Source organism: Paenibacillus sp. TCA20 (assembly GCF_000732325.1).
GTDB classification, from domain to species: domain Bacteria; phylum Bacillota; class Bacilli; order Paenibacillales; family Paenibacillaceae; genus Paenibacillus; species Paenibacillus urinalis.
Genome location: NZ_BBIW01000004.1, coordinates 57,672 through 115,342, shown reverse-complemented (window position 1 = coordinate 115,342; position 57,671 = coordinate 57,672). Strand labels below are relative to the sequence as shown.

50 protein-coding genes and 2 pseudogenes (2 of these 52 cut by a window edge) are annotated in these 57,671 nt (G+C 48.4%); 18 read left to right on the top strand and 34 right to left on the bottom strand.

Going from position 1 to position 57,671, the window contains the following annotated elements; all coding sequences use genetic code 11:
• Positions 1–684 carry the 5' end (the start) of a glycoside hydrolase family 28 protein gene (locus TCA2_RS09410; RefSeq protein WP_238546332.1) on the bottom strand. 918 nt of this gene lie to the left of the window's left edge, so the window shows 684 of its 1,602 coding nt (coding positions 1–684); its start codon is at positions 682–684; the stop codon falls past the left edge of the window.
• A gap of 353 nt (positions 685–1,037) precedes the next feature.
• On the opposite strand from TCA2_RS09410, the gene TCA2_RS09405 reads away from it, so the two are divergent.
• From TCA2_RS09405 to TCA2_RS09395, 3 genes and pseudogenes are all read left to right on the top strand, one after another.
• Positions 1,038–1,766 (top strand): amino acid ABC transporter ATP-binding protein, encoded by a 729-nt coding sequence (locus TCA2_RS09405; protein ID WP_047911351.1) that lies wholly within the window; start codon positions 1,038–1,040, stop codon positions 1,764–1,766.
• A gap of 34 nt (positions 1,767–1,800) precedes the next feature.
• Positions 1,801–2,673, top strand: coding sequence for a glutamate ABC transporter substrate-binding protein (locus TCA2_RS09400; protein WP_047911350.1), 873 nt, complete (start codon positions 1,801–1,803; stop codon positions 2,671–2,673).
• A gap of 73 nt (positions 2,674–2,746) precedes the next feature.
• A pseudogene (locus tag TCA2_RS09395) lies at positions 2,747–2,953 on the top strand (ABC transporter permease subunit); the annotation flags it as partial.
• Between the two features lie 31 nt (positions 2,954–2,984).
• On the opposite strand, the gene TCA2_RS09390 reads toward TCA2_RS09395, so the two are convergent.
• From TCA2_RS09390 to TCA2_RS09360, 7 genes are all read right to left on the bottom strand, one after another.
• Complete coding sequence (locus tag TCA2_RS09390) at positions 2,985–5,408, bottom strand: bifunctional diguanylate cyclase/phosphodiesterase (protein WP_047911348.1); 2,424 nt, start codon at positions 5,406–5,408, stop codon at positions 2,985–2,987.
• 139 nt (positions 5,409–5,547) lie between these two features.
• On the bottom strand, positions 5,548–7,200 hold the full coding sequence (locus TCA2_RS09385; RefSeq protein WP_047911347.1) for an extracellular solute-binding protein: 1,653 nt from the start codon (positions 7,198–7,200) through the stop codon (positions 5,548–5,550).
• A gap of 15 nt (positions 7,201–7,215) precedes the next feature.
• Positions 7,216–9,552, bottom strand: coding sequence for a helix-turn-helix domain-containing protein (locus TCA2_RS09380; RefSeq protein ID WP_047911346.1), 2,337 nt, complete (start codon positions 9,550–9,552; stop codon positions 7,216–7,218).
• A gap of 261 nt (positions 9,553–9,813) precedes the next feature.
• Positions 9,814–10,935: a glycoside hydrolase family 88 protein gene (locus tag TCA2_RS09375; protein ID WP_081872355.1), complete on the bottom strand. Its 1,122-nt coding sequence runs from the start codon at positions 10,933–10,935 to the stop codon at positions 9,814–9,816.
• Positions 10,936–10,966: 31 nt separating this feature from the next.
• Complete coding sequence (locus TCA2_RS09370; protein WP_047911344.1) at positions 10,967–11,848, bottom strand: carbohydrate ABC transporter permease; 882 nt, start codon at positions 11,846–11,848, stop codon at positions 10,967–10,969.
• Between the two features lie 11 nt (positions 11,849–11,859).
• Complete coding sequence (locus tag TCA2_RS09365; protein ID WP_047911343.1) at positions 11,860–12,783, bottom strand: sugar ABC transporter permease; 924 nt, start codon at positions 12,781–12,783, stop codon at positions 11,860–11,862.
• A 49-nt stretch (positions 12,784–12,832) separates the two neighbouring features.
• Positions 12,833–14,461 (bottom strand): extracellular solute-binding protein, encoded by a 1,629-nt coding sequence (locus tag TCA2_RS09360; protein WP_047911342.1) that lies wholly within the window; start codon positions 14,459–14,461, stop codon positions 12,833–12,835.
• Between the two features lie 312 nt (positions 14,462–14,773).
• Between TCA2_RS09360 and TCA2_RS09355 the strand changes: the two genes are divergently transcribed.
• Positions 14,774–16,330, top strand: coding sequence for an FAD-dependent oxidoreductase (locus TCA2_RS09355; RefSeq protein WP_047911341.1), 1,557 nt, complete (start codon positions 14,774–14,776; stop codon positions 16,328–16,330).
• Between the two features lie 253 nt (positions 16,331–16,583).
• Positions 16,584–17,807 (top strand): FAD-binding oxidoreductase, encoded by a 1,224-nt coding sequence (locus TCA2_RS09350; RefSeq protein ID WP_047911340.1) that lies wholly within the window; start codon positions 16,584–16,586, stop codon positions 17,805–17,807.
• 91 nt (positions 17,808–17,898) lie between these two features.
• Here TCA2_RS09350 and TCA2_RS09345 read toward each other — a convergent pair whose 3' ends face one another.
• Positions 17,899–18,279 (bottom strand): YrhK family protein, encoded by a 381-nt coding sequence (locus TCA2_RS09345; protein ID WP_052511859.1) that lies wholly within the window; start codon positions 18,277–18,279, stop codon positions 17,899–17,901.
• A gap of 204 nt (positions 18,280–18,483) precedes the next feature.
• Here TCA2_RS09345 and TCA2_RS09340 point away from each other — a divergent pair, with 204 nt between their 5' ends.
• The 5 genes from TCA2_RS09340 (at position 18,484) to TCA2_RS09320 (ending at position 23,008) form a co-directional block, all read left to right on the top strand.
• On the top strand, positions 18,484–18,810 hold the full coding sequence (locus tag TCA2_RS09340) for a PadR family transcriptional regulator (RefSeq protein WP_047911339.1): 327 nt from the start codon (positions 18,484–18,486) through the stop codon (positions 18,808–18,810).
• Positions 18,807–19,454, top strand: a complete 648-nt coding sequence (locus TCA2_RS26120; RefSeq protein WP_052511855.1) for an HAAS domain-containing protein — start codon at positions 18,807–18,809, stop codon at positions 19,452–19,454. The genes TCA2_RS09340 and TCA2_RS26120 overlap by 4 nt, the downstream gene beginning before the upstream one ends.
• Entirely contained in the window at positions 19,455–20,414 is a 960-nt protein-coding gene (locus TCA2_RS26115) for a DUF4097 family beta strand repeat-containing protein (RefSeq protein WP_052511853.1), read from the top strand.
• Between the two features lie 95 nt (positions 20,415–20,509).
• Positions 20,510–21,727: an FAD-binding oxidoreductase gene (locus TCA2_RS09325; RefSeq protein ID WP_047911338.1), complete on the top strand. Its 1,218-nt coding sequence runs from the start codon at positions 20,510–20,512 to the stop codon at positions 21,725–21,727.
• Between the two features lie 57 nt (positions 21,728–21,784).
• Entirely contained in the window at positions 21,785–23,008 is a 1,224-nt protein-coding gene (locus tag TCA2_RS09320; RefSeq protein ID WP_047911337.1) for an FAD-binding oxidoreductase, read from the top strand.
• A gap of 121 nt (positions 23,009–23,129) precedes the next feature.
• Here TCA2_RS09320 and TCA2_RS09315 read toward each other — a convergent pair.
• Both TCA2_RS09315 and TCA2_RS09310 read right to left on the bottom strand, forming a co-directional pair.
• Positions 23,130–23,924: pseudogene (locus TCA2_RS09315) on the bottom strand (SDR family NAD(P)-dependent oxidoreductase).
• A 117-nt stretch (positions 23,925–24,041) separates the two neighbouring features.
• Positions 24,042–25,076 carry an AraC family transcriptional regulator gene (locus TCA2_RS09310; protein ID WP_047911336.1) on the bottom strand — a complete coding sequence of 345 codons (1,035 nt, stop codon included), beginning with the start codon at positions 25,074–25,076 and terminating at the stop codon, positions 24,042–24,044.
• Positions 25,077–25,234: 158 nt separating this feature from the next.
• Here TCA2_RS09310 and TCA2_RS09305 point away from each other — a divergent pair, with 158 nt between their 5' ends.
• From TCA2_RS09305 to TCA2_RS09280, 6 genes are all read left to right on the top strand, one after another.
• The gene (locus TCA2_RS09305) at positions 25,235–25,711 is read left to right on the top strand and encodes a DUF2798 domain-containing protein (protein WP_047911628.1); all 477 of its coding nucleotides are present in this window, start codon (positions 25,235–25,237) and stop codon (positions 25,709–25,711) included.
• Positions 25,712–25,914: 203 nt separating this feature from the next.
• A complete protein-coding gene (locus TCA2_RS09300; RefSeq protein WP_193746017.1) occupies positions 25,915–26,433 on the top strand; it encodes a hypothetical protein in 519 nt (172 codons plus the stop codon).
• A gap of 154 nt (positions 26,434–26,587) precedes the next feature.
• Entirely contained in the window at positions 26,588–27,517 is a 930-nt protein-coding gene (locus TCA2_RS09295) for an aldo/keto reductase (protein ID WP_047911335.1), read from the top strand.
• Positions 27,518–27,771: 254 nt separating this feature from the next.
• Entirely contained in the window at positions 27,772–28,968 is a 1,197-nt protein-coding gene (locus TCA2_RS09290) for an MBOAT family protein (protein WP_047911334.1), read from the top strand.
• A gap of 18 nt (positions 28,969–28,986) precedes the next feature.
• Positions 28,987–30,147 (top strand): hypothetical protein, encoded by a 1,161-nt coding sequence (locus tag TCA2_RS09285; protein WP_047911333.1) that lies wholly within the window; start codon positions 28,987–28,989, stop codon positions 30,145–30,147.
• Complete coding sequence (locus tag TCA2_RS09280; RefSeq protein WP_047911332.1) at positions 30,128–30,310, top strand: hypothetical protein; 183 nt, start codon at positions 30,128–30,130, stop codon at positions 30,308–30,310. Before TCA2_RS09285 ends, TCA2_RS09280 begins: the two co-directional genes overlap by 20 nt.
• Positions 30,311–30,405: 95 nt before the next feature.
• Here the strand turns inward: TCA2_RS09280 and TCA2_RS09275 are convergent, their stop codons facing one another.
• The 20 genes from TCA2_RS09275 to TCA2_RS09185 all read right to left on the bottom strand — a co-directional run bounded on the left by TCA2_RS09275 (position 30,406) and on the right by TCA2_RS09185 (position 52,067).
• A complete protein-coding gene (locus TCA2_RS09275) occupies positions 30,406–31,023 on the bottom strand; it encodes a nitroreductase family protein (protein WP_047911331.1) in 618 nt (205 codons plus the stop codon).
• 339 nt (positions 31,024–31,362) lie between these two features.
• Positions 31,363–32,433: an ABC transporter substrate-binding protein gene (locus tag TCA2_RS09270; RefSeq protein ID WP_047911330.1), complete on the bottom strand. Its 1,071-nt coding sequence runs from the start codon at positions 32,431–32,433 to the stop codon at positions 31,363–31,365.
• Entirely contained in the window at positions 32,430–33,233 is an 804-nt protein-coding gene (locus TCA2_RS09265; protein WP_047911329.1) for an ABC transporter permease, read from the bottom strand. Before TCA2_RS09265 ends, TCA2_RS09270 begins: the two co-directional genes overlap by 4 nt.
• Positions 33,220–34,041, bottom strand: coding sequence for an ABC transporter permease (locus tag TCA2_RS09260; RefSeq protein WP_047911328.1), 822 nt, complete (start codon positions 34,039–34,041; stop codon positions 33,220–33,222). Before TCA2_RS09260 ends, TCA2_RS09265 begins: the two co-directional genes overlap by 14 nt.
• Positions 34,031–35,167, bottom strand: a complete 1,137-nt coding sequence (locus tag TCA2_RS09255) for an ABC transporter ATP-binding protein (RefSeq protein ID WP_047911327.1) — start codon at positions 35,165–35,167, stop codon at positions 34,031–34,033. Before TCA2_RS09255 ends, TCA2_RS09260 begins: the two co-directional genes overlap by 11 nt.
• A 298-nt stretch (positions 35,168–35,465) precedes the next feature.
• Complete coding sequence (rocF, locus tag TCA2_RS09250) at positions 35,466–36,371, bottom strand: arginase (RefSeq protein WP_047911326.1); 906 nt, start codon at positions 36,369–36,371, stop codon at positions 35,466–35,468.
• Between the two features lie 166 nt (positions 36,372–36,537).
• Positions 36,538–37,704 carry a nitric oxide synthase oxygenase gene (locus TCA2_RS09245; RefSeq protein WP_047911325.1) on the bottom strand — a complete coding sequence of 389 codons (1,167 nt, stop codon included), beginning with the start codon at positions 37,702–37,704 and terminating at the stop codon, positions 36,538–36,540.
• A 173-nt stretch (positions 37,705–37,877) separates the two neighbouring features.
• Positions 37,878–38,357, bottom strand: coding sequence for a Dps family protein (locus TCA2_RS09240; RefSeq protein ID WP_047911324.1), 480 nt, complete (start codon positions 38,355–38,357; stop codon positions 37,878–37,880).
• A 329-nt stretch (positions 38,358–38,686) separates the two neighbouring features.
• Positions 38,687–39,430, bottom strand: a complete 744-nt coding sequence (locus TCA2_RS09235) for an HAD family hydrolase (protein ID WP_047911323.1) — start codon at positions 39,428–39,430, stop codon at positions 38,687–38,689.
• 279 nt (positions 39,431–39,709) lie between these two features.
• Complete coding sequence (locus TCA2_RS09230; RefSeq protein WP_047911322.1) at positions 39,710–41,416, bottom strand: adenine deaminase; 1,707 nt, start codon at positions 41,414–41,416, stop codon at positions 39,710–39,712.
• A 100-nt stretch (positions 41,417–41,516) separates the two neighbouring features.
• Positions 41,517–41,792 carry a hypothetical protein gene (locus tag TCA2_RS26895; protein ID WP_152557689.1) on the bottom strand — a complete coding sequence of 92 codons (276 nt, stop codon included), beginning with the start codon at positions 41,790–41,792 and terminating at the stop codon, positions 41,517–41,519.
• A gap of 372 nt (positions 41,793–42,164) precedes the next feature.
• Entirely contained in the window at positions 42,165–43,226 is a 1,062-nt protein-coding gene (locus TCA2_RS09225; protein WP_047911321.1) for an ABC transporter ATP-binding protein, read from the bottom strand.
• Positions 43,227–43,247: 21 nt separating this feature from the next.
• Positions 43,248–44,036: an ABC transporter permease gene (locus tag TCA2_RS09220; protein WP_047911320.1), complete on the bottom strand. Its 789-nt coding sequence runs from the start codon at positions 44,034–44,036 to the stop codon at positions 43,248–43,250.
• Positions 44,037–44,041: 5 nt separating this feature from the next.
• Positions 44,042–44,863 carry an ABC transporter permease gene (locus TCA2_RS09215; protein WP_047911319.1) on the bottom strand — a complete coding sequence of 274 codons (822 nt, stop codon included), beginning with the start codon at positions 44,861–44,863 and terminating at the stop codon, positions 44,042–44,044.
• The gene (locus tag TCA2_RS09210; protein WP_047911318.1) at positions 44,864–45,805 is read right to left on the bottom strand and encodes a nucleoside hydrolase; all 942 of its coding nucleotides are present in this window, start codon (positions 45,803–45,805) and stop codon (positions 44,864–44,866) included.
• Between the two features lie 11 nt (positions 45,806–45,816).
• Entirely contained in the window at positions 45,817–46,857 is a 1,041-nt protein-coding gene (locus tag TCA2_RS09205; RefSeq protein WP_047911317.1) for a PotD/PotF family extracellular solute-binding protein, read from the bottom strand.
• 224 nt (positions 46,858–47,081) lie between these two features.
• The gene (locus tag TCA2_RS09200; protein WP_047911316.1) at positions 47,082–47,426 is read right to left on the bottom strand and encodes a hypothetical protein; all 345 of its coding nucleotides are present in this window, start codon (positions 47,424–47,426) and stop codon (positions 47,082–47,084) included.
• A 330-nt stretch (positions 47,427–47,756) separates the two neighbouring features.
• Complete coding sequence (locus tag TCA2_RS09195) at positions 47,757–48,479, bottom strand: hypothetical protein (protein ID WP_152557687.1); 723 nt, start codon at positions 48,477–48,479, stop codon at positions 47,757–47,759.
• A 227-nt stretch (positions 48,480–48,706) separates the two neighbouring features.
• On the bottom strand, positions 48,707–49,660 hold the full coding sequence (locus tag TCA2_RS09190) for a nucleoside hydrolase (protein ID WP_047911314.1): 954 nt from the start codon (positions 49,658–49,660) through the stop codon (positions 48,707–48,709).
• A 175-nt stretch (positions 49,661–49,835) separates the two neighbouring features.
• Complete coding sequence (locus TCA2_RS09185) at positions 49,836–52,067, bottom strand: MMPL family transporter (protein WP_047911313.1); 2,232 nt, start codon at positions 52,065–52,067, stop codon at positions 49,836–49,838.
• A gap of 185 nt (positions 52,068–52,252) precedes the next feature.
• Here TCA2_RS09185 and TCA2_RS09180 point away from each other — a divergent pair, with 185 nt between their 5' ends.
• Positions 52,253–52,870: a TetR/AcrR family transcriptional regulator gene (locus TCA2_RS09180; RefSeq protein ID WP_047911312.1), complete on the top strand. Its 618-nt coding sequence runs from the start codon at positions 52,253–52,255 to the stop codon at positions 52,868–52,870.
• A 10-nt stretch (positions 52,871–52,880) separates the two neighbouring features.
• On the opposite strand, the gene TCA2_RS09175 is transcribed toward TCA2_RS09180, so the two are convergent.
• Together TCA2_RS09175 and TCA2_RS09170 are read right to left on the bottom strand one after the other, a co-directional pair.
• Positions 52,881–53,780 (bottom strand): diacylglycerol kinase family protein, encoded by a 900-nt coding sequence (locus tag TCA2_RS09175; RefSeq protein ID WP_047911311.1) that lies wholly within the window; start codon positions 53,778–53,780, stop codon positions 52,881–52,883.
• A gap of 102 nt (positions 53,781–53,882) precedes the next feature.
• Positions 53,883–55,193 carry a serpin family protein gene (locus TCA2_RS09170; protein WP_047911310.1) on the bottom strand — a complete coding sequence of 437 codons (1,311 nt, stop codon included), beginning with the start codon at positions 55,191–55,193 and terminating at the stop codon, positions 53,883–53,885.
• Between the two features lie 167 nt (positions 55,194–55,360).
• Here TCA2_RS09170 and TCA2_RS09165 point away from each other — a divergent pair, with 167 nt between their 5' ends.
• A complete protein-coding gene (locus tag TCA2_RS09165) occupies positions 55,361–55,885 on the top strand; it encodes a hypothetical protein (RefSeq protein ID WP_047911309.1) in 525 nt (174 codons plus the stop codon).
• 158 nt (positions 55,886–56,043) lie between these two features.
• Here the strand turns inward: TCA2_RS09165 and TCA2_RS09160 are convergent, their stop codons facing one another.
• Positions 56,044–57,671, bottom strand: partial view of an ABC transporter ATP-binding protein gene (locus TCA2_RS09160; RefSeq protein ID WP_047911308.1) — the 3' portion only. Its footprint extends 226 nt past the window's final position; the window shows 1,628 of its 1,854 coding nt (coding positions 227–1,854); its start codon lies beyond the right edge, outside the window; it ends in the stop codon at positions 56,044–56,046.

Genomic DNA, 57,671 nt, shown 5'->3' with positions numbered 1-57,671 from the left:
GGTGACTCCTTCCAAGAGCACTCGCTTACAGCGGCGCAGACTGAGTAGATTAGGACGAAGAAATTCATGAGCCGGCTCATAAGCTGCCTTATCCCGCACACCGGACGTATGCAGTGCTTCAGTGAAGGACGCCCCGTTCATCGCCCGTTCGGACGGCCACCAAATGGAGTTCCCTCCTTCACGCTCATTAACGACGCCGCCAGAGGCTACGAGTGCTTCCCAGGCTGAAGCGGTGAGCTTGTTCTGCTTCACAGGTCTCCATGCATCACCGCTGCCATCGAATATACCTTCCCCGGTTATAGCCACATCTGTGAGATTCTCACCGTCCAGCGGAGATCTTGAGCGGATCACCTCACGCCCTTCATAGCTTGATAGGATGAGTGGATAATCCGTATATTCTCTGCTAAACCGAACGAGGGCCCCCCGCTCTAAATGCAGCTCTGTTCGGCTCTGAAGCAGGATCGGTCCTGTCAGCCATATACCGGCAGGGATAATGACTCTGCCCCCGCCTGCTTGCGCACAGGCCGCCAGCGCTGAGTTAATATGATCTGTATTATCGTATAGCCCATTGCCAAGGGCACCAAAGTCCACAATTCGAAATTCACGCTGCGGGATATCCGGAAGTTTAACATGATACAGAGAAGTTTCCGTTCCATCGATCTCATGCACGTTCAGTTCCTTCACAGGCATCAAATCTCCTTTGTACTTATATAATGAAGTTCAAGATTCCATTGCTCTCCCGTGATATATTCGCAGCTTCTCTATCATATTCCTTGCAAAAAAGATCATATTTTTGAAAATATTGCTTATTTATGTTTTAAGACCCATTTTATAGACAATGTCAGCACCTCAATTTCATTATTCCTAACAAGCAACTCACATTCATACAACAAAAGTACTAGATCAATTGCTACTTATGTAATGTTTCATGACAAATAGATTGCTCTACTCTTTGGTCTTATTGTATCATTATATTCATATTTCCTTTATATTCCTTAGATGGATGAGTAGAAATAGAAAAGGGCGGTGATCTCCCATTGATTGAGTTTAAAAATGTTAACAAACATTACGGCAGCTTTCACGTACTCAAGAACATCGACCTCCAGATTAAGGAAGGCGAAGTCGTCGTGATCATCGGCCCTTCCGGTTCAGGCAAAAGCACCTTGCTGCGCTGCATCAATCGTCTGGAGACGATATCCGGCGGAGAGCTGCATGTCAGCGGCGTTCCTCTGCATCAGCGCAAGATCGACATTAACAAATTCCGCAAAGACATCAGCATGGTATTCCAGCATTTCAATCTATACCCCCACAAGAAGGTTATCGAGAATATTACACTGGCTCCCATCAAGGTGAAGAAGGAGTCCAAGGCCGCTGCAGCTGAGACCGCGATGAAATATTTATCCCGTGTCGGCATCGCAGAGAAGGCAAATAGTTATCCCAGCCAGCTCTCCGGCGGACAGCAGCAGCGTGTAGCCATCGCAAGAGGACTCGCCATGGATCCCAAAATCATGCTGTTTGACGAACCCACCTCGGCACTCGATCCCGAGATGATCGGCGAAGTTCTTGATGTCATGCGAACTTTGGCAAACTCGGGGATGACGATGGTGATCGTCACACATGAGATGGGCTTTGCCCGCGAAGTAGCCGACCGGGTTATTTTTATGGACGAGGGACAGATCGTGGAGGATGCTGCCGCAGAACAATTCTTCTCTAACCCTAGAGAAGAACGCGCACGCCAATTTCTCAGCCGTTTAATCCATCATTAATTCATAAATGATAAAAAAAGGGGTGTTTTTATTTATGAAAACGAAGAAAAGATTTAAAGGTTCCAAGCTCTCGCTCTTATTCATGCTTATGTTTGTTATTGTACTCGCCGGCTGCGGCAATGATGAAGCATCGCCAGCCACAGGCTCCTCAGGAACATCAGGCGGCCAGGAAGCATCAGAGAACATAGATACCATCGCAGCGATCAAGGAACGCGGCAAGGTCATTGCAGGTGTTAAATACGACACCCGGCTGTTTGGACTGAAGGATCCTATATCCGGTAATGTCGAAGGCTTCGATATCGATATGGCCAAGGCGCTCGCCAAGAAGATTCTCGGCGATGAGACCAAAGTAGAGCTGAAGGAGGTCACCTCCAAGACCCGGACACCGCTTCTTCAGAACGGCGAGATCGACATTATCATCGCGACGATGACTATTACTGAGGATCGTAAGAAGGAAGTCGACTTCAGCGATGTTTATTTTAATGCAGGTCAGTCTCTGCTTGTAGCCAAGGGCAGTCCGATCACAGGGATTGATAGCCTCAATGCAGATACGACAGTACTTGCCGTTAAAGGCTCAACCTCTGTTACGAACATTAAGGAAAAAGCACCGGATGCCAAAGTACTCGAATTCGAGAACTACCAAGAAGCCTTCACTGCGCTGAAAGCGAACAAAGGCGATGTGCTGACCACAGACAACTCCATTCTTCTGGGTATGATGCAGGACGATCCGAACTACGAAATGGTTGGAGACATCTTCACTGACGAGCCTTACGGCATGGCCATTCGCAAAGGCGATCAACAAATGGTCGATACCGTCAATGAAATGCTTCAAGAGATGAAAGACAGCGGAGAATATGATGAGCTCTATGAAAAATGGCTGGGAACAAGTCCGCCAAGCGCGGAGTAACCCGTATACTCATCCTTTCGTAAGGGCGGCTCGGCCGCCCTTCTTTATTTGCAACTAAGAAGGAGTGAATCCGATGCCAGAAATTGATATAAGTGTGCTATGGCGATACTGGGATGATTTCTCGGCAGGCTTTCTGAATACGCTGAAGATCAGTCTCATGGCGCTGATCGGCAGCTTTCTGATCGGTGCCGTTATCGCTGTATTTCGAATTGCACCCATCAAACCGCTTAACTGGTTTGGTGCGGCCTATGTTGAATTCATACGTAATATTCCACTGCTTACATTCGGAGTGAGGAATCCGAAGTAAATGATCACGGATGAAGATACACTCTTTCCAGCTCACTTGCAGGCAGAGGACGGCTGAAGTAATAGCCTTGAACCTCTCTGCAATTATGCTGGCTGAGAATCTCCAGCTGATCCTTCGTTTCAATCCCTTCGGCAATGACATTCAAATTCAAATGATGCGCCATATCAATGATGCTGGCAACAATCGCTTTATCATTATCATTGTGAGCGATATCCTGAATAAAGGTACGGTCGATCTTGAGCTTGTTAATGGGCAGTTTTTTTAAGTAGCTCAGCGAGCTGTAGCCGGTTCCAAAATCATCCAGACTTATTCTAATACCCAGATTGGCCAGCTCCTTGAGTACGCCGCTGGACACCTCCGGATTCATCATCAGACTTTCCGTAATTTCGAGCTCCAAGTACTTGGCCTCAAGCCCCGTCTGCTCAATAACATCCTTAATTTGCTGTGTCAGGCTCGAATGATAGAACTGATGTGATGACAGGTTGACGGCTACTGAGATCAGAGGCGCCCCTGATTCATGCCAAGACTGCATTTGGCGGCATGCTTCGTATAATACCCTCGACTCCAGCTCCATGATTAATCCGGTATCCTCTGCCACAGGGACGAACAGTCCAGGAGGCAATATCCCCTTCGTCGGATGATTCCACCTTACGAGGGCTTCGACCCCGATAATGGACTCATCATCTGCCCGGATCTGAGGCTGGTAGTGGAGTAAAAATTCACCCCGCTCCAACGCTCTACGCAGGTCGGCTTCCAGCTCTACCCGCTGTTCGACCTGGGCGTTCAGCTCGCAGGAGAAGAAGCGGTAGCCGTTCTTCCCGTTCTTCTTCACCTCGTACATCGCCGTATCGGCATTCTTCATCAGCTGGATTGCGTCCCTGCCATGGACTGAATATACTGCGATTCCAATGCTGGTCGAGACATAATAGTTGTTTCCCTTCATATCATAAGGCTCACTGATTACGGCCATTAAGCGTTCAGCCAGTTCAGCAGCATCTGACTCATGTGTATAATCAAGCAGCAATATGGAGAACTCGTCTCCCCCGATACGTCCTATCACCACATTTTTATCCGTGGTATGATGAACGATCCTCTTGCTTATCTCCTTCAAAAGAAGATCCCCATATAAATGACCCAGCGAATCATTGATAATCTTAAATCGATCCAGATCCATCACCATTAGCGCAAATGGCTGTGACTCACTATTTTCTCTGTCAATCAGATCTGCAAGCACGTTATTAATCAATCTTCGATTAGGCAAGCCGGTCAGATCATCGTGAAACGCTAGAAATTGATTCCTCTCCCTCACTTGCTTCTCATTGGTAACATCTCTAACGATAATGTAGTGTCCCGTTACCTTCCCCTCGATAATGACGGGTACATGCACCATGTTAAGATCAACACGGCTTCCCGACCGATTATAGATCACCGATTCGTAGCTGAGCTTCTCCCCTGCTACAGATTTCTTATACATTTCCCGGACTCTCTCCTGTTCACCCGGGTGAAATATCGGAAGAATCTCTTCAATATGCCGGTTCTTCAGTTCTTCTTCTGCTACCCCCGTGATTCGCTCGACAGCAGGATTAAATCCGATGATGTGATGATTCAAATTGACCGAGATTACCCCATCCTGATTGTTATCATAAAGGGACTTATACCATCGTTCCTGCTCTCGCCTCTCCATCTCCTGATGAGAGAACCTGCGTGACACATACAATCCAATCATAGAGAGACCTAGAGTAAGCATAGCTCCGCCGGCAATGAGATAACCAAGCCATATTTGATCGAGCTGAACCCCTGACTGGTCCATATGAATATGATTCATATCGTACTCAGTCCCCAGCATGCCGATATAGTGCATACCGGAAATTGCAGCACCCATGACGAGCGCACCGGCGAGCTTTTTATAATACCAGCTCTTCGTATACTTTGGATGTTTAACAAAATAAAAGGAGAGCCACAAAGCTGCAACAGACGCCAGAAAAGCAACGAGCACAGATAGGACCACATAAACCCAGTTGTAATAGATGTCAACATCCATAGCCTCCATCCCCATGTAGTGCATAGAGGCAATTCCTGCCGCAATGATGCTCGCCCCTAGATATAATCGCGTTCTGGTCAATGATTCATGTGCTACCAGATACAAGGTGACAAACGAAGCTCCAATCCCGACCACAACAGAAGCCAGAATCAGCGTCAGATCATAGGTAACGGTCAGGTGAGTAGAGCCGGCCATTGTGCCGACAAAATGCATGGACCATACCCCCAGCCCCAAAACAATGGCTCCGTACACAAGCCAGGCCCGATTTGCTCCCTTCGACCTGTTCAGAGTTCCCGCCAATGTCAATACGTTGTAGGATGAGACGACAGCGATCAGATACGAGAATAGTACCAACAATTGGTCAACAGAATGTTCATTGTGTTCCATGGAAGTCCCTCTTTCATTTGTCATACACACCAATGAATAATATATCGTCCAATAAAATGCAAAAAGTAACATCACGAGTCACCATTTAATCAACAAAGAAGCCTTAATTCGTCTAATAACGAACTAAGGCTGTGTTATGTTAAGGATGACGGGCACCGCTGTTGTAACGGTCAAGCGCTTGCTGCTGAATAGCAATGGCCTGCTCAATGTTCATAGATTTCAGCTGCTGTATATAGCTGTCAAACTCGGAGAGCGGCTCAATCCCCATAATTATCTTGAGAGACACTTCATCCACATGCTTGTCGACCTCCTGCATAATGGCAGACAGCTCAGCATTCTCCATCTCCGACTTCGGCAGTGCAGGCAGAAGGTGAAGCGAGGCATCCGTGTCCGCCCAGATCTGAATCGCCTCCTTCTGTTCAGGCAATGTGTAATACTGCTCCAAATAACGAATGTCCTGAACGAACGGGCCAAAATAGCTGGCACGGGTGTACATCGCGAGCGCCTGTGACGGAGAGAGCTTATCCTTATTGTTCAGGATGAGATCCGTATAAGTCGGATATCCATCGATCATCTCGTAGCTCAAGCCTTCCATTCCAAAGTTAAACAGCAGGTGTCCTTCTTCTCCATAGCCGTAATCCAGCATACGGATCGCTGCCTCCGCATTCTGAATACTGCCTGACAGTGCTACCCCGCCGCTGATGCCCACCTCAGGAGCCAGCTGTCCGAACTTGGGACGCATCCCTTCACTAAGGACGGGATAAGGTGCTGCGATGAGTTCTGCTGAAGGTCTCTCTTCCCTGATCTTCGGCAGCCATGTTCCAATACCCGCTCCTGCATTCCATATCGCTGCACCGCTCCTCTCCATCGTCATGTTCATATCCTGGGTTTCGGTATCGGTTGTTGCAAAATGCTGGTCAATGAGACCTTCCGCGTACCACGATCGAAACAAAGCAAGAAACTCCTTATATTCAGGCTCCATCGGACCGAATTTGACAGCTCCGTCCTCCATGTAGAAGCCTTTTCTTATTCCGTAGGCTCCTACGAAGCCCCCGCTCTCAATACCGGATAAAGGGTTTGAATTACCCAGGATCGTAAGCGGAGCAGGTACCCCTTTTTGCTCTTTGAAGGCGGTTAGTACGGTATGCCACTCCTCAATGGTCTCAGGGACAGGCAGCTTAAGCTCATCCAGCCAATCCTTCCTTATAATCGGACCCTGATAGGTGCGCAGCTTATCCTCTGCCTGAATGAACGGAAAGACGTAATAGCTTCCATCTGCCGTCTTGATTTGACGATCAATTTCTGGGTGTTCTTCGAGAAACTGTTTAAAATGGGGGGCATGCTCCTCGATAAGCTCATTTAGTGGAAGGATAATGCCGTCATGAATCGCCTTCTCCGGTCCTCCAGGATAATTCATCCATTCATACTCGATCATATCTGGCAAATGACCGGATGTGATCATCACATTAAACGCCTCTTTACCTTGATTGAGAGGCGGATTCATAAACGTAACATTCACACCTGTTCTCCGCTTCCATTCCTGAAAGAAAGGAATATCCTCCAGATTAGATTTGATACTTGCCGCGTTATTGCTGAGGCCTGCCCAATACGTTAGATGGGCCTCGTTATCCCGTACATCATCAGATTCCGTATGATGAAGTTCAGCCACACTCATTAGAGAAGATTCATTATTCTCCCCTGTACTCAGCATGCAGGCGGACAGCATGAGCATGGTTAGAACAGCCAGAGCAGCGATCCACCCTCGCTGATATCGTAGCAGCCGGCCTCCCATCCATGTGCCTCCTTTCTAATAGAGCTCTTTATATTTGCCAGGCGTAATCCCTTCATACTTTTTGAACACTCTGATAAATGTTGCAGCATCGTTATATCCTACATGCTTGGAGATTTCATTGATGGAATCCTGCTTGGCAGTCATCATCTGCTTGGCCTGCTCGATCCGATATTTGTGAATGCAGTCAAGCAGACCTTCTCCTGTATGCATTCTAAACAGCTTGGACAGATAGCTCCCCTTCAGCTCGAAATGCTCTCCAATCGAATTAACATTCAAATTCATATCCTGATAGTTCTCTTCGATGTAGCTCGTGACCTGTGCCGTCAAACGCACCAGGCTGTCTTCTCTCTCCTGCGTGATACCGAGTGTGCGCTTGGCTGCTGCATAAGAGCAAACCTCCTTTAACAAGGACTCCAGCGCCTCACGCATTTCCTGAATCGTATCACAATCAGTAATGTGTTCAATGAAGCGCGGATTTCGCTCCATGATGCTCCGATCGACCTCGTTAATCGCCTTCATCATGGTAGCCGCAAGGTTATACATCAGACACCGGGCAATGGTTAAGGACATGACCGGCTTGTTAAAGTTGCGATCTGTTATTTCTGTCATATAATCGGTTGCCTGCTCTACTTCTCCGGCCTTGATCAGATTGATCAGCTGCTGCTCGACCTGCAGCGGATAATAGTAGCCATATTGATCTTCCAGGGCTCCCTCTATTCGAATATCCTCATGCTGGATAATTCCACTCTTGCCCAGAACCATCTTATATTCCATCGCATCCACAGCCTCTTGATAGGCTGTAGCTATTCCAATCCATGAGCTGTGCTGCCCGCTGATCGATACGGTTAATTCCATCTCATATCGATAAAGGAACTGCTTCGCTTCTGATGCAATGGCATGAAGATCGGCCGCCGGCTCGCAAGAATCCGCTTTCAAATTTACGAGGCACACCATCATATCATCTACCTCGGCAACATACCCTACATGCTGATGCGTATGCACCAGCTCCTCTGCCACATTGGAAACGATCAGCTGGATGAGCTTTCTTCGTTCGTTGATATCAATACCCGGAAGCTTCTCATACAAGCTCTCTTCATTTTCCACGTCGAACAAAATGACAGCAAAATCCTGCGATTGCAGCGGCATGTGAAAGGAGCGAAAGGCATCCTCATACGGGACCAGTGTATCGGGCCTGCCCTTCAGCAGACGATTAATCAAGTTGGACCTGAGCACCTGTTCATGCTTGTGCAGCTGCATGGTGATTTCATCATGCTTCGTTCTTGTCTGCAGGACTGCCTCTTGGATAAAACGCAGCTCATTGCCCTCCTGGGGCTCCACCGTTCCAGTATGATCTGTCAGTGCACGCACCAGCTGCTGGATCGGCGAATAATTCCTTCTCATAAAAAACCAGGTAATGAGTATCGCACTGATGATGCTCACGGCGATGCTGATATATGTGAAGCTGCGGACATATTCGGCTTTTTCCCAATAGATCCGGCTTGGGATAATGAGCGCATATTTCAACTCCGATACGGCTGATGGAATATAAAATATTTCCGATTCTCCTGCTGCTGCTGCGGATAGCTCTACCCGTTGCCCCTTCAGGAATGGAGCAAGCTCCGGTGCATCCGGACGAGTGGACATAAGCACCTCGTTATTGTCATTCAGAATGAGCAGCAGCCCTTCATTAAAGCCGGCAATGCTCTCCAGCGGCTTCTGAAACCGGGTCATATCGGCCATAACGACCACGCTTCCGGTATCTCTCCCATTTAAGCCCTTAGGCAGATGTGTTATGTAGGCAATGGATGACGGTAGCTCCGTATTATTTAAATGGGGCAGTACCGTAAAGCGGCTTGGCCCTGGACGCTGAATTGTATCTTTCCAGTGCTCATAGGTGAGATTCCCTGTATCATGCAGCGTGCGAAACGCCGTTTCCATATCCCGCACATTCCCGGAACGGAGGACAGAATGATCGCTGTCCCGAACAATATAGAACTCGTCGATTGAGGCATAAGATGTCTTGTACAGCTTGAACTGCTGAACTAATTGATAGGAAGTATAGGAAGATTCCTCAGGAGAAATATTGGAGTACATCAGTGTCTGCAGGTTCGAATTCCAGGTCATCTCCATACTCAGTCGCTTCATCAGATCAACTTGGTTATCGATCGTATATCTGACTTGCTTCAGAAGCGAATCATTCGCCCGGTCAATCTCGCCCTTCAGTGTATCGCTTGCCTGAAAGTAGATGACAAGACTGATGATGATCGGTATAAAAAGGACTGCCGTGTAAGAAACAAGCCAGGTGACAATGATGCTCTCACGCTTTTGCCACAAATGTTGAATGTTCCTCAATAGTCCATCACCCTATTATTCGTTTTTTTGTGAAGTTCACTGACTGTGGATTACATTATAACGAAACAAGGGCAGGGACGGAATATACAATAAGTACAATACCATGAGCAAAACGTACAATCCGCAGCCAGATGATTAATAAAAATGAACGCAAAAAGCCCGAAGGACAGCAGTTATACTGTCATTCGGGACAGCCCGAAGGACAGCCGCTATACTGTCATTCGGGGATCTGCGCTATATTGAGCTGTATATCCAGCAATACTAGAATATCCGATGCTTCCAACCATTCAGCTTCGCGGTCGCCTCGACGAAGAAGTAATCTCCATATATGAGCGACACGTTGACATTCTCATCCGCAGGACGGTTTCCCGTCCCCTGCAGGAGCATTCCTTCATGGGCACTGTTGTCCCATGTTCCGTAAGACTGATACAGAGAACTGAGGATACGTTCAGCTGCTGCACGATATCCTCTCCCCTGGGTGTCTCCAAGATGTCCCGCCAGATCGATGAGACCCGAAGCTGCACAGGCCCCCGCGGAGCTGTCTCTCGGGATCCCCCCATCCTCTTCCTCTGCTCTAAAGTCCCAGTAAGGGACCCCATCCTCTGGCAGATGAGCGATGAAGAAATTAGCGACACGCTGTGCAGCGCGAAGATACGTCTCATCTCCTGTATGCGTATACGCATTCGTCATCCCGTACAGTGCCCACGCTGCTCCCCGACTCCAGGCCGACTCCGGAGCTGCCCCTTGACCGCCGATTGCATCTGCCCACTCTCCTGTCTCCGGGTTAAACCGGACGATGTGATAAGTAGAGCCGTCCTCCCGAATAAAGTGCCTCACGACCGTATCCGCATGAGCTCTGGCCACATGCATGAACCTTGGATCGCTGCTCTCCTTCGCAGCCCAGAACAACAAAGAGAGGTTCATTGTGGTATCGACGATCGACCATCCTGTCTTATCCGCTTTCCAGGCCCTGATAAAATCCCCCTTCAGATTGAACCTTCCTGCGAGGAAATTGGCCGCAAACAACCCCCTTCTTGCTCCATCCTTGTCGCCTGTAATCGTGTGCTTGATGACCGCTGTCGGCAGAAACTGAAAGCCCACATCATGATCATAACGGTTCTCCGTCAGGAACAGCTGCTCCATTCGTTCATCCCAGCTCCAGGCGGCATCCTTGTACCGCTGCTCACCCGTCATATCATGCATAATCCACAGAATACCCGGCCAGAATCCGGACGTCCACCAATCTAGTCTCGTATCATCGTAGATACCGTCACTCTTCGCCACATGAGGACACTTGCCAGCTATCTTGGGAAGCACCGCATCGACCTTTTTACCGATTTGTTCCCACACCGCCTGATTTGCGGCTGTTTGCACTTGTACCATGAACAATCCCTCCATCCGCTGAATTTGGATACTAGCCTTTAAGCGAACCTACCATGACGCCTTTAACGAAAAAGCGCTGCACAAACGGGTACACGCACAGAATCGGTACTGTTGCGACGATGATTGTGGCATATTTAATCGTTTCCCCAATCTGAAAACGGTCTCCGGCTGAGGCGCCAGTGGACATGCTGTCTGTGGAGTTGGCAATCAGAATCTCCCTCAGCACCAGCTGGAGCGGGAACAGCTCCCGGCTCTTAATGAACACCGATGCATAGAACCAGCCGTTCCATTTATCTACGGCATAATACAGAATCATAACGGCAATGACCGGCATGGACAGCGGAATGATAATACGGAATAAGATGGTAAAGTGGTTGGCACCATCAATTTTGGCCGATTCCTCAAGACTGTCCGGTATGCCCATAAATGCCGTACGCATAATGATTAAGTTAAACGTGCTGATGCTGAAAGGAATAATGGTAGACCAGAGCGAATCCAGCAGTCCGACGCCCTTGACCACAAGATAGAGAGGAATCAGCCCGCCGCTGAAAAACATCGTAAATACGATCAGGAACATGAACACCTTATTCCACATCACATTTTTGCGTGACAGCACGTACGCCCCCAGAGAAGTCATCAGTAAATTCACGGTGACCCCCACCACGACAATGAACAGCGTATTCCGAAACCCGAGTCCAATCCCCGGGTTAGCAAGCACGCTTCGATAAGCATCCAGATTAAAGCCTAGCGGCCGCCACAGAATTCCGTCATTCTGCAGCAGCTTCGCCGCATCGCTGAAGGAAGCGAATAGTACATACAGCAAGGGATACAGCGTCGCTGTAACCAGCAGCAGGAGGAATGTATAATTGATGAGATCAAAGATTCGGTCAAACCAGCCAGTTTCCTTTTTCATATCGCTTCACCTCACCATAGGCTGTTATTACTGACTCTTCGGCTAATGTAGTTGGCTGTCACCAGCAGAATCAAATTGATGACGGAGTTGAACAAGCCCACCGCTGAGCTGTAGCTCCATCCGAATTCCAGAAGTCCCTTCCGATAGACGAAGGAGGAGATGACATCAGCTGTCTCATAGGTCACCGGATTGTACAGCAGGATAATTTTTTCGAAGCCGACATTTAGAAGATTCCCCATCCGGAGTATGAGCATAATCGTGATCGTAGGCAGAATGCCGGGCAGAGTAATGTAGAACATCTGCTTCAAACGGTTCGCTCCGTCAATGCGTGCAGCTTCATACTGCTCTTGGTCAATGCTCGTAAGTGCCGCAATGTAGATGATGGATTCCCAGCCGATCCGCTGCCATATTTCGGACAGAATGTAGATCGGCCTGAACAGCTCGGGCTTCTGGAGCATCGCCTGCCCATCATAGCCAAGCCACATGAATAATCGATTGATCAGACCATCCGCATTTGTAAAATCCGTAATAATTCCGCAGATCACGACCAATGAAATAAAATAAGGCATATACGTAATTGTCTGGACGACCCGCTTGAACCGCCGCTGTCGAACCTCATTTATGAGCAGAGCCAGCAGTATCGGCATCGGGAACTCAAACAGCAGAGAGTATAGGCTGATCAGCAGCGTGTTCTTTAGAATCCGCCAAAAATAGTAGCTGTCAAAAAAATCAATGAAATGCTTCAGACCGACCCAATCGCTGCCGAGAATGCCTTTAATAGGGGTATAGTCTTTGAAAGCAATGACTGCACCGTACATCGGCGTGTAATGAAAAATGAGATAGTACGCGACGACCGGAAGCATCATGAGATAAAGGTATTTATTCAACATGAAATCCCGGATAAACCGGCTTTTGAAAGATCGGGAATGGTTCATGGGGCGGTTTAGTCACCTCATTCTTTTGAGAGTTTATTGATCCTTTTGGTTAACGGTTGTTATAACGCTCCAGTGCGGCCATTTGAATCTCGATCGCCCGATCCAGGTTCAGCTGCTTCATCTTCGCTACATAGCTCTCGAATTCATCTACAGGGTCGGTTCCGAGAATGATCTTGATCGTCATCTCGTCCACAAGCGTATTGATATCATTCATAATTGTGGCGTACTCGGAGCTCTCCTCCGGGTTTGGCGTAATCGGCGGCAGACTGTACTTCTCTGCATCTGTTTTACTCCAGATCTCTATCGCTTCACGCTGTGTCTCAAGCGCAAGATACTGCTCTATATAGCGTCTATCCTGGACAAAAGGTCCGTTGTAGCTGCTTCGCGCATACATGGAAATGGCTTGAGCAGGCGCCAGATTGTCCGGGTTCTTGAGCAGCAATTCCGTAAACTGCGGGTATCCGTCTTCCGTCAGATTGTAGCTGACGCCTTCCTTGCCGAAATTGAAGAACATATGACCCTCTTCACTGTACCCATAGTCGAGCATCTTCACAGCCAGCTCTGGATTCTCAGATGTTGAGGTAACAGCAACCGTTCCCTCCGAGGAATACGCCTGATTCCGCTGTCCAAACATCGGTACCTCTCCCTTGTTTAGGACGGGATAAGGGGCGGCAGCAAGCACAGCTTCCGGATCATTTGCTTCAACGAGCGGCTGCCACTTCCCAATGCCTCCGCCTGTATTACCGACCGTGGCTCCCGTCTCACCGGAGGCCATATTGCTGTCAATCGCTTTCAAATCTGTCGTAGCGACGTTCTTGTCGATCAATCCCTCTGTATACCAGCTGTTGAATAAGCGAAGGTACTCCTTGAATCCTGGCTCTGCCGGTCCAAATTTCACCTGTCCATCCACCTGATAGAAGCCTCGCGTGACACCAAATGCACCTAGAAATGCACCATTTCCTGAATCATTAAAGAATCTCGGTTTACTGACGACGGAGAATGGAGCAGCGGCACCCTTCTCTTCTTTGAAAGCACGCAGCGTCGTTGTCCATTCATCAATCGTCTCTGGAATAGGAAGGCCCAGCTCATCGAGCCAGTCTTTACGAATGATGGGCCCTTGGAATACACGCAGGTACTCGTCCTCTCTAATGAACGGAAAAGCATAATAACTGCCGCTGTCCGTCTTCACCATCTTGTCGATCTCCGGATGCTCCGAGAGGTACTTCTTCAAATTGGGTGCGTACTTGTCTATAAGCTCATTCAGCTCAATAATGTAACCGTCTTTGATCGCCTTCTCTGGCCCCCCCGGAAATCCGAGGAAATTATACTCAATCATGTCTGGCAGATCCCCGGAGGCAAGCATGACATTGAGTGCCTCTTGAGCCTGTCCGGATGGGGGAGCGGTATAGGACAGCGGAACTCCGGTTGCCTTTTGCCACTCCTGAAAAAAAGGAACTTCATCGTGTGTAGCCTTGACTCCTATGAGGTTCCCTGGAAGCTCGCCCCAATAGGATAGTGTCACGTCGGTTTCGATTGGATATGTCGTCTCTTCCGTGACCACCGGAGCTTCTTGATCTCCTTCATTGGGTTCCTCCGCACTTCCTCCATTTCCAGTACAGCCGATCAATAAGGATGACATCAGCGCCATCACAAGCGTAGAAACAAACCAACGTTTCATGTACCCAACCCCCACTTTGATTGAATTGAATTGCTGTATTGACAGGTTAAGGGATGGCCGCCAGAGCGCGATATGTGCAAATCATCAAATGGAGTGTTTATTTTGTTTAACTGAACTGACCATTTCGCAAATGCAATAGACAAAAACTCAAAAAGCGATGGAATGGCTCCTTCGAGAATACCTAGAGGTCACCTAAATTTGCTTCCAAGCGCAATGTTTCTGGCTAACGCGCGTTTCTATCAGGTGCCGGGTGGTAATAATTGAGAAATCGGAACATATTAGGCCCGTACTTGAATAGGAGGATTTGAATATATGAATGACATGAATCAGGAATTTACTGCAGCAGAGCTGCCGAAGAGCCGGGAATCGTTATGGCGTGGAACCGTCTCTCTGCCTTCATTTGAACGTTTGTCTGAGAACCTGAACACAGAAGTAACAGTTATTGGTGCCGGTATGACGGGGATTACTACCGCATATCTTCTCGCCAAGGAAGGCTATAAAGTTGTCCTTATTGAGGCAGGCTCAATCCTGGATGGAACGACAGGTCATACGACCGCGAAGATTACTTCCCAGCACAACCTGATTTATCACGAGCTCATTCAACATTTCGGCCATGAGCAGGCCCGACTGTATTATGAGGCCAATGAGGAAGCACTGCGTTTTATTCGAAGTGTCATTACCGAAAAAGAAATCGACTGTCAGCTGACGGAAGAGGACGCGTATGTCTATATTCAATCGGAGAATGATCTAAAGAAGCTGAAGGACGAATTCGATGCCTATCAGCAGCTGGCTATTCCCGGTGTGTGGCATGATAAGCTGCCGATTCCGGTACCGGCTGTAGCGGGGATCAGTGTGCCGAATCAGGCACAGTTCCATCCACTCTCTTATCTCAAGAAGCTGGTTGAAGAGCTGATCCACCTCGGCGTTAAGATCTATGAAAAAACGACGGCTGCTGACCTCAAAGAGGAGGATAACAAGGTGACCGTCATGCTGGAAAGAGGCGGCCATCACATTACAAGCGAGCATGTGGTCGTGGCAAGTCATTTTCCGTTCCATGATCCACGTATGTACTTTGCCCGTATGCATGCAGAGCGCTCCTACGCCATTGCTGTGGAGCCGGAAACGGAGTTTGAGGGCGGCATGTATGTAAGCTACGACAAGCCGGAGCGCTCTGTCCGCTCTGCACTGTACAATGGCAAGAAGCTCCTCGTTATTGGCGGAGAGAATCATAAGACGGGTCAGGGCATCAGCACACATCAGCATTTTGAAGAGCTCGTTCGGTTTGCCGGACAGCATTTTGGTGTGAAAAAGGTGCATTTCCGCTGGTCTGCACAGGACCTGGTCACCATCGACAAGATGCCGTTCATCGGACCGATTGGCGGAGCTTATGAGAGGGTGCTGGTCGCCACCGGCTTCCGCAAATGGGGGATGACAACGAGTACTGTTGCCGGCAGACTTCTGACGGATCTCATCGTCGGCCGCCACAATCCTTATACAGAATTGGTTGATCCCGGCCGGTTCAAGGCTGATCCTTCGATTAAGAACGCCGTAAAGGATAATCTGGATGTAGCCAAGCATCTCATCTCGGGCAAACTGGGTCTCGTTCACAAGAAGATTGAGGATATTCAGCCTGGTGAGGGTGCTGTTGTACGACATGAAGGCAAGCGCGCCGGAGCCTATAAGGATGAATCCGGTACGCTGCATCTTGTCGATACGACATGCACCCATCTGGGCTGTGAGGTGGAATGGAACTCGGGCGAATGCTCGTGGGACTGCCCTTGCCATGGCTCGCGGTTTGCTTATGACGGATCTGTGCTTGAGGGACCTGCAGTGGAGCCTTTACCTAAGCTTGATGCACATCAGGCTTAGCGGCTTGTTCAAAATTTGAATTGTCTTGTTTCTAATAAGCGAAATCATGGTAGATAGATAGCATGAACTTAAGAAAAAACAACTTAAGGTCATAATATCAATAGATAGCATGAACTTAAGAAAAACAACTTAAGGTCATAATATCGATAGATAGCATGAACTTAAGAAAAACAACTTAAGTTCATAATATCGATAGATAGCATGAACTTAAGAATTGATTTCATTTTCAGCTTATTATTAGGAGGCATTTCATATGGATTTACAAACTGGCAAACTCTATTGGCCTGCTACAGTGAGCAGTCCTCCCATCTATCCTCCGCTCACTGAAGATATTCAGTGCGATGCGCTCATTATCGGCGGGGGCAGTTCAGGCGCCCAGAGTGCGTATCAGCTTGCGAGACAAGGCCTTCATGTCGTCGTGGTTGATAAACGAACGATTGGAGGCGGAAGCTCAAGCACCAATACGGCACTCATTCAGTATGCCGGTGACAAGATGCTTACAGAGCTGGCAGCGGATTTTGGTGAAGCGAAGGCTTCTGCTCATTTGAAGCTCTGCAGACAAGCCATTGACGACATCGAGCAAGCCTGCAGTCAGCTGCCGGATGCAGCTGATTTCGTTCGCAGAGACAGCCTGTATTACGCCTCATCGGAAGCTGATGTACCTGCACTTAAGCAGGAGCATGCTCTACTGAAGAAGCACGGATTCGATGTGGACTTATGGGACGAGTACCAGATTGCAGCGAAATACCCGTTCCGTAAATCCGGCGCTCTGTACTACAAAAACGATGCGGAGATGAATCCGCTAAAATATATTTACGGCTTGTTTGAAGAAGTCAGAGGGATGGGCGGCAGTGTGTACGGAGGAACCGAAATTACCGGCAAGAAGTTCGGTACTGATGAGGCCGTCTTCTATACCAAGAGCGGACATCAGATTCGTACGAAGTATGTTATTATGGCTGCCGGTTATGAGCAGATGGAGCTGACGCCGAACGCCAATGCCACAATTACCAGCTCATACGTGGTCATTACGAAGCCTGTTGCCGATCTGAGCAGCTGGTACAAGCGAACGCTTCTATGGGAGACGGCTCGTCCTTACATGTATATGAGAACAACACCGGATGATCGAATTATTGTCGGCGGCATGGATCAGGAGACCCATCGCTCCGTGAGCAGGGATGCGCATATTGAGTCCGGACGAGATCAATTGATGAAGAATCTGTCCGAGATGTTTCCAGAAATTAAGACCGAACCGGATTACGTGCTCGGTGCCTTCTTTGCCGGTACGCTTGACGGTCTTCCGATGATTGGCCGAAGTGATGAGTACCCGAACTGCTTCCATATCATGGCTTATGGGGACAATGGGACGGTATACAATATGACCCTGTCCCGCATTGTCACCGACATGATAACGAAGGGCAGCAGTCCTCACCTCGACTTGTATCTGCGCTCGAAGCCGCCGCGTAAGCAAGCCCAGTAGTAATCAAACAAATGTGAATAGACCGCCTGCAGCTGCTGCAGGCGGTCTTTCATTTGTCCACATATGATTATTTCCGACTTCGATGGAAGTTTTAGTGCATGATGTGGTTCTGCTCCTGATCCCTATTTTCATCAATGTAGTCCCACTTTTTAAGTTTAAGCATATATGACATTCGAATTAATGCCCGGACCAGCATTTGAATACTTCCCAGTATAAATAGACAGGTACCGATCAGCTTGACTTCCGGATAGAACAAGCAGAAGCTGCCGGCAAGAAACAAGAGTGATGTGGCAATTTCGCTAACCATATGCGCGATTTCATAACGATTGCGAATCTGAAGTCTCTTTCTGGATCGGGGTGATCTTCTACGATAGAAATGCAGACCGATCCTTCTTTTCTTAGAATGCTTCTTCTGGGAATGTTCCTGTTTATGTGAGCTGGGCTCCTTCGCCTCTTGATGGTTGTGGTTCATGTACGATCTCCTCTCCTTCTCTGCTTACCTTACCCGTAGGGGAGAGTTTCAAACGGATGAGCCGCTTCATAAATTTCACTACCTTGCATTATTCAGTACTGAGTGTTAATATTTACCTGTTCACTACTATATAATAAACAGTACTAATCTAAATTTAGTAATTATATTTAAAATGATGGCCACGGAAAGGAGACTCGAATCTGGTTGAATGTGAATATCCAATTTAAAAAAGGCGCATTAGAGCTGTGCGTTCTTGTGCTGATCCACCGTAAAGACCGTTATGGATATGAGCTGGCTCAAGCCGTATCCAGGCATATTGAGATTGCCGAAGGCGCCTTGTATCCCCTGCTTCGCCGATTAGTCGCAGATGGGTACTGTACCACCTATCTGCGTGAATCTAACGAGGGGCCTCCGCGTAAGTATTACAGTTTAACGGATTCTGGACTTGCCTATATGCTGAATTTGGAGCTTGAATGGAATGTATTTGTGTCCAGTGTTACCAATCTACTGAAGGAAGGATATAGCGAATGAACAGACGTATGTTTATGACGGCTCTGGAACGCGAGCTTAGGCTGCTTGACGAAGGTGAACGGATGGAGCTGTTAAGTGATTACGAGCAGCATTTTGAAATGGGCTTAGCTGAGGGCAAGACGGAAGAAGATATTTCTAGAGAGCTGGGTCATCCAAGAGAGCTGGCGCTGGAAGCCCTCGGTGATCGGTATGCTCCCCCAGCACAGGAGGCCGCTTCACCTGGGTTCACTTACAATAACGCCTATGGTGCATCTAACAATGCCGGTGTGCCATTCACAGCCAGTATGCCATATGTGACAGAATCGAGATCAAGCCACCGCGCTTTCCGCAGCTTATTCTCTGCCATCGGCATGTTCTTTCTGAATCTCATCTTTGCCCTGCCGATCTTTGCAACCGTATGGTCCGTGTGGCTGGCTGTTGCCTTAACATCAGCCGCTGGTATCCTTGCTCCATTCCTTGCCCTGGCCGACTTTATGTTCCAGGAGCAGCGTGTGATCTGGGCAGAAGCGTCCGTTAGTATCACCATGCTTGGAATAGGTATCCTGCTCAGCATTTTCTCGCTGTGGGCCGCCAAGAAGCTCGGAATGCTCACACGGAGTTATGTTAGCTGGAATGTCAAAGTGGTGAAAGGAAGGGACCAATAAATGAAGAACTGGTTGAGATTTGGCATAGCCTGTATTGCTGTCGGCGTTGTCGGCATGTCCATATTCGGTTTTGAATTTGGAGATGAACGGATTGCATACGAGAAAGAGCTCGCATTTCCGGAAGCAGGCATCCATTCCCTTGTAATGAGGACCGATAGCAGTACGAATATTAAGTTTGTACCGACTGAGGAGGATCAAATTACCGTATTGTTCACAGGCAAATGGCATCAGGATGCCATAGATCGAATTGAACAGACCGCGCCAGAGGGCAGCACACTTACAATGGATACGACAGCGGAGGATTCTTTTCAATTTCTGTCCTTTAATCTGGATTTCGCAGACAATCATATCGAGGTTCGGATGCCCTCAGACAAAATGCTAGATGAGCTTATTGTTGACAATATATCAAGCAGTAACGAAATTAGCGGAGTCAAGGCACAGCATGTTTCTATTTCATCAACCTCAGGCGATTTCGAGCTCGAAGATGTTCAAGCCAGTCAACTGGCCGTGAGTCTCTCTTCAGGCAATCTGGATATGAAGAATGTCATTGCCAAGGAAAGTGCAAGCTTTGAGATGATCTCTGGAGATATTGAGCTTGAGGACCTCACTTCAAGTCAAATTGCAGTAAAGCTCCAGTCCGGTAGTATAGAGGCGGCGGCAATACAGGGTCAGGTGGAGGTTAAGTCCACTTCCGGGGATATCGAAATTGACGATCTGCACGGAGACGCCAGCATTGAAGTACAGTCCGGGAATGTGGAAGTCAGTCAATCGGTGATCGGAAACTTAGATATCCGAGCCGTATCCGGCGATGTCGAGGTTATAGCAGCACCTGATTTTGCCGGATTCTATGATGTTCAGGCCATATCTGGAAGCATCCATGCTCCTGATTCACCAAGAACCGGAACAGAGCTCATTAAAGTGCGCACCACTTCCGGAAATATTCAAATCGAACAGCCGTAAGCTTCAATTATCTTGCATTGAGGTTCGCCAAAAAATCCATACTATATGAATCCATTTCATGAATCCATTCATGATAGCAAAGGGAGAGATTAGGTATGGATTTGCAAAGCGGTAAATTATACTGGCCTACAACTGTTGTTCAGCCTCCTTCCTATTCCAGGCTGGAAGAGGATATATCCTGTGATGTACTCATTATCGGCGCCGGCAGCTCAGGCGCACAGTGTGCCAATATTCTGGCTGGACATGATCTATCTGTGGTCGTGGTTGATAAAAGAAAAGCAGGTGCAGGCAGCACCAGCACCAATACAGCATTAATACAGTACGCAGGCGAGAAGAGCTTCGTATCACTGAGCAACTCCTTCGGTGAAGAGGTGGCGGCACGTCATCTCAAGCTGTGTGAGGCATCCATTAACGATATTGAGCGGGTGTGCGCTCAGCTGCCATTCGATTCAGAGTTTATAAGACGAGACAGTCTGTATTATGCCAGCTGCAAGGAGGATGTTCCTGCCTTAGCCGAAGAGCACGCCCTCCTTCAAAAACACGGGTTTCAAGTTGATCTGTGGAATGAGAAGCAGATATCTGGACTTTACCCTTTTCAAAAAGACGCTGCACTCTATTATTATAACGACGCCGAAATGAACCCTTTAAAGTTTGTTTACGGGCTTCTGGAGAAGGTCAAATCTCAGGGAGGGCGCATCTATGAGGAGACAGAAATTGTAGGTAAGCGTTTTGAACAGGATTATGCTCTCTTCTATACCAAGGAACGCCGCGAAATTCGTGCAAGACATGTCATTATCGCTGCCGGATACGAGGATAAGGATTTCAAGACAGAGAAGAATGCTGTTCTTACGAGCTCCTATGCCGTCATTACCCAGCCAATTGACGATTTCACCAGCTGGTATAAGCGTACCTTGATCTGGGAAACCGCGCGGCCCTATGTATATATGCGTACAACTGCGGACAACCGGATTATTATCGGAGGTATGGATAAAGACACGACCTATGCGGCAACAAGGGATTCCAAAATCATGGCAAGCAAGGACAAGCTGATTCAGGAATTCAACAAGCTGTTCCCTGACATGAATGTGGAACCAGAATATTTTCTCGGAGCGTTCTACGGAGGCACGCATGATGGGCTGCCCATCATCGGTCAATACGAAGGCTACCCTCACAGCTATGTCATTATGGCCTATGGAGATAACGGGACCGTATACAATGGAGTCTTAGCCAAAATTGTCTCCGACCACATCGTTACAGGATCAAGCCCTGACCTCGATATCTATCTGCAGAACAGACCGTTAGTCACCTACTAAGTCAGTGCTTGTCCAGTCCAATATATCATTAGTCAACATCAAAGGGAGACATGCATCATGGATCTGCAGAGCGGCAAATTATACTGGCCAACCACGGTCCGCAATCCTCCTGTTTATCCGTCTTTAGCAGAGGACATTCAGTGCGACGTTCTAGTGATCGGGGCGGGAATATCAGGAGCTCTGTGCGCCTATCATCTTGCTGAACGGGGGTTAAAGGTTGCTGTCGTAGACAAACGCAGGATCGGAGAAGGCAGCACCAGTGCCAATACCGCTGTTATCCAGCTATCAGGTGAGAAGAGCTTCGTGACACTGGCCAACCACTATGGTGAACAGATCATCTCGCGGCATATACACCTGTGCTGGCAGGCGCTGAATGAGCTTGAAGACATTTGTACGAAGCTGCCGATTAATGCACAGTTTGTTCGCAGAGACAGCCTGTATTACGCTTCCTCTACAGAAGACATTCCTTCCATTCATAAGGAGTATGACTTCCTGAGCAGGCTTGGACTTCCAGTCGAGTTGTGGAATAGGGAGCAGATCAGAGCTGTGTATCCTTTCGACAAACCGGCTGCCCTGTACAGCTACAACGAGGCAGAGCTGAACCCGCTCAAATTCGTGTATGGATTATTGGAGAGGGTGAAGTCTCTCGGCGGCTCCATTTACGGTGAAACAGAAATTACAGGAAGAAGAAAGGATCTGAAGGAAGCTGTCTTTTATACGGCTGCTCCTCACCGGCACCAGATCAAGGCCCAGCATGTCATTATCGCTGCAGGGAATGAGAACCGTGATTTTCAATCCGAGAAAAATGCTGATATGATCAGCTCCTATGCTGTAATCACCAAGCCGGTACCTGACCTCTCCAGCTGGTATAAGCGCACATTAATCTGGGAAACCGCACGTCCTTATGTCTATATGCGGACCACACCGGACAATCGTGTCATCATTGGTGGAATGGACAAAGATACCACCATCCCTGAGGCCAGAGATACCAAAATCATGCGGAGCCGGGACAAATTAATGGAAGCCTTCCACAAGCTGTTTCCAGAGATCCCGGCAGTGCCTGAATATTGGCTTGGCGGATTCTTGAGCGTAACGCATGACGGTCTTCCCATGATAGGCCGGTATGAAGCGTATCCACACTGTCACATGATGATGGGCTATGGGGATACAGCCATTGTATACAATGCCGTCTTATCCAGAATATTGGCCGATGTCATTACAGAAGGATCTAGTCCAGACCTCGGCATCTATCTGAACACCAGACCTCTTCATACGGATTAACTCCCAAATAAGCAGGCGGCAGCCATGAACGAGAGATAGAGTTCCTGGCTGCCGCCTGCTTTGGTATTCCCTAAATGTTAGGTTGTTTCATTCACTGAAATCGATGATCATGGGCATTGCATTAATAAATAGTCGGCACCATGCCCCCATCCATACGGATCGGAGAGCCTTTAAATGCGGAGGCATAAGGACTGCATATAAATGCAGCCAGTCTGCCAATTTCCAGCGGTCTGATAAATCACTGAATCTCCGATTGGGGTAGATTTGACGCCATAAATTGTCTCTCCTTTTCCGAAAAAGACATCTTATCGTCAGCATAAATCCCCTCGATGATCTGCTGCACATTTTCGGAGAGCGTTGGTCCCGGCATAATCGTATTGACCGTTACTTCAGTGCCTATCGTTAATTTGGACAGACTTTTCGATAAGGACAGCAGCATCGATTTGGTCATGCAATACTGCGGCATCTGACCTGAAGGCATCACGGCCTCCTCACTCGCAATAAAGATCATGCGTCCAAAATTATTTTTCAGCATTCGAGGTAAATAAAATTTAGACAGACCGTTGGCTGCAAGCACATTTGTACGGAAATATTTTTCCCAGGTTGCGTCATCCACGTCCTCATATTGCATAATTTCATAGATCCCCATATTGTTAACCAAAATATCCACATGCGGATATTTCTCAAACAGAGTCTCTCTCTGTTTCATATCTACAATGTCGGCAGCCGCATTTTGAGGAGAAGTCGTTGGAAATTGCGACCGAATTTCGTTAACGGTTAGTTCTACCTCTTCGTTATTCCTTCCATTAATAAGTACATTCACGCCTTCTCTAGCAAGTTCAATAGCAATGGCCTTCCCTATACCTTTCGTTGAACCCGTGATCAAAGCCGTCTTGTTGTGTAATCCCATATCCATAATGCATTTCCCCTAAAATTGTGGTGACATAGACTCGCAAATCCATCTATGCGATAGGGATTATATTACCTTATGAAGTTAGTCATGCATCTAGCTCATGGCGTCAAGCTTCTTGCATTACACGCCAATAAACATCTTCTTCCCGCCATTTAGATATTCGGAGCGCCAATGAGAAGGGGTGTCCCCTTCCCATTGACGGAAAGCGCGATAAAATGAATTCTGGTCCTCGTATCCAACCAAGAACGCCACTTCTTTGATCTCGAGCGAGGGATCGGCCAAATATTCGATTGCCTGCTCATGTCTCGTTTGCGTTAATAGCTCCTTATAACTCGTACCTTCGTCAGTAAGCCTCCGCTGAAGTGTTCGGTCGCTCATATGGAGCTCCTTCGCCACCGTCTGCATGTCGGGCCGGCCTCCCATAAGGCTCCGTTTCATCATCCACTTTACGGTGTCAGTAAGGGAGCGGCGGTGCAGCAGTTCCTCATCCAGCGTTCGATCCATCACCGGGGTCAGGATATCGAGCAGCTCTTCGTTATATGATGTAAAAGGAAGATCCAAGTCCCGTTGCCACAGCGTAATCCGGTTTCTGTCTCCACCTACCCGGACAGGACATCCGAAATAATCTTCCAATGTCTGCACATTACCCATGGGCTGTACAAATTCAACGCAGCGTGCTGTCAATTCACGCCCTGTTCCCCGGCGCCCCAGCTCCAGAAGGTAGGCTAGCGTAATGCCCACCAATACCGATGGACCAGGCGCGTCCGTATGCTGCCACTGCAGCTCGACAATGCAGTCCTCGCCTGCCTCGGTAATACGCAAGCCCTCAGGAGGACACATTTGTTTGTACCTTGTCATGCGATATAGAGCATCTCGATAATTGCGGGCATGGTATGTCGCCAGCACAGCCGGCGGATATTGTGCGGTTTCGAAGGCTTGGGCAAGTCCAATGATACTTTCGGCCGTATCCCCTGCTAGATCTGAATAAGCCTGCCATATTGCAAAGTACTCGCTAGTGGTGACTTTTGGCTCCGTGATGACCGTAAGCGGCAGTCCTGCTCTGCGAGCTACATCCAGAGGAGCAATTCCTAACGATTTGAGTCCGGACCAGAGTCCCGATGGAAATTTAATATGCGCAGCAGTTTGTGATGTCATATACAAGCCTCCTTGTCTACTTAAGCCTAATTCCCTCCCATCAGCTGAGCTAGCACTAATCCTTCTAAAAACAGACACAAAATTGTCACTTATGAAGCAAGCTGTGTGTCATATATCATAACCTTTATGTTGTTCTAAAAAAGGAAGGATGTATGGAATTGCCTAGTAATAAGAAAGAAGGAATGATCTTTGGACTGTTTATGTGTTTTGGAATGGTCCTGATCATGTCACTGTATAACACAGCTTTAGTCGGATTCTCCACATTTCATGTCCAAACGTTTGCCATTCAATTTGTCATAACCTTTATTGTCGCTTTTCTCGCAGAGTCTGTCGTGGAACCCAAGGCGCGTAAATTGGCATTATCTCTGCCTTATGATAAATCGAAGCCCATTAACATCATTCTGGCCATTGCCGTGTGTATGGTCCCGATGATGGTGCTCATCATGTCTGTCTATGGCATGATTCTGAAATCCATGATGGTAGGAATTGAAGGTTCTATCTTCACAGCCTACCTCAAAACAGTCGGTCTGAACATTATCGTTGCACTCCCGGCACAGCTGCTGATTGTGGGACCGATCTCACGGTTCTTGCTAACGAAGTTTGTTAAACCAGCACCTCAGCTTCAGCCGGAGTAAAGCGAATAAATAAGGAAGCAGGCTGCCCTCGGCAGCTTGCTTTTTTTAATACAAATTAAAGAGGAGCACCCTCTCTTCTTCTCATACCAGATTATACTAGACTCAGGTCCAGTATAATTCACTTTCTCAAGACCGATTACAGCGTATAACAAGTATGATAAGATTCTGTTTAGATAAAATTTAGAGGGAAGGAGTGTCTCGCCTTGAGTATTAAAAACAAAGCAAGTTTGTTTGCCCCGCTGCTCATTATCGTCGGTGTGTTCCTGCTGCTGAACTCAGGTAAACATCTCGGAACCGGCTCCATCTTCGCCTATTTCTGGCCGTCCTTTTTCATCATCCCGCTGGGCATCTTTTTTCACTGGCTATATTTCTCGCTGATCGGAAGAGGCATCGGGCTGCTTGTACCCGGAGGGATCCTGCTCGTCGCAGGACTGACCTGCCAGATTGCTATTGTAACCGACAGCTGGATTACGATGTGGCCGGGCTTTATCCTTGCTGTCGCAGCCGGGCTATTTGAGCTGTATTGGTTCGGCGGGCGAAATAAATATTTGCTGATTCCGATCAATATTCTGACCGCCTTGTCCTTCGTCTTCTTCATTGCGTTCTCGCTTGGCTCCATGCTGAATCAATTCTCTGTTATCCAGCCTTTCATTGCGCTGATTCTCATCGTAGCTGGAGTATTGGTTCTGTTTCGCCGCAAAAAGAAGCCGCATTTCTATTGATGTCTGACAGAATTCTAGTCTGCTATGGCTACATATAACATCGGCAAGCCTCTCCTCGATTTAGGGCAGAGGTTTTTTGCTTTGAAGAACTATACCCTTTAGAATAGTAAGTGGAGAACTTATCCATAACGCATTTAAAAAGGAGGCAACTGAATTGACTAAAGCAACGCAGCTCGGTAAATCAGAACTGTACGTAAATCCGATCGGACTTGGAGCAAACGCGGTCGGAGGACATAATTTGTACCCTAACCTGGATGAAGAGGCGGGAAAAGAGGTCATTCGCACTGCTATCCAGAACGGTGTTAACCTGATTGATACAGCCTTTATCTATGGCCCAAGACGCTCGGAAGAGCTGATCGGACAGGTCATTAAAGAGATGGGAGCCCGTGATCAAGTCGTTATTGCGACCAAAGGCGCCCATGATGAGAATAACAAGTTTGCACCCAACAACTCCCCGGCATTTCTGAAGCAGCAGGTGGAGGACAGCTTAAATCGACTCCAATCGGATTATATTGATCTGTATTATATTCACTTTCCAGATGAGGACACGCCGAAGGATGAAGCCGTTGGGGCACTGAAGGAGCTTAAGGACCAAGGTAAAATTAGAGCTATCGGGGTATCCAACTTCTCTACCCAACAGCTGAAGCAAGCGAACAAGGATGGTTATGTGGATGTCCTTCAATCCGAATATAATCTGCTGAATCGCGAGGTAGAACGTGAAATACTGCCTTATACTGCGGCCAATCAGATTACCTTCATCCCTTATTTCCCGTTAGTATCAGGCCTTCTTGGCGGCAAATATACGAAGGACACCCAGTTCAATGATTTACGGAAAGATAATCCGGAATTTCAGGGGGAGCGCTATCTGCATAACCTGGAAAAAGTAGAGCAAATTCGCAAGATTGCAGATCAAAAAGGTGTTGAGGTCGCTCATCTGGTGCTCGCATGGTATTTGACGAAGGACTCCGTTGATGCACTCATCCCTGGCGCGAAGCGGCCTGAACAAGTACTGAACAACCTGAAGACACTGGAAGTGAAGCTGAACGAAGCAGAAATCGCACAGATCGGCCATATCTTCTCTTAGTCTCAATCCATTTATACCAAGCTCGCAGTCACGCTGCGGGCTTTTTTATGCAGAAAATCAACCTATATTTGGTGTTTTTTCTACTATCCACTCTATTATTCCATATAATGAGGTTGGCACCATATCCCTCTTTACGGTAAAATTTATATTTGGCACTTCCTTCCTGAAATTTGAATAATTATCAAGTGAACTTATAAACGAATTCATGATCAATTTGAGCTTGCTCAATCAGAAATGGTGGAAACAGAAAAAACATGATGTACACAGACTGGCTATATTGGCTATTCGTACTCGCAGCAATTGTCCTGTACTATATCAGCCCTCATCGGATTAGACCGCTTGTACTTATTACGGCGGGGATTTCATTTTATTCCTATTATGCAGGCTTCTTTGTCCTACTGCTGCTCGCAGAGGCGATTATTGCCTTCCTGCTGATTCATAGCTCCTTGAAACGTGGTAAACGCTGGATCTATCCTGCGACCATCATGTTAATCATCCTTGTACTCGGATATTTCAAGTACGGCAGCTGGCTCGGCAGCATGGTGAACAGCTTATTTGGGTTTATAAACGAACCTTCCCTTCCTACCGTAGATGATCTCATACTGCCGCTAGGGATTTCTTACTTTACCTTTGAGCTGATTCATTATGTCATTGAGAAGAAGCGTGGAAATCTTCCGCAGCATAAGCCTGTGGGCTTCCTGGCATTTCTCTTCTTCTTTCCAACGATGGTGGCTGGCCCGATCAAGCAGTTTCAGCAGTTCTACCCTCAGCTGACCGCCGCTTTTCAATGGAAGAATGTTCGAATCGGCGTCCTGCGTATCGGGATTGGATTATTCAAAAAGCTGGTGCTCGCCGCCTCCCTTGACATTCTTGCTCAGCCTATTTATTCGCCGGAAGGAATAAGCGGCGCGGATACCTGGACATTATGGGTATCGCTGATCGCCTACACCTTTGTTATCTATTTTGATTTCTCGGGCTACTCTGATATTGCAATCGGGACGGCACGTTTATTCGGGATCGTTATACCAGAGAATTTCCGTAATCCCTATCTCGCCCGCAGTATTGCCGAGTTCTGGAACCGCTGGCATATCTCGCTGGGCTCCTGGCTTACTCGTTACGTCTACTTTCCACTCGGGGGAAGCCGTGTATCCAAAGCACGGATTTATGTCAACCTGATGTGCACGATGACCGTGTCTGGAATGTGGCATGGTGCAGCCTGGCACTTTGTAGTATGGGGGATGTTTCATGGCATCATGCTCTGTATTCATCGTTTCTTTATTAAGGAAATCAAGCCCCTTGTGAGACCCGTACCGGTCTGGCTTAAACCTGGAACGACACTGCTTGCCATTGGAATGACTTTCTTTGGCGTTACCCTGAGCCGGGTGTTCTTCGTGCTGCCCGTATCGGATGGAATGGATTTAATGCTAAGACTGTTCGGTCTTGGCTCCTGAGAGTGAGGATGTAAGATCATGTTAAACAAGCTTCCTATTAAAAAACTGACGATGGCGATGCTGGCTCTCGCTGTCCTTGGTTTATGCGCAATAACCATCTGGGCCGGCAGTGCTGTGGAAGAGTCAGAGCAAGCGATCGTATCCTACGCTGAAGAAGAGCTGAGGGTGCCTGCCTATGATTCCGTTGTATATACACCCCTGTGGATTGAGCATTTACAGGCGCAGCCGGATGACCATCAGCCATGGATTGGGCTGTTCGGAGCTTCCACCGTGTACGGAACAACTGTAAGAGACAGCAGTAACACCACCTCCGGCGTGCTGCAGGTTCACTTGAACGACAAGCGTGTGCTGAACCTCGGATTAACGGGGGCTCGGCTGGCCGAAACGTATGCCATCCTCGCCTCTGTCATCGATAAGGTCGATTATGTTGTCTATGAGATCAATTACGGTATACTTCCACTGACAGATAATGATCCTGAAGTAACGGTATACCCTTCCTTGCTCAGCAAGCTGGATCAAAATATTCCGAAATCGTGGCTGCTTCATTCTCCTGCGAAGAACGAGGAGTCCGTACCTAATACCGTTCACGATTTCATGACAACCGAAATATTAAGCCATTGGCCGCTGTACCATGACCGCGATGTATTAACTTACCGCCTGCTGTCTACACGTACTTCACTTGAGAAGCTGCGCAGGGAGGTAACTGCGGAACGAAATGAGAGACAAGGTATCGTGACACCTTACACTCCACCATATACGCCCTATGAGCAGCTAACGGCCGAGCAGCAAGCGGGCATCGTCAATCATTTTACCAATCTATATACATGGAGCAAGCCATTTCATGCAGAGAGCAGCTTCGGACTGACCCTAATGAACAAGACCCTCGATTTGCTGGACAAGCATGACAAGCAAGCTGTCTTCTATTCGGCACCACTGGACAAGGATCTGATTACACGGCACAACATGCTGAATTGGACAGACTATTTTACGGTTATGGGGGCCTACCAGGAGCTTATTGAATCCCGCGGATATCCCTTCATTGATTTCAATGCCGGGGGGAGTAACCTGATACCGCATGAGTTCTATCACGACTCTTCGCACATGGTAGATGAAGGAAGTCGAATCTTTGGGGAAATCTTATACGAAAGGCTGTTGCCATATGGAATTACAGCGCAGTAAAACGCGGACAGAGCCCGATCTCTTTGATATCATTCCACGTGCAGCTCGAATTGCGGCTTATGGATTGATATCGATTGCGGGTGCAATTGTAATTATCGCCGTTGCGCTGGGGATCATCTTCTTCTCGGGGGAATCCACGGAATTTATTTATATGAATTTTTAACAACAAAGGTCTGATTCTGCACGATGCAGTAGTCAGACCTTTGCCGTGTTGATAACCTTTATATAGAAGCTATCCACATATTAGACTTAACAAACTTAATAGATACTCACAAATTCATCCACAGGCTTCCTATATCCCCGTGGTCTTATTTTCTCTTCATCCGCTTTACCGAGCGTAATCATCATAACAGGGATTAGGTCCTCCGGGATATTCAGAAGCGATACCAGCTGCTTATCATCGTAACCGATCATCGGACAGGTATCCCAGCCCATATCCTTCGCAATCAGCATGAGCTGCATCGCTGACAGGCTCGCATTACGAATCGCCTCATCCCGCTGGAAGGAAGGACCTCTCGTCTCGTACATCTCAATCACACTGCTTGTCTCCAAGTCGTATTCTGTTTGTGTCAACATCCCAAGTGCGAGCATTCCTTCGTACAGTCGTTTCACCTGCTGATAAGCCTTGGTATCCCCGAGCACGATAATGACTGCGGATGCGGTCAAAGTCTTATATTGACCTGATGCCTCATAGGCCTTCTGCTTGTCCTCCGGACTTTGAAGCACCAGATAATTCGTATGCTGCAAGTTAAACGCCGAAGGAGCAAATTTATTGAGCGAGAACAGCTTCTCAAGCTCTTGTTTGCTAATTACAGCTCCTTCCTTAAACTTCATAGCGGAACGCCTTTCTTTAATTACCGTCTGCAAATCTCCCATTGTGTTAACCCTACTTTCTTAAGTATGATGCGTATGTATTCACAAGCTTGTACCTTATTGAATCAATTTCATAAATCATAAAAAAGGTGGATTTGAAACAATATATACCCTTGATTGAAGCAGCTAAAGGTATTATGAAATTGATTATATTATATATTATTTAGTAAGTGAAAATAAGTATGTAAAATAAATTACTCCTGATGGATAAGAAATATGATGGATAGCCATCGATCAAAATAGCCGCTTTAATTTGTCATATACAATAACTGCATAAATATTCAGTCGGTAATCAAAAAGACTCGTTATCCACATGTGGACAACGAGTCTTCAAATCAATGCTTATTTCGGATGCATTTTGAACTCCAGGAATAAATCATTGTAATGGGACAGCATTCGTCTGCCTAGGTTATCGTAGACCTCCAGCTTCCCGGTAAGCTCCTCATCAGGATAGAACCGCTCATCTCCAGAGATATCCTCAGGCAGCAGCTCAAGCGCCGCCGCATTCGGCGTAGAATAACCGACGTACTCTGCATTTCTTGCCCCATTCTCCGGATCTAGAATGAAGTTGATAAACTGATGTGCTCCCTCTATATTGCTCGCTGTCTTCGGAATCACCATGTTATCAAACCATAGGTTCGAGCCTTCTTCCGGAACAACATAGTCGAGCTTCTCATTCTCGCTCATGATTTCGGATGCGTCACCGGACCAGACAAGACCTACCGCGGCCTCCTCGCCAGCGATGAGCATCTTGATCTCATCTCCTACGATAGCCTTGACGTTGGGAGTAAGGGTGGACAGCTTCGTGAGTGCTTCCTGCAGATGGTCTTCATTGGTATCATTCAGTGAATAATGCAAGCTGTTGAGCCCCATCCCGATGACCTCTCTCGCCCCATCCAGAAGCAGGATCTGATTCCTCAGACTCGGATCCCATAGATCGTCCCAGCTCTTGAAGGTGAGATCTGTCAGCTCCGGATTGAACACAATGCCCACCGTCCCCCAGAAATAAGGAATAGAGTATTCATTCCCGGGATCAAAGGACAAATCCATAAATCGTTCATCGATATACTTCAGATTCGGTATTTGAGAATGATCCAGCGGAAGCAGAAGATCATCCTCCTTCATTTTGCTGATGGCATATTCAGAGGGTATCGCGATATCATACGTCGTACCTCCCTGCTGAATCTTCGTCATCATCGCCTCATTGGAATCAAACGTTTGATAGATGACCTTCAGTCCGCTTTCTTCTTCAAACTCCGTAATCAGCTCAGGATCGATGTAATCGCCCCAGTTATAGATCGTAAGGGTGTTGCCGCCGGAGTAGCCTTCACTGGAGTTGAGAACCGATGTAAGATACATCAGCAGAAATGCGACGATCAGCACAACACTGAACGTCTGTACCAGCTGCTTCATGGTCTCAGCCCCTTTCCTTGAAGCTTGGCCTGCCGGGTGTTAATGAAGTAATAACCAATAACAAGCACAATGGTAAGCAGGAATAGCAGCGTCGACAATGCATTGATCGAGAGTGATACCCCCTGCCTTGCGCGTGAGTAGATCTCGACCGACAGGGTGGAGAAGCCATTGCCTGTAACAAAGAACGTCACAGCAAAGTCATCCAGCGAGTAAGTCAATGCCATAAAGAATCCGGCAAAAATCCCTGGTTTAACAAACGGCAGAATGACTCTTGTCAGTACATGCCAGCCGGAGGCACCTAGATCTCTTGCTGCATCAATCAGTGTCGGGCTCATCTCCTGCAGCTTAGGAAGCACCATCAGGACAACAATCGGCACACTGAACGCAATGTGAGACAGCAGTACCGAGCTGAACCCGAGCTGAATGCCCAGCATCGTAAAGAAGATCAGGAAGGAGGCACCGATAATAACATCTGGGCTCACGATAAGCACGTTATTAAGTGAGAGCAAGGTATTCTTGTTGCGCTTGCGCCGAACCTGATAAATCGCAAGTGCGCCGGCAATCCCCAATATGGTGGATACTACCGCCGACAACAGCGCAATAACAAATGTATTCAGTACAATAATCAGCAGCCTTGTGTCTGCAAACACTTCTTCATACCATTCGAGTGTGAAGCCTTCAAAGTTCTGCATCGTTCCACCGCTGTTAAAGGAGTAGAAGATCAGATAGAAGATCGGCAGGTACAGTATGGCGAAGATGATAAACAGATACAAATTTGAGAGCTTGCTATTTCTTCCCATGAGGCACACCCCGCTTTCCTTGACCGCTGATGAACATAATCGCGATCATAATAATGATCAGGAAGACGGCAATGGTGGCTCCCATTCCCCAGTCCTGTGTCACGAGAAAATGCTGCTCGATGGCCGTACCCAGCGTAATCACACGGTTACCTGCAATCAGTCTTGTAATCATGAACAGTGATAACGCGGGAATAAAGACAGCCTGTATACCGGCCTTCACTCCGCTTAAGGTCAGCGGAAAGATTACCCGCCGGAACGTGGTAAAGGGCGACGCCCCCAGATCTCTTGCTGCATAGATGAGGGATGGATTAAGCTCCTCTATCGCGTTAAAGATCGGCAGAATCATAAACGGAATAAAGATGTATACCGAGACAAAAATAAAGCTGAAATCCGTAAACAGAATTTGCTGTGTTCCAATTCCAATCGTCTCAAGCAGTGCATTCGTGAACCCATACGTTCCGAACAGCCCGATGAACGCATACGCCTTCAGCAGCAGATTGATCCAGCTTGGCAGAATAACCAGCAGAAGCCACAGCTGCTTATGCTTCGTTCGAGTCAGCAGATATGCGGTCGGATAAGCAATTAATAGCGAGAAGATCGTAATAAGCAGCGCATACCAGAACGAGCTCAGTGTCATTTTTAAATAAACCGGTGTAAAAAACTTCGCATAATTCTCAAATGTAAATTGTCCTTCAACATTAAAGAAAGAGTAGTACAGAATCAGCAGAATTGGGGCAACGACGAACAGCACGATCCACAGCATGTAAGGGATCAGATACAAGTTGCGGGAACCCATGCTACGATTCATGACTTACTCCTTGTCCTTGAATTCCTTCGGACAGATCGCCATAGGATTCAAGCCGTTTGTCGAATTCCTCCTCTGTCTCGCCAAAACGCATGACGTGAATCGCCTCCGGGTCAAAATAGAGCCCGATGGTCTCTCCAACAACAGCGCGCTTCGTAGAGTGCACGAGCCACTCGTTCCCTGCATCATCATAGCTGGAAATTTCATAGTGAACCCCGCGGAACAGCTGAGAATCTACACGCACCTGGAGCTTGCCATGGTCTGCCGTCGTAATCTCGAGATCCTCTGGACGAATGACGATTTCAATCGGCTCATCCTTCTTAAGTCCCTTGTCCACACATTCAAATGTCTTGCCTGCAAACTCGACCCGATAGTCCTCCTTCATCTTTCCAGCCACAATGTTAGACTCTCCGATGAAATCAGCGACAAATCGGTTAATCGGCTCATCATAAATATCGATCGGTGTGCCGCTCTGCTGAATGACACCCTCGTTCAGAACGAAAATCTCGTCTGACATGGCAAGGGCTTCTTCCTGATCATGCGTGACAAAAATAAAGGTAATGCCCAGCCGCTGCTGCAGCTCACGCAGCTCATACTGCATCTCGGTACGAAGCTTCAGATCAAGTGCTGACAAAGGCTCGTCCAATAGGATAATCTCCGGCTGATTGACAATGGCACGGGCGATGGCCACACGCTGCCTCTGACCACCCGACATTTCCGTAATTTCCCGGTTCTCGTATCCTGCAAGGTTAACGAAGCGAAGTGCTTCACTGACCTTCTCCTTGATCTGGGCATTTTTCATCTTCTTGATTCGAAGACCGAACGCTACGTTCTCATACACATTCAGATGAGGAAAAAGTGCGTAATCCTGAAACACCGTGTTAACCTGACGTTCATGCGCCGGGACCCGGTTAATAATGCTGCCGTTAAAATAAATATTTCCTTCCGACGGCTCGGTAAAGCCGGCAATGAGACGAAGAATCGTCGTCTTTCCGCAGCCAGAGGGTCCTAGCAGGGTGTAGAATTTACCTCTCTCAATCTCAAAGCTGACCGACTTAAGGATCGGATCGTCGCTATCATATTGTTTTGTGACGTTCTCGAAACGGATGATAGACTCCTGATTTGTCATGTAATGAAAACCTCCTTTTTTGAGGGGATGTGCCATAAGCCTTCGGTTTCGTTATGCATATGTCATTATATCCGTTCGGGCACACATCGAAACTATTATATAAAATACACTCCATCGCGCAAACTCTTTTTTCGACCGATTGACAATTTTTCAGAAAATGATTTTCATAATGCAATTACACGAATGGAGATTTGGAGAGAGGCTGCATCATAAAAAAGCACCTTCACGGATACAAATTCCCATGAGGTGCTTGGCTCATAACCCTTTGTTCAAATAATTTATCCCATATAATCCAGGATTACAATATACGTTTGCCGAATAACGACCCGATCAAATCCACCGCCAGCTTCGAGGTCCGATTATTCCGATCCAGCCGCGGGTTCACCTCTACAAAATCGCAGGAAGTAATGATCCCGGCTTCATACAGCAGCTCCATGGCAAAATGGGCCTCTCTATAAGATAATCCGCCTTGAACCGGCGTACCTGTTCCCGGTGCCTCCGCAGGGTCAAGGCTGTCGATGTCGAAGCTGAGGTGAACGCCGTCTGTTCCACTGCTGGTGATATCGACCGCCTCATCGATCACCTTCTGAATGCCGAGCTTATCAATCTCATGCATCGTGTAGCAATGGATTCCCAGCTCCTTAATCAGCTCCTTCTCACCGGGATCCAGCTCTCTGGCCGCGATCAGCACGGTCTTGGAAGGATCAATGTCTGCTGCGCCTTCACAGATGTGAAACAGCTTCAGCGCTGCCCTTCCCAATCCGACAGCTAAGGGTATACCGTGCATATTCCTTGATGGCGTCGTCTCCTCCGTGTTGAGATCAGAGTGGGCATCCATCCAGATAACACCGAGGCTCCCTCCATCCGCCGTCAGCCCGGCTAGCGACCCCATTGCGATGCTGTGGTCCCCGCCGAGGATGAATGGAAAATGCCCTTCGGCTCTTTTCAGTTTAACCTCACTAGCTAATGCCGTGCATATAGACAACACCTTAGACGCATTTTTCAAGGGCACGTTTATTGCCTTATCGCTCCATTGATCCTTCAATATAATACGGGAAGGCTCATCAAGCACATACCCAAGCTCCTTCCACTGCTCTAGCAGACCCAAACGCAGCAGACGCTCAGGGCCAAGCTCACTGCCCATTCGGCCCGCACCGTATCCAAAGGGCACTTTAATCAGAGAAATCAGCTGGCTTTTGTCCATTCCTTGCCCCTCCCTCGTGTAAGGTGATTCGAGAGCTTATCATTATATCTATTCCGAAACAGGCCGATGAATGACATGCTTCCTTCGCACCTTACGATGAGCACACAAAAAAACCACCAGGCATAAGCCTGACGGTTTCAAAATGAATGATGAGAATGAACCCGTCCTAGTGAAAAGGGCATTTCACCGAAGGAACGGTCTCTTGCAGTTGCGTTGTATCCTCTGCCACTTCCCGATCTGCAGGGTAAGGAGCCTGTTGATAGAAGAAATTCGGCTTAAGCGTCGTGTTGTCATAGGATTTATGGAAGATATGCGTAGTTGCTGGCGAGACTGGCGGGATAAGCCAGGTCCAGTCCCCTGTGACATGCCGGCCTGCATTTGCTTCCCGTTCTTCAAACCTCGCAAATTGATTCGCTGCTGTATGATGATCTACTATGCTGACTCCAGCTTCTCTATACGAATACAGTACCGCCAGATTCAGCTCAACAAGTGCCTTATCCCTCCAGAGTGTTCGTTCAGATGAGGTATCCAGTCCCATTAGATTCGCTACCTGAGGCAGCATATCATAACGGAACGTATCTGCCAGATTGCGCGCACCGATCTCTGTTCCCATATACCAGCCGTTAAACGGAGCTGCCGGGTAATGAATACCTCCAATCTCAAGCTGCATATCCGAAATCATCGGAACCGCATACCATTTCATGCCGAGCTCTGCGATAGCAGAACACTCCGGATGCCTAATCGGCACTTCCAGCACCAGCTCCTTCGGAATCGGGAAGAGCTTCGGCTTCTCGCCAAGGATCTCGATGATCAGCGGGAGCACATCATGGGCAGTCCCTTCTCCTTCCCAGCCGAGACGCTGCGCCTCTTGGGTCAGCTGCACCGAAGCAGGATCACCAATTATACCCTGCTCCGTCTTGTAGCCAGCATATCGGATAAGCTGGTGATTCCATATTCTGATCGGAGCCTGCCCCGCTGCATTCATCGGCTTGAAGGCGGTCAGCATAGGGATGACCTTGCCTCCGTTTGTCGCCTGCCGGATGTGGGAGATTAACAGCTCAGCCACTTCTTCGGCAGTGGCGGCGTCACGTGCATCCACAAGGCGGAGTGTCTCCCAGAACAGCCGACCAATACAACGGTTGCTGTTGCGCCAAGCCAGCTTGATGCCATACTCCAGCTCCTGTTTCGTATGCTCATAGGTGCCTGTTACTTCAATATCTTCACGAATACGAATAAGCCGGGTCTCTGCCATATCACGGCTCAGACCCAGCTCTTCATAGCTTGTATATATAAAAGCTTCCGCTTCTTTAATAAGTGCAGTCTTGTTTGTCATCCGACCTGCCGACCTCTCGTTCTACCGTCATCTTACCCTCTAACAACTCACTGGTAAGCCTGACTCTTGAATTAGTTCCATTATACCCATCCGGTATCTCTGAAACTACAAGAGCAAGAGGAAGTTCATCAGTTGGACACTTTCATGTGTCTATTTGTTGAGCGGGATCCTGCTTATTTACCCAAGAAAGCGTTCAGCATCCACACTTGCTTTTGCAGGGATGCCTGCATGCCGATCAGCATATCTGCAGTCACTTGATCATCAAGGTTCTCCGCCGCTTCCTGTGCTTCAGCCATCGCTTCGACCATTGTCGTATAGTCTTCTACGATTGCTTGAACCATTTGTTCTGCGTTCAAGCCTTGTGCAGCTTCCTCAACTGGCGAAAGGCTCAAATGCTCAGAGATGGTAGCTGCTGGACGTCCGCCAATGGCTAACAGTCTCTCAGCCACAACATCAAGGTTCTCTGCTGCTTCGTTATAGAACTCTTCGAATTTCTCATGCAGTTTGAAGAAATGAGGTCCTTTGACATACCAGTGGAAATTGTGAAGCTTCGTATACAGCACGGACCATCCGGCAATTTGGCGGTTCAGGGAGCTGTGCAGGAATTGCTCATCTTTCACTTGGTTCGCTTGGTTTGTTTGAGTTGTTGTCATATTCGTTATCTCCTTTAAATTTAGAATTTCATTAACTAAGTAGGTTATTTCACTGCTAATTCTTACTACGATGATCGTGATCATTTTGTATTTCGATTTAGACTTAATCTAAATCCTGATATCATTATAACATGTTCTCTAGAAAAAGGAAGGGTTTATTGAAAATAATTTATGTAAATCAATTTCATAATACCTGTAGCTGCTTCATGTAATTTAGAATTATTTTTTCTTGTCGCGCTGGGGCTATACTAAAAACATCGGACGCTCCCGCTCTACTCTTTAGCGAAACCCCCGATGTTTATGTATCTACCATTCAATATTCGTTCTATTTAGTACAACAGCTGCTTCAGCATATTTCCAAGCTGTTCATAGTCAGCAGCAATATAATGCGGTATATGCTCTGATTCCGGTTCTGCTCTCCGGTGATTGAACCATAGTACCGTCCACCCTGCACCAATCGCGCCGACCACGTCATTTCTCCATGAATCGCCTACATAATAACAGTTCTCGGGCACCGTTCCTGTAACGTTGTTCACATGCTGGAACAGCCGGGCATCCGGCTTTGCATACCCCACTCCGCCTGAGACGAAGAACAACTGCTGATCCACATACCGTTCCATTTGAAGTGCCTTAATCTTCGCCAGCTGATGCTCTTCTGGCCCATTCGTAATGAGACCCACCAGAATTCCATGCTTCGTCAATTGCTGGATCAGCTCTACAGCACCCGGAAACGGCTTGATTCTAAACTGCATATCGAGATACGCCGCTTGCGCTGCTTCTGCCTGCGCCTCGTTGATGAATACACCGAATTCCGCCAGGGCGAGCATAAACCGGCGTCTGCGCATGTCTGCCATATCCTCTGGCCTTGGGACAGCAGATAGGTTCTTTTCCGCGGATAGTAAGTCGCTGTAATACCTGAATCGGTGGTAGATCTCCTCGTACGGCAATGTCCCCGGCAGATGAAGCCTCTGTGTTAAAGCCTCTCGCAGTGGAGTGAGATGGTCGTACAAAGTATCATCCACATCGAAGAATACCGCTGCGCTTGCTTCTGCTGCTGTGCTGTTGTGTTCCATCTGAGCTAGTCCCTCCAGATCCCTATTTTTCTAGTTTTATCTTAACAGAGGTGTTTTTGATTATTGAAGTCTAAATATGGATAAGTTAAGATAAGAATAGAAAAAGGGAGCCGTGCTCCTACACACGACTCCCTGCACAACATACCGCTGTAAGAGCGGTCGGCAGTGGGTGTAAGCTCAAGAAATAGACCGTGATCCTCACTCACAAAGGGCGGTCTATTTCTTTTTGTCTCGGTTCACTATAGCAACGACGATGCTAACGACTAATCCGATCAGCGCTTAAACGATTAAAGAAACAATCTTACCTTCGTTTACATCAATTAGTCCGTGATCCGTAATTTTTAGCGCTGGGGAGACGGCGAGTGAATGCGTACTGAGCGACATAATCGGATTATAGTGCACATATCCGAGCGACAGCATCGCTTCACGCAGCTCCTTCACCTGATGCGCGACAATATGAAGCGGCTCCTCGGTCAGAATTCCACCCACCGGCAGCTCCACATGAGACAAAATTTCTCCATTCTCCACCACACAGAATCCGCCTTGGCTATGGATTACCGTATTCGCTGCGAGCAGCATATCCTCTGGATTGGCCCCCACGATCAGCAGGTTATGATTGTCATGGGAATACGTCGTCGCGATGGCTCCACGCTTGATCGTATCGCCTCCAATAAGTCCAAATGCATGATTTCCGTTCTTCTCGTAGCGCTCGAACGTAGCAATTAGACCATAGCCTGTATCTTCCCACTCTAGCACGCCGTCTTGAACCGTCACATCAACATGCGCTTCCTGAGTAAAGGTCGAACCATTCTTGACCATCATGGCCCGTGCTTGATGAGGACCATCTGGTACATCCACCTTCACTGTCAGGTCTTCCAGGCTGAGAGGCGCGAGCTTCACACTGCTGTAAAAATGAGCAGGGAACGCCCCGGTCTCACTCTTCTGCACATCATTCTCGTATAGATCGAATACTTTCTTGCCGCCTTTGTATACCTGCTTGACATCAAATTGGTACAAGTCGGATACGAGTACAAAATCCGCAACTTTACCGGGTGAGATACTCCCCCGGTCATCCATCTTCATCCGCTTCGAAGGGGTATAGGTCGCTGCAAAAATGGCATCCTCCGGCTTCATGCCCATGCGGATCGCCTTGCGCACGATATGATCGAGATGTCCTTTTTCCACGAAGGAATCCGGCATGACATCATCCGTGACAAAGCAGAAATGAGAGGATACCGGATGATGAATCACGTAATCCATGACTTCCTGGGTCATGGACTTCTCCTGCAGCTCGATGAACATCCCTGCGGCAATACGAGCCTTCATCCCTTCAATACTCTGATGCGTATGATCGGAATCTACCCCTGCATAGATCATGCGGTGCAGATCAAGTCCCATCAGCTTCGGCGTATGGCCTTCGATGACGAGCTTGGGATAGTTCTGCTTCATATGCTTCAGAATGCGGTTTGTCTTGCTGTCCGGTTTGTTGATGACATCAACATAGTTCATGATTTCGCCGAGACAGATAATCTCGCCTGTGGCCATCAGCTTGTCCATATCCTCGATCTCAATGCTGCCACCTGTCGTTTCCATCGGTGTAGCCGGAACGGAGCTTGGAATCGCATAGAACATATCAACTGTGCATTCCTTGCTCGCTTCCATCATCTCCGTTACACCCTCAATGCCGAATACATTCGCCATCTCATGTGGTTCAGGTACAATCGTTGTTACCCCGCAGCGCAGCAGTCCGTAGGAGAACGTCGCCGGTGTCACCATCGTGCTCTCAATGTGAAGATGGATATCGATCAGTCCAGGAATCATGTAATGGCCGCGGCCATCCACAATTTCGTTGGCGGTAAACATTTTCTCTCCGCGCGGTCCAATATATAAGAACCGTCCGTCGCATACAGCCACGCTGCCTTCTTCAAACACTTTATAGTAACTATTGTAAATTTTTACATTCAAGATTAATTGATCTATTCTCATGTCAGGATTCAACTCCCAGGGAAACCACCCTCCCAAACCCTCCCTGACAGGGAGGGCCCCAGAGGACTCTGCCCTCTGGACACCCGGAATTGGCGGTTCATTAGTTTAGTTCAAACTTGCTATGGTTACGATGGCCGCGATGCGAGCTTGCCTGACGAATATTTCCGTCAGGCCGCTTGGCCGCATGGCTCTTGTGCGTAGAGGCGCTTAGCCTTCGCACTTCGTCTGCTCGGCGGGGGGCCAGTGAAGCTTCGCTCTCTGTCCCCCAAGCGCGGAAAGATCTCTTTTGCCTCCGCACTTCGTCCGCTCCGGCGGGGCCAGCGAAGCTTCGCTCGACTGTCCCAAAGTGCGCTAAAGATCTCTTTTGCCTCCGCACTTCGTCCGCTCCGGCGAGGGCCAGCGAAGCTTCGCTCGACTGTCCCTAAGTGCGCTGAAGATCTCTTTTGCCTCCGCACTTCGTCCGCTCCAGCGAGGGCCAGCGAAGCTTCGCTCGACTGTCCCTAAGTGCGCTAAAGATCTCCTTTGCCTCCGCACTTTGTCCGCTCCGGCGAGGGCCAGCGAAGCTTCGCTCGACTGTCCCAAAAGTGCAAGAGCAGAGTGCCTTCGGGCTCCGCTTCCTCCGGTGTGTCAGCGGCATTCCTTCGTCATGCGACTGACACAAAGACGAAAGGCAAGAGACAAGAGACAAAAACAAAAGATAAAAGATAAAAGATAAAAGATAAAAATAGGCTAAACCAAAATCAAAATATTACTGCACAAGTACGAGCTTCTCCGGCGGGAAGATCAAATTCACTCTCTGGCCGCTCAGGTACGCGCTCTCCATCTCCTGGTTCGCGGTAAAGTCGCCCAGCTCAGTCTCCACTACATACTGGTAGCTGCGACCAAGATACGTGCTCACCTTCACCACACCCGGCAGTGCATTCGCAGGCAATTCTCCCCCATCTGCCGCAGTCACGATCAGATCATCCGGGCGGATTGCTCCTTTGCGCGCTCCCGGCGTAAGTGTGCCTGGGTTCTTCGTTGCGGTAAACTGACGGGCGCCGACACGCAGTGCAATCACTCCATCCTGCTCGCTCCGCTCATCAAACTCGACAAAGTTATGGAAGCCGATAAACCGTGCTACAAACTCGGTCGCAGGATACTTAAAGATTGTCTCGGGGCGCTCCAGCTGCTCCACATTCCCCTTGTTCATAATCGCCACTCGGTCGGAGATCGAGAAGCACTCCTCCTGGTCATGCGATACATATACTGTCGTAATCCCCAGCTCCTGCTGAATACGGCGGATCTCCACACGCATATTCACCCGCAGGTTCGCGTCCAGGTTACTCAGCGGCTCGTCGAACAAGAGCAGATCCGGCTCGATCACGAGCGAGCGGGCAATCGCCACCCGCTGGCGCTGACCGCCCGACAGCTCCTGCGGCAGTCTTTTCTCAAATCCGGCCAGGCTGACCACCTCAAGAATACGCATCACACGTTTCTTGATCTCATCATCCTTGACCTTCCGCATCTTCAGTCCAAATGCCACATTCTCGTACACGGACAAATGCGGGAACAATGCATAGCTCTGAAACACAAAGCCAAAGTTACGCTTATTCACCGGCACCCGTGTGTAATCCTTACCGTCAAATGTAAACTTGCCGTCTTTGGCTTCCAAGAAGCCTGCGATCAGACGCAGTGTTGTCGTTTTGCCGCAGCCGCTTGGACCGAGCAGGGAGATGAGCTGTCCTTTTTCAAGCGCCAGATCAAAATCCTTGAGTATATAATTGTTGTCATAGGCTACTGAGACTTTGTCTAAAGTTAGCAATGCCATAATCTGAAGTGCCTCCTGTCATTAGCGTTTCGTGAAATAGGACAGACCCATCATCCGTTCAATCAAGAACATAAATGCGCCGGTAACGACCATCAGCAGCACGGATATCGCCGCGATCGTCGGGTCAAAATAATTCTCTACATATGTGAGCATCTGGATCGGCAGGGTGCTTACCCCTGGGCCGGTCATAAAGACGGAAATGTCAACGTTATTAAATGATTCCAAAAAGGCGATCAGAATCGCGGCAATAATACCGGATTTAATGTTCGGCAGAACAACCTTGAAGAAGGTCGCAAACCGTCCTGCACCCAGGCTCAGTGCCGCCTCTTCAATCGCAAAATCGAAGTTCGACAGACTGGAGCCGATCACCCGAATAATAAATGGCAGCATAATTACGGTGTGTCCAATGAGCAGTCCCGCATACAGCGGAAGCTGATACACGACGATTAAATAACGCATGAGTGTAAAACCAAGTACGATTCCCGGTATAAGCACCGGGGACAAAAAGATCGCATTCAGTGCATCCCGGCCTTTAAACCGGAACCGGCTGATTGCATAAGCGGCCGGCACGCCGATCAGCAGCGCGAGCACATTGCCCGCCAGCGAAATGATAACCGAGATCATAAAGGTTCGCACAAAGCTTCCTTGCTCAAAAATATTTTGATACCACCTGAGGGAGAAGCCCTCCGGCGGAAATTTCAGCACCGTCCCCGGCTCGAATGAACTGGCAGCGATAATCAGAAGCGGGCCCAGCAGAAAGATGAAGACCACAAGACTGATCAGGCTGAGCCCGATATTTTTCTCCCGCATGTTGTTTACCCCTTCGGATTTAATTTGTTCGCCGCCTTGTTCATTAGACCGACGACAATAAACGTAATGACGATCATAATCGTTGCGATAACCGACGCGAGGAACCAATCGTTCAGCGTCATTGCATTCTGATACAGGAACGTGGATACGACCCGTTCTTTACCTCCCAGCAGCGCAGGTGTCGTATAGGCCGTCAAGCTGCCGACGAACACAAGCGTCGAGCCCAGCACAAGGCCCGGAACCGCCAGCGGGAACACGATGCGTCTGAAGGCTGTAAACCGGGAAGCGCCGAGGCTCTCCGCAGCCTTGATCAGATCCGTATCGATATTCTCCAGCACACCCACCAGTGAAATAATCATAATCGGCAGGAACAGATGCAAGAGACCAATCGTGATCGAGATCGGTGTATAGAGCAGGTCGAGCGGCTCATTGATCAGACCCATACCCATCAAAGCGTTGTTGACGAGTCCTTTGCGGCCAAGAATGATCATCCAGCTGAAGGAACGGACAACCGGGCTTGTCAGCATCGGGAAGATCGCCAGTGCAATCAGGATCGCTTTCTTACGAGCACTACGCTTGGCAATATAGTAGGCTGTCGGAAATCCGAGCAAAATACATAGCACCGTCGTCAGCACACTGACCTGCAGCGTAGTCCACAGAATTTTCAGAAAATAAGTGTCTTGTAAAAAGTGTTGGTATCCCGCAAGTGTCAGGCTCCCATCCTGCACAAAGGTAGAGCCGATCGTCAGCACGATCGGAACCACCATGAACAGCGTCAGAAACAGGAAACCCGGCAAGAGAAGGTAATAAGCATATTTATTCTTCATTTAAGAGGCTCCAATGGGTTTGTTAAGTGCTTCAATAAAATGTTCCAGAAAAGCAGCCTGATTCACTTCCTCGCAGACCAGTACATTCGCTTCTTGTCCCAGTCGATTCTGGAAATCGCAGACCATCTGTCCATCGCACAAGCGGCTTGCCGTTTCTACATCGACGTAATACGCATTTCTTGTTACCAAATCGGGATTCAGCGCTACCCCTACTGCAAGCGGATCGTGCAGAGCACAAGCACGGACTCCGTTCATTTGTTCATAGCGCTTGATGTAGATGGCTGTGCTCTGCGCGACATATTCCTTGATCGCAGGAATGGTGAGACGCTCAATATGAGCTTCCGTCAGCAGCGTCTGCCGTGTCACATCCAGCCCCACCTGCGTCAGCTTAGGGAATCCGGCCTGCAGCACGATACGGGCTGCTTCAGGATCGGCATACGTGTTGTACTCTGCAACCGGTGTGACATTGCCCATGCCTTTGACGACGCCGCCCATGAAGATCACTTCTCTGACATGCTTAACGAGATCGGGCTGCTTGAGCAGCGCAAGCGCCAGATTGGTCAGAGGACCTGTCATAATGAGTGTCACTTCGCCTGGTCTCTCCATGACCGTCTCGATGATACGGTCTGGGGCAAATCCGCTGTCTGCCTGCTTCTTGGCTGTGTACTCCTTGAGTGCTCCGCCTAGACCATCCTGTCCATGCACGCGGTGCTCATAATGCGATTTGCGGATAAGCGGGCTCTCCGAGCCGCGATATACAGGAATTTGATCGGCCTGCATGAACTCAAGTATTTTACATGTGTTCTCTGTAGCTTGATCCAGTGACACATTGCCGCATACGGTCGTAATGCAGGCAATGTCGTCTTTGCGAGTTTGAACCGCCAGCATGATGGCGAGTGCATCATCAATACCTGTGTCGACATCCAGCAGAATCGGATTCATAGGGCTCCTCCTTAGTTTGCAATTTCACGGTTCCAGCGGTCTGTCCATACAGCTGCATTGTTGTTTACAAACTCCATGTCCAGAAGCTTCAGCTGGTCTACAACGTCTGCACCATAAGTGATGCCCTCTGCTTCTTCCTCTGTCAGCTTCACGTTCACGTTAACTGGGGAATCCACCTTGGCTTTAGCAGAAGCGGTCTGTACTTCCTCGCTCAGCTGCCAGTTAATGAACTCTTCTGCAAGCTCTTTATTTTTCGATCCTTTTACGACGTTCACTGTATTCATTACGGCATACGCGCCCTCACTAGGTGTTACGAACTTCGCTTCAGGCACAGCAGCCTGGATATCCTTGAAGTACATTTCCATGATCGGTCCGCCCGCAATTTCCTCTTGAGCGAACATGTTCACATATTCTGAGGTTTGGCTGTAGAACTTCACCACGCCATCCTTCACTTTAGTCAGTTCGGCAAAAGCAGCATCTTCATTGAATGCGGTATTGCCAGCTACGGTGGATGCTGCATCAAGCACCATAGGTCCTGCTGTTGCCGTGATGTTCGGCAGAGTTAGATTTCCGGCGAATTCATCGCTCCACAGATCGCTCCAGGATGTCACTTCGTTCTTAATCAGGTTCGGGTTATAGGCAATGCCCAGCTGTCCCACGGTGTAGGCTGGACCGTAATCCTCACCAAGCGGTGCTTTGGCAGAATCATAGATTTGTTCGATGTTCGGGATGTTCGCACGGTCGATGGTTTCAAACAACCCTTCCGCAATACCTTGCTGTGCATAATAGTCGGACAGGAACACAATATCGACCTGTGAAGTTCCTTGACGGATTTTGTTAAGACGTTCTGCGTTGTTTCCGACCTCAACGACAATGTCAACGTTATGCTCTTCTTCAAACGGAGCGTATACTTGCTCATTGAAGAATTCTTCCGAGAAGCCCCAAGTCGATATGACCAGTTTTTCTTTTGCCGCTCCGCCGCCGTCGCCGCAGCCTGCTAGCAGCATGGAAGCTAGTGCAACACTCGTAATTCCTGTCAGTACCTTTTTCATTGTAAATTTCCCCCTTAGAATCTTTTGTCTTTTGTAATATGGCCCAAAATGAAACAAAAAAAAGAAAAGTATCCTTGTCAATGTACAAGAACACTTTTCTTCGTAAACAAAGAAATAGCGACACCCGCTTCTAAATTCACTGGTTCTCCTCCAGAGTAGATCCGAAGTTGATTGCCGTCATATATGGGAATTGATGAGTTGTAGACTCGATCTTCACCCTATTGTCAGGACTCTTCGCGCAGGATCAGCGTCGTAATCGCAATCTGCGTCGGAGCGTCATAATCTCTCAGCAATGCTTCTATCTCAAGGTTCATCTGCTCCTCAAGCTTGTCCCGAAATATCTTCTTGTATAGAAGAGACATTCGAAAATCAACTTCCTGCTTGAGTTCAGGGGCTTCCCCTTCAAGAGCAGCCGAACGAGGTGAACGGCGGTGCTTCGCATAGAAGGTAACAATCCGATCGTCAACACTAGCCTTCAGGAGGGTCGTGCCGAATCCGAATAGCTCCTTAGATACTTCATTGTAAATCTGGCACATCTTCTTCTTGTTCTCGTTCGTGTCCAGCTGCATTCAGATACCACCTTCACTATTCGAAAGATACTACCGTACATTCGGACATCTCACAGGTTTGATTATACATAATCATTCGGATTCAAGCAAGCGATAAGGAATATTTTACACAAAAGGTTATTAAAACACGAACATTGCCAAGGGTCATTTGCTTGTTTTATTCGGAGCTGCCAGATTCCTGTTATCAATGCCGACATATATAAGGTTCTTGATAAGAACAAGAAAACCTCCCATTAGTGCCCATAAATCTAGTGTGCCTCTAATGGAAGGTTTTCATTTATGAATCCATTTCATAATACATTCAATAAATATGGGCGTATTCCTGATCCTTTACCCGACCTCGGTAAGCACGTACATACCGCTCGGGTTGTACAAATACGGCTCTTCTTCATTAAAACATTCGGGTTCATACTGGCTGGCATACGTTCTACCATAAATCTTGAATTCTTTGCCTGCACTGCTCTCTTCTTCCGTCTGCGTCAGCAGGCCATACAAGAATTGAGACATGACCTGCATTGAAGCATCCGGATCGGTATCTATGCTGATCGCTGCTTCGGGAAGGCCAAACATCTGCATCCCGCAGGAATAGTAGTATTGCTCATTCTGCCGATAGCTGACAAAGGTATGCAGCAGCTGGTCGACTCTGGCTTCACGGGTCAGCTTGTCCCATTCCTCGGAAGTATAAGCTTTGCCTGAATTCTCAATCTTCACCGCCAGCCCGCCGCTCTTCAGCAGAAGCTGTACTGCCGGCACGATTTTTTGTACCGCATCCAAGCCGCCCATATAGCTCATCAGACGTAATACATGAGTATGCTTGTCCAATTTGTGCAATGCCTTGTCGTTCATCATGCCTCGTTCCGAATAATAGAAGGACTCTGACAGCTTGGCCTCATGCTCCTGGAATCGAACTTCAAACGCACGATTGTGCTTCGTATCCATCAGCAAATCTTCAGCCAGCACATATTCGCTCCGACTCTTCTTCTGAACCGAACGCTTCAGCCTGTCCCGATCCTTCCACTGACCTGGAATACATATAACTAGCTTATCATTCATTTTCGTTGAATATCCTTTCTCGTCAACACCTGAAGGTGACTTCCCGTCCTCAGCTCGGCGCTTAATCTGCTGTTCATGCCTAAGACGCATCCTTTCATTTTACCAAAACAGGGCCTAGAGTGAAAACCGTTCGTACAAGGCTCGTACAAAAAAAAGCGCTGATGATTTTCGGATCAGGAACAGCCCGGTCCGGGAAACATCAGCACTCTTATTTTGTAAGGCAGGTATTAATAGCGCTTAGGCGCTGCTCTCTTCGCAAGCTCTACCAGATAGGCAAAGAAGGCATCCGGATCTGTATCATATACCAGATTTACTGGCTTGCCGTTCGGATCAATAACCGTACGTCCTTGGCTCGGACCGTCTGGAATGACGGAACAATGAACCACTTTTCGTGTAACCAGGTCTTCCCGACCCACAGCTGCTGTCGTTAAAACATCCCACAAATAGTAGGTAGAGTTCGTCTCGCTGTATACGAGCGGCGGCACTCCGGCATAGCAGTTACCCAGGAAGTCTACACCCTCGTAATTGCGGTCCTTCGCCCACAGATTACGTACAGCAGGGGTAAGTGGAACCTTATTCGTGCTCTCCAGCGCCACAAGATCAATCTCAATACCCGTCTGCCAGATTTGATGTGCAGCTTCCGGATCCCAGTACACGTTCCATTCCGCTGTTCCATCATGCTCCGGCTCCTGAACATTCCCGTTCTCAAACGTACCGCCCATCCAAACCAGACGTTGGATCTTCTCTTCAATCTCCGGTGCTTCCTCAAGCGCACGTGACAGATCGGTAAGCGGACCTGTGAAGAGGAGCACGGTCTTCTCTTCTGTATTGTTCAGTGTCTCAATGATATGTTTATGTGCAGGCAGCTCCGACAACGGAGCTTCCATCATGCCCGACTCGTTCAGAATCGGCAGTGCATCAACGAAGTAAGAATGAATTCTCCAGTCGCTTGGAAAAGGATTCTTACCGCGTGAATTCGATTTAGCCACTTCCACCGGATAGGTGCTGAATCGATCTATAATTTTGCGGCTTGCATCTGTTGCCGGTTCCAAATAGCCGTCCGCCGGAATAACAGATACACCGGTTACCTCAACGTTATCCATTTGCAGCAGCATAAATAGTGAAACAAGATCATCAACACCGCCGTCATGGTTAAGATATACTTTTGCCTTCTTTGTCATGTTGTAAATCCCCCTGCTTGTCTAGTCTGATGCTTCATATCGGGTTAAACTTCATCCATCTTAATTCTTATCCTGCTGCAAATGCAACCATTCTGCTGATATTATCTCTTTACTAATGCAAAAGGGCATGTTAGCCTCTATACTTCTGCTAACATGCCCCTAATTATATATTTTTTTACATTTTCTGTTGTTGATCTGCAGTCTGAACCGCTTCCTTACGGCTCAGCTTGCCTGGCCAGAAGGCCCATCTTCCCAGCACGGTAGTAATTGCAGGAACTAGGAACGGTCTTACAATGAAGGTATCCAGCATCACACCAAGCGCTGTAATAATACCGAACTGCACCAGTACCTGTATCGGCAGTGTCGCCAGAACGGCGAAGGTTCCTGCCAGAATAAGTCCTGCAGAGGTTATAACAGAGCTGGTCTCTCCAACCCCTTCTTTGATCGCCTGCTTGAGCGGCATCTGCTTGCGCTTCTGCCAAATGCTTGAGACCATGAAGATATTATAGTCCTCTCCGAGTGCAACAAGGAATACAAAAGCATATAGCGGAATTGCTCCCTGAATGGCGTCCGCTCCAAGGCCGTAATGAATAATAAGCCAGCCGAGGCCGAGCGCCGAGAAGTAAGACAGAATGACGGTCCCGATTAAATAAAGGGTGGCCACGATGGAGCGCAGATAGAGCAGCAAGAGCAGGCTGATCAGACCAATAACAACCGGAATGATCACTCTGGAATCCCGTTCGCCCGTAATCTCGGAGTCATACTGTGCAGCTGTCTGCCCGCTGATCCATACGTGATCCTCAGGACTGGCCACGCCGGCTGCAGCCAGTGAGGCTTCTGCCTCTGCTCTCAGATCGGGAATGTGCTGCATCGCCTCCATGGAATACGGATTCATGGACAGCTCTACATCATAGCCCGCAATCTGGCTGTTCTCAGCCCCTTGCTGCGGTTCAGACACCAGATCTACATATTCAAGCCCAGCCAAACGCTCTCCAAGGTCAACCTCTTCCCCCTTGGTGTCCACCATTACTTTGACCGGAGCAAGCTCTCCCTCAGAGAACTGCTCACCAATGATCGTAAAGCCTTCACGTGAAGGCACATCCTCCGGGAAGGAGGACAGCAGATCATAGGTGAATTTCACCTGCGGTGAGAATGCAGCAAGCACACTTAGCAGCAGCACAGCTGATATGATAACCGTCCATGGACGTGTCGTAACGATTTTGCCCACCTTACTCTCCTTCTCCTTATGCGGAGCAGGAACCGGCTTGCCTTTCTTCTTCGCATGCACTGCAGCGAGCTCAGGTGTTCTTGGCACAAACGGATAGAAGGAGGCCCGGCCAAAAATCGCAAGCAGTGCAGGAATCAGTGTCAGGCTGGCAATAAACATGATCAGAATCGACAGGCTGAATGGAACTGCAAAGCGCTGATAAGCCCCATACTCGGCTAACAACAGAGCAAACAAGGAAATCACAACGGTAAAGCCGCTCATGGCGATAGCGCCTGAGGAGGTCATAATCGCCTTGAACAGAGCCTTCTTCTTGTCAGATTCATGCCACAGCAGCTGGCGAAACTTCGAAATGATAAACAGACAGTAATCTGTACCTGCCCCGAACAGAAGCACGGTCATAATGGCAATGGACTGAGAATCCACTGTGATCAGGCCTTGATCAGCCAGTAGCCCGAGCAGGGGACTGGTCACCATATAGGCAAAGCCAACCCCGATCAGCGGGATGATTGCCAAGATCGGAGATCGGTATATAAGTAACAGAAGGATTAGTACTAACAATACGGTTGCGATGAGCAGGGATACATCCGCATCCTCGAACAACCCGGTAGCATCAATGGAGATACCGACGGGTCCGGTTACACGCGCACTCAGCTCGTCACCATTGATATCGGCTTCAAAAGGACTCGCACCGTATAACTCCTCAGCCTTGACCTCCAGCTGTTTGATTCCTTCCTCCAGAGCAGCTGCATCCGCGGCTTCATCAAAGAACACCGGAAGTATAATCGTGCTGCGGTCTTCAGACAGTTGGGCATCCAGTGCCGGAGGCGGCAGCTCATGCAGCGGGACAACCAGGCTCTGATTAGCCACAGGCTTGCTTGTCAGTTCTTCGGTAAGCTGCTGAAGGTTGGTTAAATCCTCATCTTGCAGCCCGCCCTCCCGGTGCCACACGATTAGTGCTGGAACACCTGTATTGTTCGGAAACTCCTGAGCAGCCAGACGCTCTGCCTGTACGGATGCCTTGTCATCGGCAAGGTTCTCCGCATTGTTATTCTCACGTTCACCTACGGCAGGCAGCGTCAGGTTAAGAACGAGAGCGAGGACGATCCATACGAGGAGCGTAATCCATTTGCTTCGCTTTCCTGCAACCCATTTACCATAATCCGGGCCGGATTCATGCATTATAGTTCTCTCCTTTTTGGATATTGCTTTTTTTGAATTCAATTCATAACATCGACTCATTTAACTTGAATAAGGAAACCATTAATAATATGATCAAAGCAATTATATATACCGGAAGGTTAATTATCAAGTTTAATTTTGATAAAATTCGTATCTTGTCATAAACTGTTCACAGGAGGTTTCATATGAAAAATACACAAACCCCGCGTACGCCGGGCAGACCCAAGCAAACCCATGATCAAGTTCCGATTCAGGAGACGATACTCAGGACAGCCTCCATACTCTTCATGGAGAACGGTTATGAGCCGGTATCGCTTGCTCAAATCGCCAAAATATGTAATGTGACCAAGGCATCCATCTACTATCATTTCACTAGCAAGCCTGAGCTCTTCAAGATTTCTGTGACGACCATGCTGACGAATGGGTACAAGCATACAGCAAAGTTCCTTGAAGAAGCTGATACATTCGAACAAGGGCTGCTTCGCGTTGCCGAGGCCAAGATCGCTAGACCTCACGCGGAGATGGAGACGATTATGCGTGAAGCCGAAGCGTTCTTAAGCCCGGAGCAGATCAAGGAAATTCGAGATGCAGAATACCGCATCTATGAAGTGATGTCTGTTCATTTTGAGAAGGCTATGGAACAAGGTGTACTTAAGAAAGGCAATGCCATGCTCCTCGCCCAGGCTTTCACAGCGATGCTGATGCTCGGCAATCGGGAGGACACAAGAATTCAGTACCCCGCCCCGCTAGATCTTGCACAAGTGCTGGTCGAATTGTTTCTGCAAGGTGCTGCGCAGCAATAAAGAACGGAGCTCATGGTGAGTCTCCGTTCTTTGGCATGAGAAATTTCAGTCTGCGCTCCAGCACCTTTATCTCAGCCGGTGCAGAGAGATAGACTTCTCCATCCGTATCTGCCGGCATCTCTCCTTCTGTCTGCAGATGAATATGACTCGCCTTGAAATATTTCAGGCTGTCATTATGCGGCTCCCACCTGCCTTCCGGCTTCCTTGCCAGCAGCTCCCGGAGAAGAGGGATACCCGCCTGGCGTATGATGAGTACATCAAATTGTCCATCCGTAAGCGAATCCTTGGCAAATGGCAGTGTGCTGGTGCCTAGAGACCTGCCGTTCGATACATAGATCATCACAGCCTCATCTTCAATCTGTATGCTCTCCGTCTTCAGCTGATAACGAAAAGGTTCGGCAGCCCGAATCGTCTGCAGTGTACTGATGAAATAGCTCAGCTTGCCGAGTGATCCTTTGAGGGTCGGATCAATATTTTCAGAAGTCTCCGTTATGATCCCAACTCCGAAGAAATTCGTGAATACCCGATCATTGGCCATGCCAAGATCCAGGCTTACCGCGTCTCCGTGGATCAAAGCCTCCGCCGCCTGAGGCACATTGATCGGAATACCGAGCGTTCGTGCAAAATCATTACAGGTCCCGCCCGGCAATATGCCTACTACAGGCGGACGATGAAGCTGTGCCAGCCCGTTAATGCATTCATGAACTGTACCGTCTCCACCCAGAATAAAGACCGCATCCACATCTTCGCCCCGCTCTCGGCATATCTTCTCCCCGTCTCCTGCTCTCTGAGTCTTCATAACCACAAGCTCTGGAATAACAGGGGCCAGCGCAGACACCGCTCCGCCGACCATACTCATTGCCGAACCCGCTGCTTCGTTATGGATGAGGAGTGCTTTTTGAATATCCATGCTTATCTCCTCCCCACCAAAATCAAGTCTTTACTTCTATATCTACCCTAAATGAGGAAGAAATAAAACAAGCTCAGCGCTGCAGACGATGAACCGATCGCTTTATTGTGTACCCATTGGATCATTTATGGACCCCACGAACAGCCAGGCTCCCGTATCCTCATCCTCAATGACTGTAAAGAAGGGCCGATTGATATTCATCACTTTGGTATCTGTGACCATTGCCGCTGATTCTGCCATAGCCACGGAAGTCGCTGCCGCTGCCTCGGAGCCCTTTTCATTCACTTCAAGCACGGCTTTATGCTGTACATCACTAATGAATAAGTTCCCACCTGACATTCTTGAGAAGTCAGCGCCTTGGCCAAAAGCCGATTTCATCCCCATATTCTTAAGCGAGTCTACCAGCCCGGCTTCATATTCGACCTTGTATTTCGGCATGGAGAGCTGAACCAGATGTTCATCGAATGGAGCGGCAAATACTTCAGGCTGCTGTATCAGCTGCTTCATGGTGTCATCCAAGCTCTTGCCCTCAGCCGGCAGAATCACCAGCATGTTCATGCTTGAATCACGATATGGCAGACGAACGGCCTGCCAGTCCTCTGACTCCTTATACCCATACAGATTGGTATCGTGCATCATCGGTATGTTCAGCTCCGTACCATCCCCGGTTGTAAAAGCCTCCTCCTTTGTTAGATTCTCATCGAAGGTGTACAGCCAGGTTCCTTTGAAATATAGGGCATTCAGCAAATAAGCCCGCACCGCGCTGTCCAGAGGCTCGCTCAGCATCTTGTCTATCAGACCTTCTGTTCTCTCACTGACCCAGGTATTGATGGAATTCATGGCTTCCTCGGAAGACAGCTCAGCTTCCAAGATCTCAGCTCCATAGCTGGTTCCTGCCGTTTCAAGAAACGCCGGTTTTAAGGTGTATCCCGTATCTACCCAGACCGAGTTTGCTGTCATGAGCTCCACCCCTTGACCTGGGCTGTTCAGAAGCTGCATATATATCCGGCTGGCCTCATTCACCTCTTCCATACTTAAGCCGGTAAGCCCAAGTACTTCTGCCATTTCCTGCTCCGTTACACCATTGGAGCCGGTATAAGCAAGCGTTAAGGCAGAGGCAATGCTGTAGGGCGAGATCAATACATTCTTAGGCGCAGCGTCCTGAGCTCGAAGCTCCTCCACCAGCTGGATACCAAGCGTATTCTGCGATTGAATCAACACCGGGTCTAATGCTGCAGCCAGCCGATCACGCTCCTCCGAACTTATCTGCTCGACCTTAGCAGGCAGCGTGGACAGGCTTGGCGGAATCTCTCCCTTCACATCTGCTTGAGATGCACAAGCACTTAAACCGAGCACAAGCATGATGGCCAGAAACGATCGATTCACTGCCTTCCCTCTTTTCGTTATCAGCATCCTAGTCATCCCCCTTTTATATTGATAGACTCTCTCGGCAGCAGGATGGTTCCAATGATGTTAGTGTCTGGTATGGAATTTTTTTCTTAAATTCTAGCGTGTCTTATACCGCTCAAGAGGGTAATGAAGCTGTAAAATGATGTCCACCCACGAGGAGGAGTGTTCCTATGATTCCAGCAACGCTTGAAGAACTTGAAGCTATTCGCAAAGAGTGCCGTTCTATGGTAAATACGAGAGCCTTCGCATCCGGCGGCACTGCGCTTGTACCGATTCCCGGAACAGATGTTGTCGCGGATGTAGGCATGCTAATGCAGCTCCTGCCTGCCATTAATGATAAATTCGGCTTGTCCGAGAAGCAGCTGAGCGGTATGGATGCGGAATCCAAAGCAGCAGTATACGGACTTGTCATGTCCATGGGGAGCGCAGTAATCGGTAAGCTCATCACACGGGAACTGGTCATCAAGCTGCTCCAGAAGGTTGGCGTACGCATGGCGGCCAAACAAGCGGCACGCATTATCCCTATCGCAGGTCACGCTTTATCTGCAGCGCTGAGCTTCTCTGCCATGCGGTATGTTGGCAATAAGCATGTAGAGGATTGCTATAATGTCGCCAGACAGCTGATCGAGCAGAGAAGAGCGAAAGAGCTGGAAATACCGGCAGACGCTGTTATTGTAGACACGGTTAAAGTATGACCTGATCCAAGCTGTCCGTCATGATCATGCTGTTCATGATAATTAAAAGACACCGTACCTCTTGAGAGGAGCGCTCCTGCTCATTCAAGAGAGTACGGTGTCTTTTTGCTAGATGAATCTATTTCATAATTTTCTAAGCTGACAGCAATCTACGTTAATCAGCCTACCTCTGTAAACTGGCTGTTATATAGCTCTGCATAGAATCCATTAGCCATAAGCAGTTCCTCATGGGTTCCTTTTTCAATTACATCCCCATGGTTCATGACGAGAATGACGTCTGCATCCCGAATCGTTGACAGTCTGTGGGCAATCACAAAGCTGGTGCGATCCTTCATCAGCTCATTCATCGCCTGCTGAATCAAGGTCTCAGTCCGGGTGTCAACCGAGCTTGTCGCTTCATCGAGAATAAGGATGGAAGGATTGGCAAGAATAGCACGAGCAATCGTTAACAGCTGCTTCTGGCCTTGTGAGATATTAGATGCCTCTTCATTAAGAACCGTTTGATACCCATCTGGCAGTGTACGGATAAAATGATCCGCTCTAGCTGCAACTGCGGCTTGCCGAACCTCTGTCTCCGAAGCCGCCTCACGGCCGTATGCAATGTTGTCATAGATTGTACCGTTGAACAGCCATGTATCCTGCAGCACCATGCCGAACATGCTCCGCAGTCTGCTTCGCGGCATATCCGTAATATCTACACCATCAATTCGAATCGTGCCGCCTTGTACTTCGTAGAAGCGCATGAGCAGGTTAATAAGTGTTGTCTTGCCTGCCCCTGTCGGTCCTACGATGGCCACCGTCTGTCCCGGCTTCACATCGACATTCATATCAGTGCTGAGCGGCTTGTCCTCGCTGTAGCCAAATTTTACATGCTCGAAGGTTACTGCGCCCTGCACCTTGCTTGAAATACGGGCTGTATCCTGTTCAGGCACTTCTTCTGTTTCATCCAGCAGCTCGAACACGCGCTCGGCCGAAGCCACCGTGGATTGGATGACATTCGCAATGTTAGCCAGCTGATTGATCGGCTGAGAGAACTGACGTGAATATTGAATAAACGCCAGGATACTTCCGACATCCAGTGACCGTGTCGATACGAGAATTCCCCCAACCACACAGATCAGCACATAGCCAATATTCCCGATGAACATCATGAGCGGCATGATCAGACCCGAAATAAACTGGGCCTTCCAGCCGGTCTCATAGAGCTCCTCATTGATCTTGTCAAAATTGCGGATCGACTGCTCTTCCCGTCCAAATGCCTTAATGACATTATGCCCGGTGTACATCTCTTCAACATGACCATTCAGCTCGCCGAGTCTCTTCTGCTGGCCCACAAAATATCCCTGTGAACGGGAAGCGACTATGGCCACCACAATTAAGCTGAGCGGCAGCGTAAGCACTGTAATCAGTGTCAACAATGGACTGATCGTAAGCATCATGATGATGACACCGACCAATGTTACAAACGAGGTAATGAACTGCGCGAGACTCTGCTGCAGCGTATTGCTGATATTATCTACATCATTCGTAGCCCGGCTGAGGATTTCCCCGTGTGTTCTTCCATCAAAATATTTGAGCGGAAGCCGTGACAGCTTGTCGTTAATCTGCTCCCGCATCTCAAATACAACACGCTGTGAGACACCGGCCATGAGATACTGCTGTATATAAGCAAACAGAGAGCTCAATAGATACAGGGCACCAAGCCACATCAGAATTCTGGCAATCTCTACAAAATCAATGACCGCATTCGGATCAAACAGCGGCTCGGATAAAATATTTGTCGCCA

What these genes read in the sequence shown, in the direction of transcription:
- rocF (WP_047911326.1), bottom strand. Translation starts at nt 36,371, where the DNA reads ATGGACAAAAGCCAGCTGATTTCTCTGATTAAAGTGCCCTTTGGATAC.
- TCA2_RS09270 (WP_047911330.1), bottom strand. Translation starts at nt 32,433, where the DNA reads ATGAAGCAGCTGGTACAGACGTTCAGTGTTGTGCTGATCGTCGCATTT.
- TCA2_RS09360 (WP_047911342.1), bottom strand. Translation starts at nt 14,461, where the DNA reads ATGAAACGTTGGTTTGTTTCTACGCTTGTGATGGCGCTGATGTCATCC.
- TCA2_RS09190 (WP_047911314.1), bottom strand. Translation starts at nt 49,660, where the DNA reads ATGACAAAGAAGGCAAAAGTATATCTTAACCATGACGGCGGTGTTGAT.
- TCA2_RS09390 (WP_047911348.1), bottom strand. Translation starts at nt 5,408, where the DNA reads ATGGAACACAATGAACATTCTGTTGACCAATTGTTGGTACTATTCTCG.
- TCA2_RS09355 (WP_047911341.1), top strand. Translation starts at nt 14,774, where the DNA reads ATGAATGACATGAATCAGGAATTTACTGCAGCAGAGCTGCCGAAGAGC.
- TCA2_RS09320 (WP_047911337.1), top strand. Translation starts at nt 21,785, where the DNA reads ATGGATCTGCAGAGCGGCAAATTATACTGGCCAACCACGGTCCGCAAT.
- TCA2_RS09180 (WP_047911312.1), top strand. Translation starts at nt 52,253, where the DNA reads ATGAAAAATACACAAACCCCGCGTACGCCGGGCAGACCCAAGCAAACC.
- TCA2_RS09220 (WP_047911320.1), bottom strand. Translation starts at nt 44,036, where the DNA reads ATGCGGGAGAAAAATATCGGGCTCAGCCTGATCAGTCTTGTGGTCTTC.
- TCA2_RS09265 (WP_047911329.1), bottom strand. Translation starts at nt 33,233, where the DNA reads ATGGGAAGAAATAGCAAGCTCTCAAATTTGTATCTGTTTATCATCTTC.
- TCA2_RS09325 (WP_047911338.1), top strand. Translation starts at nt 20,510, where the DNA reads ATGGATTTGCAAAGCGGTAAATTATACTGGCCTACAACTGTTGTTCAG.
- TCA2_RS26120 (WP_052511855.1), top strand. Translation starts at nt 18,807, where the DNA reads ATGAACAGACGTATGTTTATGACGGCTCTGGAACGCGAGCTTAGGCTG.
- TCA2_RS09195 (WP_152557687.1), bottom strand. Translation starts at nt 48,479, where the DNA reads ATGAATGATAAGCTAGTTATATGTATTCCAGGTCAGTGGAAGGATCGG.
- TCA2_RS09170 (WP_047911310.1), bottom strand. Translation starts at nt 55,193, where the DNA reads ATGCTGATAACGAAAAGAGGGAAGGCAGTGAATCGATCGTTTCTGGCC.
- TCA2_RS09260 (WP_047911328.1), bottom strand. Translation starts at nt 34,041, where the DNA reads ATGAATCGTAGCATGGGTTCCCGCAACTTGTATCTGATCCCTTACATG.
- TCA2_RS09350 (WP_047911340.1), top strand. Translation starts at nt 16,584, where the DNA reads ATGGATTTACAAACTGGCAAACTCTATTGGCCTGCTACAGTGAGCAGT.
- TCA2_RS09210 (WP_047911318.1), bottom strand. Translation starts at nt 45,805, where the DNA reads ATGAATCCGATTCTGCTGGATGTCGACACAGGTATTGATGATGCACTC.
- TCA2_RS09215 (WP_047911319.1), bottom strand. Translation starts at nt 44,863, where the DNA reads ATGAAGAATAAATATGCTTATTACCTTCTCTTGCCGGGTTTCCTGTTT.
- TCA2_RS09235 (WP_047911323.1), bottom strand. Translation starts at nt 39,430, where the DNA reads ATGGAACACAACAGCACAGCAGCAGAAGCAAGCGCAGCGGTATTCTTC.
- TCA2_RS09240 (WP_047911324.1), bottom strand. Translation starts at nt 38,357, where the DNA reads ATGACAACAACTCAAACAAACCAAGCGAACCAAGTGAAAGATGAGCAA.
- TCA2_RS09370 (WP_047911344.1), bottom strand. Translation starts at nt 11,848, where the DNA reads ATGAAAAAGGAAACTGGCTGGTTTGACCGAATCTTTGATCTCATCAAT.
- TCA2_RS09290 (WP_047911334.1), top strand. Translation starts at nt 27,772, where the DNA reads ATGATGTACACAGACTGGCTATATTGGCTATTCGTACTCGCAGCAATT.
- TCA2_RS09245 (WP_047911325.1), bottom strand. Translation starts at nt 37,704, where the DNA reads ATGACAAACAAGACTGCACTTATTAAAGAAGCGGAAGCTTTTATATAT.
- TCA2_RS09400 (WP_047911350.1), top strand. Translation starts at nt 1,801, where the DNA reads ATGAAAACGAAGAAAAGATTTAAAGGTTCCAAGCTCTCGCTCTTATTC.
- TCA2_RS09255 (WP_047911327.1), bottom strand. Translation starts at nt 35,167, where the DNA reads ATGACAAATCAGGAGTCTATCATCCGTTTCGAGAACGTCACAAAACAA.
- TCA2_RS09200 (WP_047911316.1), bottom strand. Translation starts at nt 47,426, where the DNA reads ATGCAGCTGGACACGAACGAGAACAAGAAGAAGATGTGCCAGATTTAC.
- TCA2_RS09285 (WP_047911333.1), top strand. Translation starts at nt 28,987, where the DNA reads ATGTTAAACAAGCTTCCTATTAAAAAACTGACGATGGCGATGCTGGCT.
- TCA2_RS09175 (WP_047911311.1), bottom strand. Translation starts at nt 53,780, where the DNA reads ATGGATATTCAAAAAGCACTCCTCATCCATAACGAAGCAGCGGGTTCG.
- TCA2_RS09365 (WP_047911343.1), bottom strand. Translation starts at nt 12,783, where the DNA reads ATGAACCATTCCCGATCTTTCAAAAGCCGGTTTATCCGGGATTTCATG.
- TCA2_RS26115 (WP_052511853.1), top strand. Translation starts at nt 19,455, where the DNA reads ATGAAGAACTGGTTGAGATTTGGCATAGCCTGTATTGCTGTCGGCGTT.
- TCA2_RS09205 (WP_047911317.1), bottom strand. Translation starts at nt 46,857, where the DNA reads ATGAAAAAGGTACTGACAGGAATTACGAGTGTTGCACTAGCTTCCATG.
- TCA2_RS09280 (WP_047911332.1), top strand. Translation starts at nt 30,128, where the DNA reads ATGGAATTACAGCGCAGTAAAACGCGGACAGAGCCCGATCTCTTTGAT.
- TCA2_RS09225 (WP_047911321.1), bottom strand. Translation starts at nt 43,226, where the DNA reads ATGGCATTGCTAACTTTAGACAAAGTCTCAGTAGCCTATGACAACAAT.
- TCA2_RS09275 (WP_047911331.1), bottom strand. Translation starts at nt 31,023, where the DNA reads ATGGGAGATTTGCAGACGGTAATTAAAGAAAGGCGTTCCGCTATGAAG.
- TCA2_RS09375 (WP_081872355.1), bottom strand. Translation starts at nt 10,935, where the DNA reads ATGGTACAAGTGCAAACAGCCGCAAATCAGGCGGTGTGGGAACAAATC.
- TCA2_RS09385 (WP_047911347.1), bottom strand. Translation starts at nt 7,200, where the DNA reads ATGGGAGGCCGGCTGCTACGATATCAGCGAGGGTGGATCGCTGCTCTG.
- TCA2_RS09165 (WP_047911309.1), top strand. Translation starts at nt 55,361, where the DNA reads ATGATTCCAGCAACGCTTGAAGAACTTGAAGCTATTCGCAAAGAGTGC.
- TCA2_RS09345 (WP_052511859.1), bottom strand. Translation starts at nt 18,279, where the DNA reads ATGAACCACAACCATCAAGAGGCGAAGGAGCCCAGCTCACATAAACAG.
- TCA2_RS09185 (WP_047911313.1), bottom strand. Translation starts at nt 52,067, where the DNA reads ATGCATGAATCCGGCCCGGATTATGGTAAATGGGTTGCAGGAAAGCGA.
- TCA2_RS09230 (WP_047911322.1), bottom strand. Translation starts at nt 41,416, where the DNA reads ATGAGAATAGATCAATTAATCTTGAATGTAAAAATTTACAATAGTTAC.
- TCA2_RS09310 (WP_047911336.1), bottom strand. Translation starts at nt 25,076, where the DNA reads ATGACATCACAAACTGCTGCGCATATTAAATTTCCATCGGGACTCTGG.